General features: G+C 55.1%; 47 protein-coding genes (1 of these 47 running past the window's edge). 21 read left to right on the forward strand and 26 right to left on the reverse strand.

Going from position 1 to position 54857, the window contains the following annotated elements:
• From HMPREF0576_RS07655 to HMPREF0576_RS07685, 7 genes are all read right to left on the reverse strand, one after another.
• Positions 1 to 1553: the 5' portion of a cell wall-binding repeat-containing protein gene (locus tag HMPREF0576_RS07655; RefSeq protein ID WP_004011383.1), read on the reverse strand. The gene continues 85 nt to the left of window position 1, outside the view; the window shows 1553 of its 1638 coding nt (coding positions 1-1553); the start codon lies at positions 1551 to 1553; its stop codon lies off the left edge, out of view.
• A 193-nt stretch (positions 1554 to 1746) separates the two neighbouring features.
• Positions 1747 to 3603: a lipase family protein gene (locus HMPREF0576_RS07660; protein ID WP_004011384.1), complete on the reverse strand. Its 1857-nt coding sequence runs from the start codon at positions 3601 to 3603 to the stop codon at positions 1747 to 1749.
• Positions 3600 to 3809: a hypothetical protein gene (locus HMPREF0576_RS07665; protein WP_245527376.1), complete on the reverse strand. Its 210-nt coding sequence runs from the start codon at positions 3807 to 3809 to the stop codon at positions 3600 to 3602. Before HMPREF0576_RS07665 ends, HMPREF0576_RS07660 begins: the two co-directional genes overlap by 4 nt.
• 229 nt (positions 3810 to 4038) lie before the next feature.
• Positions 4039 to 5688, reverse strand: coding sequence for an NAD(P)-binding protein (locus HMPREF0576_RS07670; RefSeq protein ID WP_036324388.1), 1650 nt, complete (start codon positions 5686 to 5688; stop codon positions 4039 to 4041).
• A gap of 41 nt (positions 5689 to 5729) precedes the next feature.
• Positions 5730 to 6881 carry a thiamine pyrophosphate-dependent enzyme gene (locus tag HMPREF0576_RS07675; protein WP_004011386.1) on the reverse strand — a complete coding sequence of 384 codons (1152 nt, stop codon included), beginning with the start codon at positions 6879 to 6881 and terminating at the stop codon, positions 5730 to 5732.
• Positions 6882 to 6901: 20 nt separating this feature from the next.
• On the reverse strand, positions 6902 to 8260 hold the full coding sequence (locus HMPREF0576_RS07680) for a transketolase C-terminal domain-containing protein (RefSeq protein ID WP_004007774.1): 1359 nt from the start codon (positions 8258 to 8260) through the stop codon (positions 6902 to 6904).
• Positions 8261 to 8326: 66 nt separating this feature from the next.
• Positions 8327 to 8893 (reverse strand): 2-oxoacid:acceptor oxidoreductase family protein, encoded by a 567-nt coding sequence (locus HMPREF0576_RS07685; RefSeq protein WP_004011387.1) that lies wholly within the window; start codon positions 8891 to 8893, stop codon positions 8327 to 8329.
• Between the two features lie 209 nt (positions 8894 to 9102).
• Here HMPREF0576_RS07685 and HMPREF0576_RS07690 point away from each other — a divergent pair, with 209 nt between their 5' ends.
• Entirely contained in the window at positions 9103 to 10383 is a 1281-nt protein-coding gene (locus HMPREF0576_RS07690) for a diaminopimelate dehydrogenase (protein ID WP_236585971.1), read from the forward strand.
• A 152-nt stretch (positions 10384 to 10535) separates the two neighbouring features.
• Here HMPREF0576_RS07690 and HMPREF0576_RS07695 read toward each other — a convergent pair whose 3' ends face one another.
• Together HMPREF0576_RS07695 and HMPREF0576_RS07700 are read right to left on the reverse strand one after the other, a co-directional pair.
• The gene (locus tag HMPREF0576_RS07695) at positions 10536 to 11174 is read right to left on the reverse strand and encodes a hypothetical protein (RefSeq protein ID WP_004011388.1); all 639 of its coding nucleotides are present in this window, start codon (positions 11172 to 11174) and stop codon (positions 10536 to 10538) included.
• A 12-nt stretch (positions 11175 to 11186) separates the two neighbouring features.
• Positions 11187 to 11666, reverse strand: coding sequence for a hypothetical protein (locus tag HMPREF0576_RS07700; protein WP_036324396.1), 480 nt, complete (start codon positions 11664 to 11666; stop codon positions 11187 to 11189).
• A gap of 155 nt (positions 11667 to 11821) precedes the next feature.
• Here HMPREF0576_RS07700 and HMPREF0576_RS09345 point away from each other — a divergent pair, with 155 nt between their 5' ends.
• The 4 genes from HMPREF0576_RS09345 to HMPREF0576_RS07715 all read left to right on the forward strand — a co-directional run bounded on the left by HMPREF0576_RS09345 (position 11822) and on the right by HMPREF0576_RS07715 (position 15067).
• Complete coding sequence (locus tag HMPREF0576_RS09345; RefSeq protein ID WP_004011390.1) at positions 11822 to 11959, forward strand: hypothetical protein; 138 nt, start codon at positions 11822 to 11824, stop codon at positions 11957 to 11959.
• A gap of 25 nt (positions 11960 to 11984) precedes the next feature.
• Complete coding sequence (locus HMPREF0576_RS07705; RefSeq protein ID WP_147285764.1) at positions 11985 to 13133, forward strand: sensor histidine kinase; 1149 nt, start codon at positions 11985 to 11987, stop codon at positions 13131 to 13133.
• Positions 13130 to 13807, forward strand: coding sequence for a response regulator transcription factor (locus tag HMPREF0576_RS07710; RefSeq protein WP_004011392.1), 678 nt, complete (start codon positions 13130 to 13132; stop codon positions 13805 to 13807). The genes HMPREF0576_RS07705 and HMPREF0576_RS07710 overlap by 4 nt, the downstream gene beginning before the upstream one ends.
• A gap of 105 nt (positions 13808 to 13912) precedes the next feature.
• The gene (locus HMPREF0576_RS07715) at positions 13913 to 15067 is read left to right on the forward strand and encodes a DUF418 domain-containing protein (protein WP_004011393.1); all 1155 of its coding nucleotides are present in this window, start codon (positions 13913 to 13915) and stop codon (positions 15065 to 15067) included.
• A gap of 56 nt (positions 15068 to 15123) precedes the next feature.
• Here HMPREF0576_RS07715 and HMPREF0576_RS07720 read toward each other — a convergent pair whose 3' ends face one another.
• Entirely contained in the window at positions 15124 to 16827 is a 1704-nt protein-coding gene (locus HMPREF0576_RS07720) for an SLC13 family permease (protein ID WP_004011394.1), read from the reverse strand.
• A 676-nt stretch (positions 16828 to 17503) separates the two neighbouring features.
• Between HMPREF0576_RS07720 and dnaB the strand changes: the two genes are divergently transcribed.
• Positions 17504 to 18880 carry a replicative DNA helicase gene (dnaB, locus tag HMPREF0576_RS07725; RefSeq protein WP_004007781.1) on the forward strand — a complete coding sequence of 459 codons (1377 nt, stop codon included), beginning with the start codon at positions 17504 to 17506 and terminating at the stop codon, positions 18878 to 18880.
• A gap of 50 nt (positions 18881 to 18930) precedes the next feature.
• Here dnaB and rplI read toward each other — a convergent pair whose 3' ends face one another.
• The 6 genes from rplI to HMPREF0576_RS07755 all read right to left on the reverse strand — a co-directional run bounded on the left by rplI (position 18931) and on the right by HMPREF0576_RS07755 (position 24805).
• A complete protein-coding gene (rplI, locus tag HMPREF0576_RS07730; protein ID WP_004007782.1) occupies positions 18931 to 19395 on the reverse strand; it encodes a 50S ribosomal protein L9 in 465 nt (154 codons plus the stop codon).
• Positions 19396 to 19416: 21 nt separating this feature from the next.
• Entirely contained in the window at positions 19417 to 19662 is a 246-nt protein-coding gene (rpsR, locus tag HMPREF0576_RS07735; RefSeq protein WP_004007783.1) for a 30S ribosomal protein S18, read from the reverse strand.
• An 85-nt stretch (positions 19663 to 19747) separates the two neighbouring features.
• Complete coding sequence (locus tag HMPREF0576_RS07740; protein WP_004011396.1) at positions 19748 to 20296, reverse strand: single-stranded DNA-binding protein; 549 nt, start codon at positions 20294 to 20296, stop codon at positions 19748 to 19750.
• 131 nt (positions 20297 to 20427) lie between these two features.
• A complete protein-coding gene (rpsF, locus tag HMPREF0576_RS07745; protein WP_004007785.1) occupies positions 20428 to 20715 on the reverse strand; it encodes a 30S ribosomal protein S6 in 288 nt (95 codons plus the stop codon).
• A 245-nt stretch (positions 20716 to 20960) separates the two neighbouring features.
• On the reverse strand, positions 20961 to 23222 hold the full coding sequence (locus HMPREF0576_RS07750; protein ID WP_245527377.1) for a transglycosylase domain-containing protein: 2262 nt from the start codon (positions 23220 to 23222) through the stop codon (positions 20961 to 20963).
• 53 nt (positions 23223 to 23275) lie between these two features.
• Positions 23276 to 24805, reverse strand: a complete 1530-nt coding sequence (locus tag HMPREF0576_RS07755) for a CCA tRNA nucleotidyltransferase (RefSeq protein ID WP_004011398.1) — start codon at positions 24803 to 24805, stop codon at positions 23276 to 23278.
• 112 nt (positions 24806 to 24917) lie between these two features.
• Between HMPREF0576_RS07755 and HMPREF0576_RS07760 the strand changes: the two genes are divergently transcribed.
• The 7 genes from HMPREF0576_RS07760 (at position 24918) to HMPREF0576_RS07790 (ending at position 33593) form a co-directional block, all read left to right on the forward strand.
• A complete protein-coding gene (locus HMPREF0576_RS07760; protein ID WP_004008674.1) occupies positions 24918 to 25430 on the forward strand; it encodes an NUDIX hydrolase in 513 nt (170 codons plus the stop codon).
• A gap of 2 nt (positions 25431 to 25432) precedes the next feature.
• Positions 25433 to 27850, forward strand: a complete 2418-nt coding sequence (locus HMPREF0576_RS07765) for a DUF6049 family protein (RefSeq protein WP_220271462.1) — start codon at positions 25433 to 25435, stop codon at positions 27848 to 27850.
• Positions 27851 to 27857: 7 nt separating this feature from the next.
• Complete coding sequence (gene murJ, locus HMPREF0576_RS07770; RefSeq protein ID WP_004011400.1) at positions 27858 to 29570, forward strand: murein biosynthesis integral membrane protein MurJ; 1713 nt, start codon at positions 27858 to 27860, stop codon at positions 29568 to 29570.
• Positions 29571 to 29659: 89 nt separating this feature from the next.
• Positions 29660 to 30580: a hypothetical protein gene (locus HMPREF0576_RS07775; RefSeq protein ID WP_004008671.1), complete on the forward strand. Its 921-nt coding sequence runs from the start codon at positions 29660 to 29662 to the stop codon at positions 30578 to 30580.
• A gap of 138 nt (positions 30581 to 30718) precedes the next feature.
• Positions 30719 to 31651, forward strand: coding sequence for a thioredoxin-disulfide reductase (trxB, locus tag HMPREF0576_RS07780; protein ID WP_004008670.1), 933 nt, complete (start codon positions 30719 to 30721; stop codon positions 31649 to 31651).
• A 76-nt stretch (positions 31652 to 31727) separates the two neighbouring features.
• Positions 31728 to 32054, forward strand: coding sequence for a thioredoxin (gene trxA / locus HMPREF0576_RS07785; protein ID WP_004011401.1), 327 nt, complete (start codon positions 31728 to 31730; stop codon positions 32052 to 32054).
• A 264-nt stretch (positions 32055 to 32318) separates the two neighbouring features.
• On the forward strand, positions 32319 to 33593 hold the full coding sequence (locus HMPREF0576_RS07790) for an aminotransferase-like domain-containing protein (protein WP_004011402.1): 1275 nt from the start codon (positions 32319 to 32321) through the stop codon (positions 33591 to 33593).
• Between the two features lie 210 nt (positions 33594 to 33803).
• On the opposite strand, the gene HMPREF0576_RS07795 is transcribed toward HMPREF0576_RS07790, so the two are convergent.
• From HMPREF0576_RS07795 to rpmH, 8 genes are all read right to left on the reverse strand, one after another.
• Positions 33804 to 34826 carry a ParB/RepB/Spo0J family partition protein gene (locus tag HMPREF0576_RS07795; protein WP_004011403.1) on the reverse strand — a complete coding sequence of 341 codons (1023 nt, stop codon included), beginning with the start codon at positions 34824 to 34826 and terminating at the stop codon, positions 33804 to 33806.
• A 3-nt stretch (positions 34827 to 34829) separates the two neighbouring features.
• Positions 34830 to 35801 carry a ParA family protein gene (locus HMPREF0576_RS07800; protein ID WP_036324404.1) on the reverse strand — a complete coding sequence of 324 codons (972 nt, stop codon included), beginning with the start codon at positions 35799 to 35801 and terminating at the stop codon, positions 34830 to 34832.
• 269 nt (positions 35802 to 36070) lie between these two features.
• On the reverse strand, positions 36071 to 36751 hold the full coding sequence (gene rsmG, locus HMPREF0576_RS07805; protein ID WP_004011405.1) for a 16S rRNA (guanine(527)-N(7))-methyltransferase RsmG: 681 nt from the start codon (positions 36749 to 36751) through the stop codon (positions 36071 to 36073).
• Positions 36752 to 36778: 27 nt separating this feature from the next.
• Positions 36779 to 37468, reverse strand: coding sequence for a Jag family protein (locus tag HMPREF0576_RS07810; protein ID WP_004007798.1), 690 nt, complete (start codon positions 37466 to 37468; stop codon positions 36779 to 36781).
• Between the two features lie 60 nt (positions 37469 to 37528).
• Positions 37529 to 38854 (reverse strand): membrane protein insertase YidC, encoded by a 1326-nt coding sequence (gene yidC / locus HMPREF0576_RS07815; protein WP_004011406.1) that lies wholly within the window; start codon positions 38852 to 38854, stop codon positions 37529 to 37531.
• Complete coding sequence (yidD, locus tag HMPREF0576_RS09005) at positions 38845 to 39264, reverse strand: membrane protein insertion efficiency factor YidD (RefSeq protein ID WP_236585967.1); 420 nt, start codon at positions 39262 to 39264, stop codon at positions 38845 to 38847. Before yidD ends, yidC begins: the two co-directional genes overlap by 10 nt.
• Positions 39265 to 39289: 25 nt before the next feature.
• Positions 39290 to 39673 (reverse strand): ribonuclease P protein component, encoded by a 384-nt coding sequence (gene rnpA / locus HMPREF0576_RS07825; protein ID WP_004007801.1) that lies wholly within the window; start codon positions 39671 to 39673, stop codon positions 39290 to 39292.
• 11 nt (positions 39674 to 39684) lie between these two features.
• Complete coding sequence (gene rpmH, locus HMPREF0576_RS09235; protein WP_004007802.1) at positions 39685 to 39822, reverse strand: 50S ribosomal protein L34; 138 nt, start codon at positions 39820 to 39822, stop codon at positions 39685 to 39687.
• A 291-nt stretch (positions 39823 to 40113) separates the two neighbouring features.
• Here rpmH and dnaA point away from each other — a divergent pair, with 291 nt between their 5' ends.
• From dnaA to HMPREF0576_RS07865, 8 genes are all read left to right on the forward strand, one after another.
• Positions 40114 to 41565: a chromosomal replication initiator protein DnaA gene (dnaA, locus tag HMPREF0576_RS07830; RefSeq protein ID WP_004007803.1), complete on the forward strand. Its 1452-nt coding sequence runs from the start codon at positions 40114 to 40116 to the stop codon at positions 41563 to 41565.
• A gap of 743 nt (positions 41566 to 42308) precedes the next feature.
• Complete coding sequence (gene dnaN, locus HMPREF0576_RS07835) at positions 42309 to 43451, forward strand: DNA polymerase III subunit beta (RefSeq protein WP_004011407.1); 1143 nt, start codon at positions 42309 to 42311, stop codon at positions 43449 to 43451.
• 46 nt (positions 43452 to 43497) lie between these two features.
• The gene (gene recF / locus HMPREF0576_RS07840; RefSeq protein ID WP_004011408.1) at positions 43498 to 44739 is read left to right on the forward strand and encodes a DNA replication/repair protein RecF; all 1242 of its coding nucleotides are present in this window, start codon (positions 43498 to 43500) and stop codon (positions 44737 to 44739) included.
• A gap of 39 nt (positions 44740 to 44778) precedes the next feature.
• Positions 44779 to 45444 carry a DciA family protein gene (locus tag HMPREF0576_RS07845; RefSeq protein ID WP_245527379.1) on the forward strand — a complete coding sequence of 222 codons (666 nt, stop codon included), beginning with the start codon at positions 44779 to 44781 and terminating at the stop codon, positions 45442 to 45444.
• A 149-nt stretch (positions 45445 to 45593) separates the two neighbouring features.
• On the forward strand, positions 45594 to 47654 hold the full coding sequence (gene gyrB / locus HMPREF0576_RS07850) for a DNA topoisomerase (ATP-hydrolyzing) subunit B (protein WP_004011409.1): 2061 nt from the start codon (positions 45594 to 45596) through the stop codon (positions 47652 to 47654).
• A 57-nt stretch (positions 47655 to 47711) separates the two neighbouring features.
• The gene (gene gyrA, locus HMPREF0576_RS07855) at positions 47712 to 50255 is read left to right on the forward strand and encodes a DNA gyrase subunit A (RefSeq protein WP_004011410.1); all 2544 of its coding nucleotides are present in this window, start codon (positions 47712 to 47714) and stop codon (positions 50253 to 50255) included.
• A gap of 133 nt (positions 50256 to 50388) precedes the next feature.
• The gene (locus tag HMPREF0576_RS07860) at positions 50389 to 51162 is read left to right on the forward strand and encodes a DUF3566 domain-containing protein (protein ID WP_004007810.1); all 774 of its coding nucleotides are present in this window, start codon (positions 50389 to 50391) and stop codon (positions 51160 to 51162) included.
• 59 nt (positions 51163 to 51221) lie between these two features.
• The gene (locus HMPREF0576_RS07865; RefSeq protein ID WP_004007811.1) at positions 51222 to 52301 is read left to right on the forward strand and encodes a glycosyltransferase family 2 protein; all 1080 of its coding nucleotides are present in this window, start codon (positions 51222 to 51224) and stop codon (positions 52299 to 52301) included.
• Here HMPREF0576_RS07865 and HMPREF0576_RS07870 read toward each other — a convergent pair.
• A complete protein-coding gene (locus tag HMPREF0576_RS07870) occupies positions 52298 to 53290 on the reverse strand; it encodes a DMT family transporter (protein WP_004011411.1) in 993 nt (330 codons plus the stop codon). The two genes, HMPREF0576_RS07865 and HMPREF0576_RS07870, sit on opposite strands and share 4 nt — an antisense overlap.
• Positions 53291 to 53466: 176 nt before the next feature.
• Positions 53467 to 54687 (reverse strand): UDP-galactopyranose mutase, encoded by a 1221-nt coding sequence (glf, locus tag HMPREF0576_RS07875; RefSeq protein ID WP_004011412.1) that lies wholly within the window; start codon positions 54685 to 54687, stop codon positions 53467 to 53469.
• Between the last annotated feature and the right edge of the window lie 170 nt (positions 54688 to 54857).

Genomic DNA, 54857 nt, shown 5'->3' on the forward strand with positions numbered 1-54857 from the left:
ATCAAGTTACGGTAGTGACCGGGGGATGCCACCCAAGCCTTCGTAGAGCCTGCCGCGTAAGCAGCCGGGTCAACATTGTAGTATCCGACCATGTTCTCGCCAGCGAACTTCCACCCTGCCGGGAACAGGTCCGCGTACTTCAAAGCGCCGTTAGAGTGAACAAACACATCCGTGCGGGCGACTTGCTGTGCCCAGGCACGAGCCGCATCATCCATCACCGGGTCACGAGTCAGGGACGGGATACCCGCGCCGTTGCGCGTCGCGTTGATGGCGTTGAACACGGCATTTTCACGAGCCTGGTCAGCCGGGGAAGGCTGCATCGAGTACTTGGTGTAAACCTGAGATACCCCAGCAACCGGAGCGGCATCTACTTTCTGAGCCTGTGCCGGCTGAGCGTAACCCGCTGCCACATTCATGACGTTATCCGATACCGCGCTGCCATCACCGATAGCGGTTACGGTCGGGTTACCGAAAGCAGTCACCAGGTCGCGAGTGTTGTCCTGGGCGTTACCGGGAACCAGCAGCACCGGTCCATCGCTCAGCGAGCCGGAAATCAGCGGGTAAACCAAGTCCGAACCAGAAGCCAAGTAGATGTGGCTAGCGTTAGAGAACACCGTGCGGTTGATAGCCTGAGCGGTTAGGTAACGATTCTCTCCAGCGATACGGCTGGTTGCCGCTCCACCTGCCACCTGGCTGAGACGTGAGCTGGGAACCACGCCTTCACCGCCCAGAGCTACGACCTGGGAGGCGCCCAGAGCCTTCACTGTTTCGGCGGCGGTGGCAATGTCGCCCGCATTACCGCTGACGGTAACAATCGGACCGTCACGCAGCACGCCTGCCACTGCGGCATCCGGGGAGCCCTGACCGTTAGAGCCCATTGCGTCAGCAACGTAAACCTTGGCGCTACCACCAGGGTGACCGTATTTGGCAATCGTGGCCGCGGTAGCCACGCGGTTCGGTCCAGCCAGACGGGTCACGTCGGCGACCCCGGTGTAGGTGCTGAGCTGACCAGCTACATCGGCGCTAATCGCACCCTCGCCACCAAGAACCACAATCTTGGAGGGGTGCAAACGCTTAATTTCGTTAAAGACATCGACCGGGACATTACCTGCAGAGGGAGCCAGCAAGATTGGACCGTTGGGCAGCACCGAAGCCGCCAACGCATCAACCGGGTTATCATTGCGAGCTACATAGACTTCCGAAGCTCCGCCAGGGAATGCGGTCCGTGAAATTGCAATCGCGGTTGCGGTAGGACCACCACCACCGACACGATTCGGTTTCGCAGGGGCAGGTGCGCCAGGAGCCAAGGGTTCCGCTACCGAGGAATCTTTCGCATCCGCGCTTGTGGTCTGTTGAGGCTGACCCAAGACGGGGGAGCGATTCAAATCCGGGCTGCCAACCAGCATAGCTACGGCGACCATAGCGACTAGCGCAGTGCCGCCGACCAGGAAACGTCCGAAGCGCACGCGCCCATGCACCATCGGTCGCATTGCCGCGCTGACTTCGGAGCTTTCGTCCGTCTTTACATCCATGTTAGGGGTCTTCGGTTTCATAATCCTTATTCACCTGTCCCAGTTTGTTTTTGGTATCTGCCAGACACCATTTCTTACTCTCAATACTAGCGTTTTATCCCCTCGAAACGAAGGACGTTTCCCCTGAATATCAATGAGAAATGCCTGAATATCGCCAATTTGTTTCCTGTGGGACTTACTTTCGAAACCAGTTAACCTGCAATTCTTCCCCGATTTAATTTCGCGTCATCTCAAAACGTTGCGAATCCGCGAATACGATTTTGTGATTAAGATTCATGTCATTGTTACGACATTTCAGGAAATAATCACCTTGTGAATAGTGCGTGTTCAGGAAATCATCCGCCATTTGGGCATATACCGAATCCCGGTTGTGCGCCTCGGGAATGTTAAACAAGCTGCCCCGGTTGCCCCATACTGTGACATGGTTCGCCGAGCCTGGATTCAGCCCCGCCTCCAGCTTCGGCACCAAGTCGTTACTGTTTTCAAACGAAATCATATGGATGTTTTCGGGCACCCGGTTCATTGCTCCCGCCACTGGCGAACCGGCGGTTATCACTGAACGCACGTTATAGTGGCTGGTAAATGACGGATCCGCCGCCAGGTTCGCCGCCACAATTCCCGCTTGGGAATGCCCCACCAATTCCACCGGGGTCGTGGCGTCCACCTTCATGCTTTCCAGCGCTGCCTGCACCGCTCGCGCTGGACCGGTCTTCATTCCCGCCACCGCTTCCGTATTTGTCAACATGTCCTGGGGCATCCCCGACCCAGCATCCCAACTCTCGGTACCCCGCAGAATGACCCGCACTCCCTTCTGACCGGCGGCATTGCGCCATCGTTGAATCTCGAACGCCCCGCTGTCACCGTAGGGGTCAATCGTGTTGGAATAGCGGAACACGTCGCCGGGATTTTTGGGGAATGTTCGGGTCGCCCCCGCTCGACTCCCGTCGATAGTCCACCCCAGACCCGCACCTCCGCCCTGTTTGCGAGGGTTGTACGCTTGAGTCGCCAATAGTTTGCGTTCCAGGCGTTGCGCCCGGTTTACTCCGATGAGCTTGCCCGTTGGGGTTTTGGCAAAGTTTGCCCTCCGAGTGTCCCGAGTCTCCTGTTGACTGGCGGCAAACTTGGCATACGCTCTCTGGTCATACGCGCGCAGCCACAGTGCGGGCAGCTGTTTCCCGAAAGGCACAGTTTTTCGCGGGACGATGCCGGTTTTTTCCAAGATGCCCCGGTAGGTAAAGAACTGTAGAGGTCCAAAAAGCACCATCCCTGCCACGGTGAGGGGGTCGTCACACTCGGAGGCATGAATCAGGTCTGGCGGAGTGACTTTATCGAACCAGCCGTCAAAAGCGGCGTTCAGTTCCGCAGAATCCTCAAAGCCGGGGGTGTGCAAGATGACGGTGCTCCCGTTACCGCTGACCGTCAGAGAGTTCGTCGCTCCGTATCGTTGAGCACCGAGCTTCGCCTGCATCCACGAGAGGAACACCGCTGCCAGCTCGGTATCGCTCATTTGCTCCGTGTGATAGACGTGACCGTCCACCGTGAAACTGGCGGGGAAGTATTCCCGCAACGCTAACTGGTGCGCGACCAGGCGCATCGTAATCGTTTCAAAATCAAAGGATGCAAATAGATTCCTGAGGTCGTCCTCGGTGAGTTTATACACTCCCAGGACCCGTTCAAGCTGCTGGCACAGCGACTCGATTTTTTGGCTCAACGCCACGGTGCCGCAGCGAGCCTGACACGCCACTGCTGCCGCGTTTTCAAAACGAGCCCACGCTGACTCTAGAGCTGCCAGTTGGGAACTATACAGGGCGGCGCCTTCCGGGGTCTCGCACAGCCTGACCAGCCGGGCATGAACCGCGTAATAGCGGTGTGCCAGGCGGGACTGCTCAACCGAGATGCAGTGCGACAACGCGTCCAGGACTTGCGCGCTGTACCGCAGGCTCGCCCTCAGTTGTTCCATCTGGTCCGTGTCTACGCACAAGCCGGGTCCGCCACCTACCAAAAAATCTTGCGGATGGCCCACTACCGGACTGCGGTCGTCCCCAATAGAAACATCGTCAAGCCAGCTCACAGCAGTGCCTCCAAACTCGCTTTGGCATCCTCTAGCTCATTGATGTAGTCACCCAAAATTTCTAGGTCGCGCAGCCGCTCCCGCCACCTCTCGTTATAGACCTGTGCCGCCACCCCCAGCCATGTGTGGTTTTCTGCCTTACAAAAATGAGCTACCGCCTGGGCGTGTTGCCGGCTGAACAGTCCCCAGTAACACATCTGCGCCATCATCTTCCCCCTTTGCGCACCGTCGCCAGTGAGGCTCCGGCACCACCAACCTAACCGGAGGACATCCGCCACCACACTTGTGACCGTATTTAAAAGTGGATAACCGCTTCCCGCCACGCCTGTGGAAAACCCCCACACCCGGACTTTTGCACGGAAAAACGCCTAAAAACTCACCGGCTCGGTCAAGTTTTTAGAAAATCTTGACCGAGCCGGCACCCGCAAAACGAGTCTAAATATTTTCGGGAACCATCGAAATCGCCCCGCACGGGCATTCTTCGGAGCAGATGCCACAGCCCTTGCAGTAGTCGTACTTGAACACGTACTGAGTGGGTCGAATCTTGGTGATTGCGTTATCCGGGCACACCCCGAAACAGTTGTCACATCCGAAGCAATTACCGCAACTCATGCAGCGGCGCGCCTCAAAAACGGCGGATTCTTCGTCTAAACCCTGCACGACCTCGTCAAAAGTCGAGGCGCGGCGCGGACCTTCAATCTTGTCGCGAATCTGGCGGGGAGCGTCCGCATAGTACCAGGTGTTCATGCGTTTGATGGCAGCGTCAGGAGCTTTATCTCGCGCCTGATATTCCTCGCCGTGAAGGTAGGCGTCAATGCAGCGCGCAGCCTTTTTACCGTGACCAATCGCGATGGTGACGGTGCGATTGGAGGGCACCATGTCGCCCCCGGCAAACACGCCTTTCATCCCCGTCATCATGCGAGAATCGACCTTTACCACGCCCTTTTCAACCTCGATGCCGGGAGCTTTCTCGACGATACCCAAATCAGTTTCCTGACCCAACGCCATAATGACCGAATCAGCACCCAGCTCCTCATACTCGCCGGTGCCGACCGGGAATCCGTCTTCGTTCAACACCATTTTTTCAATCTTGATAGCCCCGCCGTCCACGTGCTTAATCGTGGAGAGCCACTTCATCATGACGCCTTCTTCCTCAGCCTCCATGATTTCCGAATCATGGGCAGGCGCACGGTCGCGCGTCCGGCGATACACGATGATTGCCTCTTCGGCGCCCAAACGTTTCGCGGTCCGGGCTGCGTCTACTGCCGTGTTCCCGCCACCGTAAATGACGACGCGGCGTCCCAGCATCGGTTTCTCGTCGGTTTCCATATCTGCCAACATATCCACCGCGTCCATGACTTTTGCGGAATCCCCGGCGGGAATGTCAGCGTGACGGCCCATCTGGGCACCAATAGCCAGGAACACGGCGTCGAAATCTCCGGCGACTTCAGCCACGTTCTCTACCTTTGAGTTGAACTCAAAAGTGACCCCCATGTCGGCAATACGCTTCACTTCCTGATCGAGGATGCCACGCGGCAGCCGGTAGGAAGGAATCCCAAACCGCATCATGCCCCCTGCCATCGGACCGGCGTCCCGCACCGTGACGGTGTGACCCATCCGGCGCAGATGGTAGGCAGCCGACAACCCGGAGGGACCCGCTCCCACCACCAGCACTTTCTTGCCACTTTCGGGAGCGAGCAGACCGACCGTCCACCCTTCCAGCAGGGCTTTGTCCCCCACGAAGCGTTCAATCGCGTTGATACCCACCGCTTCGTCCACCATGCCGCGGTTACAGGCAGTCTGACAAGGGTGGTAGCACACGCGTCCCATCACCGCCGGCAACGGGTTGTCAGCCATCATCTGTTCCCAGGCCTGACGATACCTGCCTTCTTCGGCATAAAACAGCCACTGTTGGCAGTTTTCCCCTGCCGGACAAGCCTTGTTGCACGGCGGTAGGTTACTCACATAGACGGGTCGCTCGGTGCGCCACGAACCGGTCTCGTTCTCAAGGGAAGAACCGACCTCGAGGGTAATCGCAAAAGGAATAGTTTCCTCTTTCTTCAGTTCAAGTTTGGCTGGTGTCATTTTCGTTTCCTCTAACTTTTTCAATAGCTTCCGGGCGCCCGTTAGTCGGTTTCGGGTTCGTTGCTGACGTCCATTACCTGCCGCCCGGGCAGTGCCGCGGCAAAACGTCCCGCCGGGTCATCGGGAGCACTCAAGATACGTTCCCGCACGTCCTCGTCCAGTGAATCCATCTCAATCAAGCCGTAACGTTTAATGTTTCGGTCGGCAATGGCTTGAATCCGCGCTAACACTTCGCGTGAATCCGGGCCTTTGAAGACGTGAGCGAAACGACGCTGCGGCTTCAAGTAAGCCTCGACCGGGGCAGGGCGACGAATCTTGGTGACGGAAGTAATCTCTCCGTTCTCCGCTTCATACACGGGGAACAGCCCGGTCTGAATCGCCAAACGAGCCAAAGTGACCGTCAAGTTTGAGTTTGAACCCCACCCCAGCGGACAGGGCACCAAAACATGCAGGTAGCGCGCTCCGCGGTAAGTCATCGCCTTTTGCACCTTGTATTCCAAGTCACGCAAATCCGCTACGGTCGCGGTGGCGACGTAAGGAATCTCGTGTGCCATCGCAATCCGCGGCATGTCTTTACCTTGGGTAAACACGTTGCCGGGATGTTCGCCGACCGGCTGAGTCGTCGCGGTGCGTGCCGCCGCCGGGGTTGCCCCAGAACGCTGCACCCCGGTGTTCATATAGGCTTCGTTGTCGTAACAGATAAACAGGACGTCGTCGTTACGTTCAAACATGCCGGATAGGCACGCCATCCCAATATCGACGGTGCCACCGTCTCCGCCTTGAGCGACCACACGAATGTCGTCTTTGCCCATAGCTTTCAAACCCGCGGCCGCTCCGGCTGCCACCGCAGCGGCGTTACCAAACAGGGAGTGCATCCAGGGAATCGTCCACGCGGTTTCCGGGTACGGGGTCGAAAACACTTCCAAGCAGCCGGTCGCGTTGATTGCCACCATTTTGCCTTTGGCGGCAGTCGTAGCGGTATCAATCGCGTACCGAGCTCCCAGCGCTTCACCACAGCCCTGACAGGCGCGGTGTCCGGAAGTCAAGGAGTTTTTCCGGTTCGGGTCGGATTGCAGGGAACGCCACTGCAGGTCTGCCAACCGGTTACCGACCGCGAAGGAGCCGACTTGATAGAACTTGACCTGTTCGCGGGCCGGAATTTCGGTCTGTGCAGATTGCGTGATTTCAGTCATTTTCTTCTCCTCTGTTCGGCTTATTCGGCCTGGTCGGGCACTACCGGGACGGCGTCTTGCTTGATGGACGGGGAAGCCACGCGCGGGTTGCCGACCTTGTCCGCCTTGGGTTTCGGACCGGCTTCGGCAATTTTTGCGTTGGCGCGCAGCACCCGTTCGCGTTGCAGGTTGGTGGCAAAAGCGCCGGAGCGCCGGGTAGCGGCTTCTCGCTCCAGTTCTCCTTGCACCAGTTCCATGTCCAAGTCCATGAAGGTCAGAGGCTCGATGGTGTCTGCCACGGCCTGATCCAGCATGGCGTGCAGGGAATTCTTGGTGATGTTGCGCCCACCCAACCCAGCAATAACTTCGTAGCAGGTGAAAGGCAGTCCGCGCATCGCCGCGCGCAGCTCGGAAGAAACAATCCCGCCAATCCCCAGCTGGAAGGCTTTTTCGAGACACACCACGCGCTTCGCGCTTTGCAACACCTCACGGATGGCCGCGAAGGGGAAGGGTCGGAAGGACACGAGAGACATAATGCCAATCTTTTCGCCATTCTCACGCCGCTGATCGACCACGTCCTTGAGCGTGCCGACCACGGAGCCCAGCGCCACAATGATGGTTTCGGCGTCCTCGCAACGGTAGGTGTGCAGCAAACCGCCGGAATCTCGCCCAAAAATACTCTTAAACTCAGACTGTACCTGCGGAATGAGGTCCAAGGCCTGCAGCATCTTGTGGTGGGCGATATAGCGCACTTCGGTAAAGGCTTCGGGACCGACCATTGCCCCGATAGAGAGCGGATCGTCCGGGTCCAGTACTTGACGGGGTTCATAAGGGGGCAGGAACTGTTTGACCTGTTCCGGTTCGGGCAGGTCGACCTGTTCGACCGCGTGGGTGAGGATAAACCCGTCCATGCACACCATCACCGGTACGCTGAGTTCCTCCGCGATGCGAAACGCTTGCACGTGCAGGTCCGCGGCCTCTTGGTTGTTTTCAGCAAATAGTTGCAGCCATCCGGAATCACGCTGGCTCATCGAGTCGCTGTGGTCATTCCAGATATTGATAGGCGCACCGATGGCTCGGTTCGCCACGGTCATTACGATGGGAAAGCCCAGACCGGCAGCGTTATACACGGCCTCGACCATATAGAGCAGACCTTGTGAAGCGGTAGCGGTATAGGAACGTGCCCCCACGGCTGAAGAGCCGATACAGGCACTCATGGCAGCAAACTCGCTCTCGACGTTGACGTATTCACAATGTTCGAGTTGACCGGACTTCACCAGGGCGGACAGGGCTTCGACGATGTGGGTTTGGGGACTGATGGGGTAGGCAGCGACCACGTTGGGCTGGCAAGCCGCGACGGCTCGAGCAATCGCCTGGGAGCCTTCGATTTGTTTCAGCATTTCTTCTTCTTCCTTTTAGTGCCGAGTCCGGGGCGCGCCACACTGTCCCGGTGCCGCGGGGGCATTTCAGACCATGTTTGCTTTTACATATTCATAAGCGGTCGCGGCGGCTTCTACGTTGGAGTCACCGACTTTGCCTTTAAACTTGCCACGAATGGCGTCCTCGACCGATTCCAGTTTGATGATCCCGGTCAGCGCTGCCAGTCCGCCCAGCAAAACTGCGTTCGGCAGGGGACGTCCCAGCTTTTCCAGGGCGATTTCAGAGGCGGGCATGGACATAAAATGACCCTGCGGCAGCCTGGTCTCGAGCTCTGACACCCCCAGTTCGGCAGCGGTCTTTTGGGAATTTACCAGCGCGTATCCGTTATCTTTCAGTCCCGAAAACGGATCCATAATTGCCAGCAAGGTCGGGTCTTGTACGATGACAATGTCCGGATCCAAGATAGGTTCCCGAGAGCGAATTGCCTTATCTTCAATCCGGCAATAGCTCACGACGGGAGCGCCGGTCCGTTCCGACCCGAAAGACGGGAAGGCTTGGGCGTGGTGGCCGTCAGCAAAAGCCGCGTAAGCCATTAAATCGGAAGCGGTAACCACACCCTGACCACCGCGACCGTGTACTCGAATCTCAACCATGTTTCGAGCCTATGTTTCCCACCCGGTTTTGTCCTCTATCGCGGATAAAACCGGGGTTTTGCAATGAACAGTCCCCGTAAAAAATTGGGCTTGGGCAGTCTTTAAAAGCAGCATAGACTTGCAAAAAACGTGCCCGCGCTACGATTTCCCCTTTAGGTTGAGCGTAAATGAGCTAAACTTGTGGCACGCACGAGCCAATGGGGGCAACGATGACACAGCAAGAAGACACTCGTATTCGCGTCGGGGTGGTCGGATTCGGTAACTATGGCAAAGCGGCTGCCAAAGCCGTGGGCAAGTGTCGCGATATGGAACTGGTGGCGATTTTTTCCAAACGCGACCCGCAAAAGCTGCAAAACTCTTACGCCAAGGTTTACCCCACTGATACGGTGGCACAGTTCGCCGACCGTATCGACGTGGTCATTATTTGTGACACCTTGGCGACCAAGCTGCAGGAAGAAACCCCCCAGCTCGCCCAATACTTCCACACTGTTGACGCCCACCCCTTGCGTGGCAATCCACCCTCGGCCGCGGAAGTCGACGCGAAACGTCAGCTGCGCATGGAGGAACTGGAGAACATGGCGAAAGATATCGCTGCACGCCAGGCAGCTCTTGATGCCGCCGCCGGCGTGGAGCAAACTGCCGTTCCGGAAGCAACTTCACAGGCAACGGCAGATGGGAATGTGGCTCCCGGCGGAGAGGGTGCGGAAGACCTCGATGAAGGCATTCATGAAGTCTCCGGTATGATGCTGCCCGCATTTATCAAAGAGCCGGTTTTTCAGCCAGTTTACAAAGCATTCCCCGATTACTTCGCGGCGGTAGACCAAGCGGGACAATCCACCAAACACGTGTCTTTGTGCGCCGTCGGTTGGGAGCCGGGTCTGATGTCGATGTTCCGGGTTATCTCTGACTCGCTGTTCCCCAAGACGAAAACTTACACATTTTGGGGGCGCGGGATTTCGATGCAGTGGTCCAATGCGATTCGCGCTTTTGACGGCGTGTTAGACGCGGTGGCTTACCAGGTACCCAAAGAGGAACCCCTTACCGCAGTGCTCAACGGGGAACCCATCTATGATGATTCTCGCAAAGCCCTGCACTACATGGAGTGCTACGTGGTGGCTGACCCAGCCTATGACAAAGAGCAGCTGCGTGAGGAAATCATGGAAATGCCGGGCTGGTTTGCCGACTACGACACCCAGGTTACCTTCCTGAGCCGCGACGAAATGCGCGAGTTTCATTCCAGACTCATCCATGCCGGACTGATTTTGTCGCGCGCCTCGACCTCCCAGGGCGTTAATGAACAGATTAAGTTGGAAATCGACATGGACGATAATCCCGAGTTCACCGCCTACGTCATGGTGGCAGCGGCTCGGGCGGCTTACCGGGCCGGGCAAGCTGGCTGGTCAGGGGCACACACCATGATGGAAATTCCTCCCATCTGGATGCATCCTGACTCGCCAGAAAAGCTTCGTTTCCAAATTTCCGAGTCGTAGGTATTCCTAGGTGTCTTGATGACGCACCCGGCAATACAACGCCGGCGTTCACAGACTAACAGTTCAAGCAGTTTCTGATGCCTCTATAATTGCTGATGAACACCAATTTGAACTGGAATCAGAGCCTAGAGAGATGAGTATAAGTGTGCGACCTAATGCTTGTCTTTGCTGGCTAGAAGGTCATAGAGCTTACTGAGCATTTCCTGGGTTTCGATGAACTCGCGGCTTCCGGGTTTACCGTTTTCTTTAAACCAGTTTTTCAGCATATTAAAATCTTTCAAGCCTAGCTCGCCGCTGATGATGCCTTTTTCCTTCGACAATGCAACAGTTGTTGCTAACATCCCGATTTGACCGATACTCATATCCGACCCCTGCGCGGCCTCAATGGTTTGAACTTCGTAACGCGTCAACCGAGCCAAACGCTGCACCGTCCTTCGGTCATTTGTCAAAGTTAAAACACCGTTAGGCAGCAAAACACCTTCCTGCATTTTGTATGCTGCATTGGCCGCCAAACCAGGCCCCTTCAAATCAGAGATAGCCTTATAAATTTGGCTGCGATCGGTAACTTTCTGTGTCAAATAGGCCCTCTCATCCGCATTGATAAAACCGTGTTTTTCGAGCTTGTCAAACATATAGCTCAAATCTACCTTAGTTCCCCAGGCTTCCTCCCCACCTGGGGAAACAGTCACTGATGAGGTCGTTTCCATCGATTTCTGAAAGCCCTGCGCGGTCGAAACGTGAGGACTGACATTAGGCATCGACGTCCCTTGGAACGAACCAACATTAATCATTGCAAAGCCCCTCTACTCATATGACACCTCAATAGATTGCTTGGAAATAACCGTAACAGGAAAAATCGGTTGATTTTTGCTGTCCATAACGCCCCATTTAAAATAGAACGAGGTAGCGGGGGGATAGCCTGCAAAATCCGTAATAGTGCCATTAACACTTGCGCCATAAACAAACTGGGTAATGTCTGCGCAGTAATATTCAGAGTAGCCAACAGGGCACAACCCTGCAGCTAAACCCTGACCGACGGTCGGAGGATTTGTAATGGTTGCGCGAACTTTTATGTTGGTGATTTTGCCTACCAGGTCATTCGTCCAGGGCTTCAACTTTGCAGAATCGTACCATTGCTGTGTTCTGTATAAGCTGGGAGCACCTGTTACTTGGTCCATCCAGGAACCTGGTCCGACGGCAACAGCACTTGGGATTCCGGCAGAAAATGCCAACAAAAATGCCGCTACTGTTCCAGACAGGATTTCAGGAATACGTTTTTTCATAATTTGTTCTCCTCACACGTAATTGTGGTCGATTTGACCGTTACCTCCCACACTAGGGCAAAACTGCAGTCGTGAAAATATCCCAAAATTGGGGTATTCCACCTTAGAGACGATTCCGATAGAGTGCGCTTAAACGTCTTTACGAGGAGGCTTTGATGCGTATTATTGCTGTTCAAATTGCTTTTCTAAGCACCGTGGGTCTGACTCTCGGAGCCTGTCTGCCGCAAAGCGACTTGATCGCCGAGGAACACTCTGAAATCACAATCTGCGACATCATTCCCCAGCTATGCTGAGTCTAAGCATCATGGGGAGGGAAGTTTGCACCTTACAAAACCTTGTTTACCCTGGATTTCCAGGAATAAGATTCTTTTAGCTGTGCTGTTCCTGGGTATTGTTCTTGACTTCAGCATTACCCGAATTCGTGACAACCCCTGGAGTGTTTTAGGTGAACTAATCGGATTCGTAGTTTTCCTTGGCTACATATTTTTCCCTCGCGTAGGTGGATGGGTTTTTATTGCTGCAGTCGTTGCTATGAATGCGGTTCCCGCGGTTGAATTTGGTCTGGTGGTGTACTTGACGATTCCGGTGATTTTTGACTGGTCTTGGCGCGGCTGGTGGAAGCAGAGCTTGATTGCAACGCTCGTCAGTTCACTTGCGATAATGATTGGTTTTGCTGGTAAATACAATACGATTGCCAGCATTTTTTACGCCTTGCTCCTGCTTTTTGCTTTCGGGGCAGGTTTTGTGCTGCGCCAGTACATTGAAGAAAATCTGCGGCTGAACATACATTCGGTGATGGAACAACACCGTTACGAATTAGCTTTACTACAGACCAAGCAGGAATTGTCAGCAGAGTTGCACAACTATACGGCAGGAACGCTCTCCCGATTGACAACCCTGTCGGCCAAACTATTGGAAGATGCCAAGGATTCCCCCGAAACAAGTGAGGAAACCCGACTACGTTTGGAGTTGCTGCATGGAGAGTCTGTGCGAGCCCTCAGCGAACTGCGAAGAACATTAAGTGTGCTGGGACAAAATCCTACACTGAAAGCAACCCCCACACCCCTCGCCACCTCGCTAGATACGGCTAGAGACGTCGCGACGGGATTTGGCTTCAACGTAGAAATCGACACCGACCCTGAGAACCTTGGCACACTGAGTACCGCCGTCACCAGCTTGTTGCGTGAATGTGTCCGTGAAGCCCTAACGAACTTGATAAAGTACGGCAACCCCGAAAAGCCGTGTCGTGTGTCTATTGAGGTTGACGATACGGAGGGGATAGTAGATTTCACGATGATGAATTCAATTAGTTCTTTCTCTGCCAATCCGGTGTTGAGCAGCGGCAGGGGTTTGAAACTTTTGGGGGAGCAACTTCATATTTCAGGTGGTGTCCTCGAGGCGGGACAGACCGGGGAGCATTGGGTGTTACACATCACCATCCCTCTCGAGATGGAAGTGACAAAATGAGCCGACAGGAAGTTATTAGGGTCATTTTTGCAGATGATGATGAGCTTTATATGCACGAGATGAGCATCCTCCTGAACAGTTTGGATTACATAACAATCGTCGGCAAGGTCGGGAACGGTCTCGATGTGATGAATCTCATTGAGAACACAAATCACGATGTGATGCTATTAGATGTGGCCATGCCGGGGATGAGTGGTATTGAAACGATTACATCCGCGCTGACACGCAATCCGGACGAACGGATTATTATGCTGACCGCTTTTGAACGTCCCGATATGCTACGTGCGGCCTTAACAGCCGGAGCGAAAGGATTTCTGACCAAAGAGACTGAGTTCCGCGAGATTGGTGAGGCCATTAAACGGGTGTACAGAGGCGAGAACGCCCTGGATAACAAGCCGTTATCGATGGTTATGGACTATTTCGTGTCCACCAATCCTCAACCTGCTAACCTGCAGCTGCAATCCCAAATCGATGCTCTACCCCAGCATTTACGCCAAGTCGTTCAACTCATAGGCAAGGCTTACTCCAACAAAGAAATCGCGGCCGAAACCGGACTGTCCATAAATACCGTGAGTACGTACGTAAAATGTGCCCTCGCCAAACTTGGTATGCGCCGCGGAGAATTGACCATGCAGATAATCCGTTTGGGTCTGGACCAGACACCACCGGTTTAACCAAATGTTTTACAAATTCCCACCATGCTTGGACAAAATTGTTTTGAATGAAACGTGATTTCCGGCAATATCAGTTCCACTCCCCAAGTCAGCTAAACTGCCTCTGTGACGGATTTTGCGCAGCGGCTGCTGGGGCGACCGACCCTGACCGGTCGAGTGGTCGGCTTGGATATGGCACGTGGTCTGGCGATTTTGGGCATGTTCACGGCGCACATGTGGGTTTCGGTGCAAGGTCCTGTTTCCAGTGTGATGGCGTGGTCTCATGGTCGTTCCGCCCCGCTGTTTGCGCTGCTCGCAGGGGTTTCGATGGGCATCATGCAGCAGCGTCTGTCACGCCATTTTGCCGGTTCCCCCGCGTTGTCGAGACGCTTTTACGGTGAAAAAATCCTGGTGCGCTCTGCTTTCTTAATTCTTCTCGCCACCCTGCTCAGCCTCATCAACACCCGTATCCTGCTGATTCTGGATAACTACGGGGTGTGGATGGTTTGCGCACTGTTCTTGGCGGGTCTGTCCGTTCCCATGCAGCTGGGGGTCATCGGACTGTTGCTGGTGGCGGGCATTCCGCTGTGGCACTACCTGAACCTGCTGTTTTTACCGCCCGAAATCGGGGTCGTCCTGGGACTCAATGATTATCAGATGCCCACGTTCCTCATCTACGTACTCACTGGGTTGATTCTGTGGCGTTTGGGTTGGGCGGGGGTGACCATTCGAGCGCACCGACTGCAGAAGTACGGTGCGGTCATCGGGTTGGGGACTGCTGGCGTAATTTTCGGGGTCGGCACCGCCGTTGATTCGCTGCGTTTGGGACGGTTTTCGGAGGTACTTTTCGGGAACGACACCCTGTCTATCGCCAATCCCACTCCGGCACAGTTTTGGTATCAAACCTTAATCTATATCGCGCCACATACAGACTCGGTAGCGGAAACCGTGGCAAACACGGCTTGGTGCGTGGGTCTGACTTCCCTGTTGCTGCTGGCAGGATCCACTTTCAACCGGTTCTTTTCCCCGTTAGCGGCATTGGGTTCGATGGCGCTGACCATTTATACCCTCCACGTTATCTGGCACGCCATCACTTTCCGCTTGTTCGGGTATCCCGGACTCATCCCCTCTCTCATCATCATGATTGTCGTTTTCCTGCTGGTCGCGAGCCTGTGGCGGTTACGATTTGGCAAAGGTCCCTTGGAAGCTTTCCTGGCGCGCTTGAGCGATCCTCCTCTCCGCGCCGATTGCGCCGCGGGAAAACCCACTAAAAACGATTAAAAACGTGTCGGTCGGCAGGAAACCCACCGACCGACACGTTTGCGTTTAGAAACCGTTTACGGCAACACCAGACCAAAGATGGGGATAGCCAGGGCAAATACCGTGATGGTAATCAGCACCAAGCCCACCAGAGCGATGATGAAACCGCCCTTGATCATGTCGGTAATCTTGAGATACCCAGAACCGTAAGCAATAGCGTTTGGCGGGGTCGCTACGGGGAGCATGAACGCACAGGTCGCAGCCAGAGCTGCCGGGATTGTCAGAATCATGACGTTAGGACCTTGCAAGCCGATACCCATGGCGACGCCACCGATAATCGGCAGGAAGGCAGCAGCGGTGGCAGTGTTGGAAGTCAACTCGGTCAGCGCCAGCACCAGGGCAGCGACAGCCAGCACAATCAGCACGATTGGGGCTCCTGCCAGTCCCTTCACCTGTTCGCCAATGTAGTAAGACAGACCGGTGTGCTCAAACTGCTTGGACAGCGACAGACCGCCACCGAACAACAGCAGGATGTCCCACGGAATTGTCTTGGCTTCGTTCCAGGTCACCAGACGTTCTCCGTTGGGCTTACCGGGGATGATGAACAGCAGCACCGCCACGCTCATCGCCACGATAGCGTCAAGCTTCTTGGGACCTTCAATGCCGGTAGCCTTCAAAATCAGCGGCACGAAAATCCAGCAGAACACTGCCAGGATGAACAGCAACATAACCAGCAATTCGCCGCCACGCAATTTCCCGAGCTTGGCGTATTCTTCGTTAATCAATTCCTTACCGCCGGGGATTTCATCAATTTCCGGCTTGAACATGACGAAAGTCAAAATCCACCAGGCGAACAGCGTAAAGACAATGACCATCGGCAGCCCCATCAGGAACCACTTGCCGAAGTTAATGTCGTAGTGCAGGGTATCGCTCATGTACGCCTTCAAAAGGGTGTTCGGGGGGGTCCCGATGGGGGTCGCCAACGAGCCGATAGAGGCGGAGTAGGCGATAGCCAGCATCAAACCGACAGCAAAGTTGGAACGCTTGATACCTTTCTTTTCCGCCATGGCCGAAGCCACATCGTCGCCTTCGTTCAACAGACCGGACATCACACCACCGTGGATAGCGCCACCGTAGGCGGCTTCCACATCCAGTCCTTTGCTGGCGGCGGAGTTCTTGTCCCGAGCTGATTCAAACAGCTGCACTACAGACAGACCGATGGGTAGCATCATCACAGCGGTAGCGGTGTTGGACACCCACATCGAAATAAAGCCGGTAGCAATCATGAAGCCCAGCACCAGACGGCGCGGCTTCACCCCGACGACGCGGACGATACCCAGAGCCACGCGCCGATCAAAGTGCCAGCGCTGCATGGCAATAGCCAGGATGAACCCGCCCATGAACAGGTAAATCGTGTCCGAAGCATAGGATCCGGCAGTGCCGGCGTAGTCGTTGACTTCCAGCAGGGGGAATAACACCAGCGGAACCATTGCCGTCGCAGCCAGCGAGATAGCTTCGGTCATCCACCAGATAGCCATCATGACCGAAATCCCAGCGACCAGGTACACTGCACCGACATTCATTTCTTCTTCTTTGATGACGTCAGCGCCGACAGACTTGGTAATGACGTCTACCGCGTCACGCGGAATCAAAAAATAAACGATGGCACCCAGAATGATGCCACCGAAGAGCCCGATGATACGAACTTTTGAGATTTTCTTTTCGCCTTCGGATTGCTCCACATCGTGTCTATCAACCGGAAGGACTTCCTTTACACTCATACTTTTGCGTGCCTTTCGTGATTAATCAGCTCAGCTTTGAGCTGACTTGGCACATTGTATATGACAATTTGAGAAGCAAATCTCAAACCGGCAACCATTATCGGGATTTTTTTGGTAAACGTCCAGGTTATTCCCGTGTCAGTATGTGAGATTAGCTTTTTTCGCACCTTGATAGTTCACCAGTCCGGGGCACGGGTCGGTCTGTGTCCGCGGTTTTCCAGGGGTGTGGATAACCTGTGGATAAAATCTCGGACGTCGAGGGAATTTTCACCTTTGGTCTGCTTGCCAAAGCCGTCGCAAGTGTGCTAAAGGGACCCGCTGCAAGCATAAATACCCTGTTCAACGGCATTTTGTCCACTTAAACCTTATTTACGTAGTGAAAGGTTTTACCTCCGCAGCGCTGCCATCCTTAATTCACAGCGACTGTGGATAACCTGTGAGTTTCTAAACCGCGACATCTCACCTAACTTTGCCAGACAAGCCGCGGTAACCGCACCCTTCCAAAACCAATCCACCGTCTTACCCACGGCTTATCCACAGCTTTATGCCGGGTTGTCCACTTATTTTCCACCAAAATGGTTTGCTTAGTGAACACCGAAAGCGTAGGTTTGAGACCTGATGTTTATTCTTTTCACCCCTTTTCGTCAGGGGTGAAGTGTCGGCGAAAGGAGGACCTGTGGAAGACACCGACGCACCTCCGCTTGACCGGATTCCCCCACATAACATCCTGGCAGAACAATGTGTACTCGGTGCCATGATTTTGTCCAAGAACGCTATTGCCGACACTTATAAGCTGCTGCTGCCCAGCGATTTCTATGACTCGCGTCACGAGATTATCTTTAACACCATCCTGGACCTCTACGCTGCGGGAGCGGCATCCGATCCGGTGACGGTTCCTGCTGAACTGGAGAAACGCGGACAGCTCTCTCGCATCGGCGGTTTAGATTACATTCATACCGTCGTCCACTCGGTGCCCACCGCCGCTAACGCTGCCTACTATGCCCAGATTGTGCGCGACCAGGCGACGTTACGCGGTCTGGTCGAAGCGGGCACCCGCATCACCCAACTCGGCTACGCCATCGACACCACGGATGCGGATGAACTCATCAATACGGCTCACGCTGAGCTGGACCGTGTCAGCGAAAAGCGCACTTCTGAGGACTATCGGCTGCTATCCGAACTGCTTACGCCGGTCTTGGACGAAATCCAGCAAACCGATGATGACCCGCACACCGTGCACACGGGGTTTCTCGATTTTGACCGGGTGACGAACGGTCTGCACGCCGGTCAGTTGGTCATTGTGGCAGCTCGTCCGGCAATGGGTAAATCAACTTTCGCGCTCGATATTTTGCGTCACGTGACTCTCAGAGAGAAGCGTACCGCGGCGATTTTTTCACTGGAGATGTCCGCCGCGGACATCATTAAGAGGATGCTTTCCGCGGAAGCCAGCGTGCCACTGTCTCTGTTGTTTGCGGGAATGCCCAATGACGGTCAACAGAACCAAGCTAACTGGGACAATATCGCATCGGCATATAACCGGATGAAGTCCGCGCCTTTCTTTATTGATGATTCCCCGAACCTGACCATGCCCGATATTCGTGCCAAATGCCGGCGTTTAAAGCATTCCCACGATTTGTCACTCATCGTCGTGGACTACATCCAGTTGATGAGTTCACACAAGCGTATTGAGTCGCGTCAACAGGAAGTTTCAGAGATTTCGCGATCCTTGAAGCTGTTGGCAAAAGAGCTGGAGGTGCCGGTCATTGGAGTCGCTCAGTTGAACCGTGGACCGGAGTCTCGTACGGATAAGAAACCGATGATGAGCGACCTGCGAGAATCGGGATCTTTGGAGCAAGACGCCGACATGGTGTTGCTGTTGCATCGCCCTGAGTATTACAACACCGATGACCGACCTGGTGAAGCTGACCTCAATATCGCCAAGCACCGTAATGGTCGCACCGAAGTAATTAACCTGCAGTTCCAGGGCAAGTTTTCGCGTTTTGTTTCGGGGATTCGTGCCAATCAAGAAGAACCCCCGCCTCCGGACTATTAAAAAGCCAGGTGCCGGAAACCCACAGGTTTCCGGCACCGCTTGTTTAGGCTCTACTTCTCAGCCCGCACCGTGACCTCGAGCGGTGAGGTGAGTTCTTCGAACAGACGCACTGTCAGTTGGTAAGTACCGACCGACTTAATGGGCTGCTCGATGACAATCTTGCGCTTGTCGATTTCCGCGCCCTTTTGCTCTTTCACTGCCGCCGCAATCTGAGCGGTGGTGATAGCCCCAAACAGCCGCCCGTTCGCGCCAGCCTTGGCGTCAATCAACACTGGATCTCCCTCGGCAAGTTTGGCTTGCACTGCCTGCGCGACTTCCATCGAAGCAATCTGCTTCTTTGCCAAGGCGGCCTTCATCCGGTCGATTTCCACCTGGGATCCCTTGGTCCAGGGCATCGCCAAACGACGAGGCAGCAGGTAGTTGCGTGCGTAACCGGGACGTACCTCAACCACGTCACCAGCGTTACCGAGCTTGGCGACTTCGTGTGTCAAAACAACTTTCGTATTCTGAGTCATGGCTAACTTCCTCCCTCAAAATCAGCGGCCGGAACCGGAGTAGGGCAGCAATGCCATCTCGCGGGCGTTCTTAACCGCTTTCGCAATCTGACGCTGTTCCTGCACGGACACACCAGTGACGCGACGGGCGCGAATCTTGCCGCGGTCCGAAATGAACTTGCGCAGCAAAGCGGTGTCTTTGTAATCAATGTTGCCAACCTTTTGAGCCTTTAGCGGGTTGGTCTTTTTCTTAATGGGTTTGGTGTTATTACGCATCTGCTTACCCATATTGATCTCCTTTTATATTGTGTTGAAAAACTTATCTATGCTGTGTCGGAATGCCGGGTTGAATACCCTAGCACGGCAGACCGGTTTAGAACGGCGGATTCTCGCCAAAGCTGGAATCGGCGGGAGCACCATATCCAGGCGCGGGCGAACTCCAGGCATCCCCATCGGATCCTCCAGCGGGTGCTCCGTAAGTGGGCTGCGGACCAACTCCGCCAGGAGCGCTGTTGTAGCCGCCGCCGTTCGGGTTGGCACCAAACCCACCCTCACTGCGCTGAGTCCGGTTTACCGAAGCGGTAGCAAAACGCAAGGACGGACCAATCTCGTCAACCGTCAGCTCCACTGAGGTGCGACGAGAGCCGTCTTGGGCTTCCCAAGAGCGCTGCTGCAAACGACCCTGCGCAATGACGCGCGACCCCTTGTGCAGGGATTCCGCGACATTTTCAGCCAGTTCCCGCCAAGCGGTACAGCGCAAGAACAGAGCTTCGCCGTCTTTCCAGCTGTTGGAGACGCGGTCAAATGAACGCGGAGTTGACGCAATCGTAAACGAAGCCAGCGCCGTGCCAGATTGACCCCAGCGAAGTTCCGGGTCAGCCGTTAAGTTGCCTATTACCGTGATAATCGTGTCGCCTGCCATTGTTTCTCCTTAGTTACAATCAATCCGGGGCGTGGTGCCAAAATCCGCTCTCTGTGTACCGCCGTTTCCGGCTCTACTCAACATATCAGGGACCCTGGAGACCAAAATTCGCCTCCGTTTGAGTGGAAAAATTAGGCATCCTTGCGCATCAGTTTGGTGCGCAGAATCGACTCGTTTAGACCCAGCTGACGGTCCAATTCCTTGGCGATTTCCGGGGTGGTTTCCATATCGACAACCACGTAAATCCCGTCCGTCTTTTTCAAAATGGGGTAGGCGAGCTTGCGCTTGCCCCACACATCAAGTTTCTCAACTTTGCCCCCCAGGTCTTTTACCTGACCAAACAGGGCACTCATCGAGGGTTCGACAGTGCGTTCATCGACCTCGGGGTCGATAATCACCATCATTTCATATTTCCGCATGTAACTCTCCTTTGGTCTTAACGGCCCCGGTCTCTCCGGAGCAGGAGTCGCCGCCTTGGCGCGGCGCCAAAACAGCCTTACGATTCTAACGTTTTCCGCTCACTTTAGCCAATTCACAGGTCTGTAAGGCGATAGCTCGGGACCTTGCCACCAATGGAATCGAGAAACATGTCACCACACGCCACTCTGCCAGGAGCGTCCACGACCGCAGACCGGCTCCACCTCGCTTGTGAATCGGTCACCAGTTAGGCAGCGGGACCGCCCGACTCGGTCGTGCCGCCTTCCCCACCCGGTGCGGGATTAGCAGGAGCCGGTGAATTGCCAGGGTTAGGAACATACCCGGAAGTGCCGGGAATGGTGGGACTAGGTTCGGCTCCACCCGAACCATTCCCACTACCAGCGGGTCTATTCCCCGACTCGTTGGGGGGCAGATTTCCCGGATTGCGCGGCTGTGCCGGAGCCGGCGGCAGAGACGGGTTTGGTGGTAAAGAGCCGACAGGACCGGGATTTGTTGCAGTTTCGCTCTCCGTAGGGCTGGGTTCCTCCGAACGGGTCACTTCCACTTTCTTAAGTTTCTGAGCTTTCGCAAACTGCTCGACTTCCAGACCTTTCACGGCCCCAGACATGTAATGTTTCCACAGCCATGCCGGCCAGGTGGAACCGGTAACTTCTCGAATACCGCCAAACGGAGTAATGGATTGTTCCTCCCCGTTAGGTCCGGACTGGTACATTCCGACAATCGTCACCGCCTGGGGGATGAATCCGGCAAAAACTGCGGATTTGTTATCGGTAGACGAACCGGTCTTACCGGCAGAAGGTCTGCCGATTTGGGCTTTCGCCGCGGTGCCTCCCGCCTGGAAAGGACCCGTCAGGGCTTGGGTGGCAGTCAGGGCGATGTTGCGATCGATAACCTGGTCCGCCGAGAAAGACGGCATATAGACAATGTCTCCGGAAGTGTCCGTAACCTGGCGAATCATGTGGACTGTCTGGCGTTTACCCTGGTTGGCGATAGTTCCGTACGCTTCGGCAATATTTGCCGCCGTGGGTGAGGCAGACCCCAGCACGTTCGTCAAGGAATTATCCAAACCCGGAGTATTTTCGGGATAGCCCAAACGAATCGCGACTTCCTTGGTCAAGGACGGTCCAACTTTCGCGTTCAAAGCGACATAAGCCGTGTTGATAGATTTCGCGGTGGCTTGCGCCAGGGTGACAGTTCCATAAGAGGCTCCGCCGAAGTTCCTGATAGGCACCCCTTGAATGGTCTGCGGGGAGTTTCCGGGATAGGTGTCATTCAAGGACCCACCCTGTTCCAAAGCCGCAATCATGCCGAAGGGCTTAAACGTAGACCCGGCTTGGAAATGTTCCTGGGTGACGGCGTTAATTTGGACTTTCAAGTAGTCCTTTCCGGGATATTCCGCGATAATCTCCCCGGTACTCGGATCGGTAGAAATCATCGCGACATGCAGGTTATCCGAATGACCCGACGGCAGCTGCGCCACCGTTTGCTCCATCAATTTGACCTTATCTTTGTCCAAGCTGGTGACGACTTTCAGACCCATCGTGTCGATTTGTTCCTCGGTCAAACCTGCCAGATCTTTCAGCTCTTGACGTGCTTGGAACATGAAATAGCCGCTCAGTCCCCCAAAGTCCTGCACACTCGGGGTAGGTGGAATCGTGGTCGGGAACTGTGCTGCTGCCTGCTGTTCAGGGGTGATATACCCGTCGGCAGCCATATTCTTAATGACCCGTTTCCACCGTTTTTGTGCCAGCTCGGGACTGACTGCCGGATCGTAGGCGGACGGCGCAGGGATGATTCCGGACAGCAGCGCTGCCTCCGAGTAATCAATGTCCTTGGCGTCCTTGCCGAAATAAGCCTTCGCAGCAGCCTGAATCCCGTAGGAGCCGCGACCGAAATAAATCGTGTTCAGGTAGTTGCCCAGGATTTCGTCTTTTTCCTGCTGGCGATTGATTTTCAACGCCATAATGGCTTCTCTGGCTTTCGCCCAGTACCGTTGCACCACGTTTCCCTGGTTCGTGTTTTCCGCCATGTAGTAGCGTTCCACGTACTGTTGACTCAACGTGGAGGCACCCTGTGTTGCCCCACCGCGGGCGTTATTGAGGAAAGCCCGCGCGATACCCCGCAAATCGACCCCGGAGTTCGTCCAAAAGGTTCGGTCCTCTGAAGCCACGACGGCGTTGCCGATTTGTTTGGGCAGGTCTTTCGCGTCGATGATTTCCCGGTTTACCTCAGCAAACTTGCCGATTTCGGTGGCTCCATCGGAATAGTACACGGAGGTGACTTGGGCGCGGGCAAACTCGGCAGGTTTGGGCACTTCGGTAGTGGCGTAGACAATCAGGAAGATTGCCAAGGCTCCCACCAGCATCAGGATAAAGAGGAACAGCAGAGTCAGAAAAAAGTTGCGTACATAGTGGTGTTTGCGCCGTATGGGTCGCACCTGTCGCACCATTTGCCCAGTTACTGTGCGTGGTCGTGCTGCCTTTGCCATATTCCCTGTCCTCGCCACAGTTTTCCCGGCTCACCTCTGGCGGTAAAGCGGTGTTACTGCGCTTTGTCCTGCTCTTTCGTACCATTGTGCCATTTTTCCCACCAGTCACGCAGAACCGCGGTGGCATTTTCGGGTCCCACCGGACCGTGTTCCATCCGGTATGCCAGCATGAATTTATAGGCTTTCCCGACTTCAGGACCGGCGGGAATCCCCAGGATTTCCATGATTTCATCCCCGTTGAGTTCGGGGCGTACCGCGTCCAATTCTTCCTGAGCTTTCAGCTCCTTAATCCGGGCTTCGAGGTCATCATAGGCGGCAGCTAACCGCTGGGCTTTTTTCACGTTGCGAGTCGTACAGTCGGCACGAGTCAGGCGGTGCAGGCGTTCCAACAGGGGACCGGCATCGGTGACATAGCGGCGCACGGCGGAATCGGTCCACACCTGTTCCCCATAGCCGTGGAACCGCTGATGCAACGCGACCAAGCGGGAAACATCACGAATCGTCGCCTTGTCATATTTCAAGGCTTTCAGACGAGCACGTGTAATCCGCGCCCCAACCACGTCATGCTGGTGAAATGTCACGACCCCCCCGGCCTCGAAACGTCGGGTCGCGGGCTTGCCAATATCGTGCAAAATCGCCGCCAGGCGCAGCACCAAGTCTGGGGCGGGCACGGGTCCGTCCGGTCCGGTCTCTTGCGCGATAGCCTGGTCGAGCACGGTCAAGGAGTGTTCCCACACGTCCTTGTGACGTTTGTGTTCATCTTGCATATCGAGCAAATCCATCAGCTCGGGTAGGACTTGTTCCGCCAGGCGGGTATACACCATCAGTTCCAACCCCCGGCGCGGCGCTGAGGCAATCATCAGGCGGGACAGTTCTGCCTGGACCCGTTCGGGGGAAACAATGGTCAGCCGCTCGCGCATGGTTTCCATCGCCTGCATTGTTTCGTAATCCACGTCAAACTCGAGTTGGGCAGCAAACCGGGCGGCACGCATGATTCTCAGGGGGTCATCCGAGAATGATTCTTCCGGGTCGATAGGGGTGCGCAAGATACCTGCCACCAAATCGTTAAGCCCCCCGGTGGGGTCCACCAGTTCCAGGGTGGGCAGGCGTAGCGCGATGGAATTAACCGTGAAATCACGGCGAAACAGGTCCCCCTCCAGGGTGTCGCCGAACTTGACGGTGGGTTTGCGGGAATCCCGCTGGTAGTCGTCGCTGCGATAGGTCGTGATTTCAAATACGTCATCGCCCTTGCGTGCTCCCAAAGTGCCGTAGTTGCGTCCCACGTCCCATACTGCATCCGCCCAAGAACGCAGCACCGCTTCGGTTTCGTCGGGACGCGCCGAGGTGGTCAGGTCTAAGTCATGCGGGGTGATTCCCAGCAGGGCATCACGTACCGGTCCCCCGACCAGCGCAATCTCATAGCCGGCGGTGGCGAACACCTCTCCGAGAGGCACCACTTTCGTTTCCAGCTCACGGCGCACCGCGTCCTGCCGGCTTGCTGTCGTGCCGGACTGTTTCCCTGCCGCGGTCGTTTCCGGGGCAGTCGGATTCGGGGGTGCGCTGTTCGCGATGGTCTGAGTCATGACCCTCCTCTCGGGTACGTTCCTTTCCAACTAACCGCTCATTACCGGGACTTTTTACCGTATTTTCAACCGGTTAGAAAAACCTCTGCACTATTTTATATAAAATCGTCGTATGTCAGCCGCATCGGAATTGCCGCAGCCCGTCCCCGCGGGCTTTTACCGGTCCCGTTCGGGGCGGCTGCTGCCGATTGTGGAAGAGGTCAGTGCGGGGGGGCTGGCTGTGAAACGTGTCGAGGGAAAGGTGTGCGCCGCGTTGATTTTACGTCAAGGTCGCGCCGGTCGTCTGGAGTGGCTGCTGCCCAAGGGGCATGTGGAACCGGAAGAGACGATTCCTCAGGCCGCAGCTCGTGAGGTTGCGGAAGAGACAGGTATCGAGTGTCGCCCGGTGCGTTACCTATCCTCGATGGATTATTGGTTTTCCGGTACTGACCGGCGGGTGCACAAGGTCGTTCACCACTTTTTGCTGGAGGCTACCGGTGGGCAGATAACGGCGGAGGGCGATCCTGACCGCGAGGCTTGCAGCGCCCAATGGGTGCCGTTATCCCTCCTGGACAAACGCTTGGCATTCCCTGCCGAACGCCGCATCGGTGCGTTGGCTCGAAAAATGTTGGGGGTGCGCAGTTGAAGATGCGCCGCTCAATTCCGTTCATTTCCCGCGTCCTTATCGGATTAGCGGCGCTATCTTGCGTGTCATTAGCTGGAGGTACCCCCCATCCCGCGCAAGCCCAAACCGAAAAACCCTCCCCCACCCCTTCTGCCAGCCCCTGTGCGTCCGCCACCAGCTCACACTCCGCCAGCGCCTTTTGCGGACCGGGGTTTAACCGTCAGGGCGTTCGCCTGGAAATCACCGCGATGACTCCCATCGTGACGCCAGAGACTACCGAATTGACCGTCAGTGCCCTGTTGGAAGTCAATTCGAATTATCACCACGCTGCGCAGGGGACACTGCATCTCAATGTTTCCAACCAAACCCCCCTTACGCGCGAAGAGCTGAACGAGTGGATGGATGTCCAGGGCAATGACGCGCGTTTGCAGCGAAAAGTCCAAACAGTTGCGACCCTGCCTATCGAGCACCTCACTGCGGGTAAACCTCAGCCGGTGACGCTGCATGTACCGGTGACTGACCTGCCCCTGGGGCGTTCGGACCAGTGGGGACCCAGACCTTTGAGCCTGACTTTTGTCCCGGATGCAGCTGCGACGGAGAAAGTCTCGTCCAGTACCGATTTGGCATCTTTCAGCGCCCAGGACCGAGCGTTTTTACTGTGGGATTCCGGCGCCGCGTTTGAGCCCAGTGAACTGTTGACTTTTGTGCCGCTCACCACCACGCACGCTGATGTTGTGGCGGCGGACCGCGAGCTACCAAACCTTGGCAGTCGCCCGAACCAGCGGCTCATGGAAGTGTGCGCGCTGGCAAATGCCACCCCACTGACCCCCGTATTCGACCCCTTTTTGATTGCCACGGAGCTGAACGGGGTGGACGAGGCCTCCCGCCTGCTGAATTTGGGCAAACCTAGCCCGTCTCCCAGTACCGAGCCACGTCCCGCCGTGTCACCTCTGCGTGACCTGGTCGCCGCCGGTAACTGCGGTCAGCAGCCACCTGCCTATCTGCCTCCGGGGGATTTCGGGGCGGCAAACACCAGCTGGTTGGCGCCAGCTGCGCAGGATTTGTTACGCACCACCGCGGTTGACCTGGGTACCAAAGTCACCCAAAGAATCCCGGAATATCAAGGGAACCTGGTGTTGTGGCCGGATTTTTCGGTGCGCTACTCGCCTTCCGGAGACGTCGCCCAAGAAGTCTCGACCTGGGGGAATCACCCGCTGCTGCTCTCTCCCGACTCGGGTTTTAAGGAGGTGGGGAAGTCTCCCGCTTATGACACGGATAGCCGCCAGCGTATTGAGTTTTCGGCCGCCGGAAACACCACTTCGGCTGCAGGGTGGACTTTGGACGGGGATTTGTCACGCCTGTTGAACGGTCAGCCGGCATTTGATGCCAGTCAGACTCCCGCGGATTATCGGCTTTCTGCCGTGGGGGCGAGGCAGTGGGCGCTCGCGTCCACAGCGGTGCTGACCCGGCAGCGTCCTTTTGCCCCCCGCGTCTTCGCGGCGGGTGCCGGTCGGGATTACAGTGCCACACCGGTGCAAAAGGCCGTGATGCAGGGTCTCGGTCAAGCTCGCTGGTTGAGTTTCCCCGCCTGGAACACGGTCCTGCCCCCCGTGAGTGAAGCTGCGGGGACGCAGACCCGAACGGTCACGGTACCGGCTCCCACACCGGCTGGACAGACAGATTCTAGCTCCTTTTCTACCGGCTCGAAAGCTGCTATACCAGGAGGAAAACCATTGACGTGGTTCACCAACCCGACATTTGCGGCGGCGGATAATCTGCGTGTTGGTGCTGCCCTGAGCGCTGCCATGTCTGAACCGGCGCGGTTTAACACCATGTTTTCGGCTCTCCAAATCTCCAGTGCCTGTGCCACCTGCACCGCCAGCAGCCCGGATGGCACCATCTGGGCAGGAAAATCGGCAGCTCGCCAACAAACCCCCGCACCCCACTCGCCCCAGACCGAGGAACCGGCGCCCAACACTATTGACCCCGACATTTCCGCGGCAATTATTGATTTGATTAATTCGCAACCGGCCTCGGTCATAAATCTCATTGATAAGAGCGCCCAGCTGCCGATTTCTGTCTCTAATGGTTGGGACCAAGCCGTGAGTGTACGTCTGAAATTGACCCCTTCGGATACCCGTTTGCAATTCAATCCAGTGGAGACTCTCACCATAGCGCCTCACTCCATCGGTCAGTTCCGCATCCCGGTGAAAGCAGTCGGTTCGGGAGATGTGCAAGTCACCGTGCAACTGACCAACCCGGCAGGGCAGAGCATCGGTGCGGCGGAAACTATCCAGGTACGAGTCCGAGCGGAATGGGAATCCACCGGAACCTACATCGTGGCTGGTTTACTGGCTTTCGTGTTGGTTTTCGGGATAGTTCGGCGTATCGTGAAAGGTCCCCAGAATCGTACCCCAAAACGGGAGACTATACGTGAGTGAACACCCGATGAATGCGCCCGCTCCGGACTCCAACCCGAACCCGCCCGACTCCCCACAACTACGTAAAGTAGCTGACGGGGTAGCAAACACGAAAACCGGCAAATCTAGCGCCATCATGGCAGCGGGCACCCTCGTGTCCCGCGTGCTGGGCTTTGTGCGCCAATGGCTGCTGGTCGTTGCTATTGGCGGGTTCGGCATCGCCGACGCCTTTAACACCGCCAATATCTTGCCCAACACGCTGTATAACCTGCTGGCGGGCGGAATATTGAACGCGATTCTGGTGCCCACCATCGTGCGCGCGCTGGCAAACAACAACGGTAAAGAAGGGGTTGACCGGGTAAACGCCCTGCTCACGCTCGCTTCTATCGCCTTGCTGGGTTTGACGGTACTGTCGGTGGCGCTCGCGTGGCCCCTGGTGATGCTGTTTGCGGGGGGAATGCAGCCGAAATTGTTTGACCTGACCGTCATCTTTGCGCTGTGGTGTCTGCCCCAAATCTTCTTTTACGGTACATATGCGCTGCTGGGACAAGTGTTGAACTCGCTGTCCAGCTTCGGTCCCTACATGTGGTCCCCGGTGGTGAATAACCTGGTGGGGATTGCCGGACTGGGGATGTTCATCAACTTTTACGGCACCGCCCCCAGCCACGACTTTGATGTGTCGAAGTGGGATGCGCCCCGGATTGCCCTTTTGGCAGGTTCCATGACGTTGGGGATTGCTCTGCAAGCGCTAATTCTGGTGTTTCCCCTGATGCATCTCGGGTTCCGGCTCCGCGCCAATTTTCACTGGCGGGGTTTAGGTTTTCGCCACACCGGTCGAGTCGCCGCCTGGGCTTTCGCGGGTCTGGTGGTTAATACGTTCATGAACCTCATTGTGGCGCGTATCGCTTCGGCTGCCAATGGTGCCGGTCAGCTGGACGGGAAGTTCTATCCCGGTTTTGCTATCTACCAATACGCCAACACGCTGTATATGCTGCCCCAATCTCTGGTCACAATTTCCGTGACCACCGCGATTTTTACCTCTATGGCGCTACACGCTACCCGAAACGACATCCCCGCTCTGGCTGGGGACTACCTACACGCCGCCCGGTTGTCCAGCCTGTTCAACTTCCTTTTGGCAGGCATGTTGATTGTGGGAGCGCTGCCACTGGCTAATGTCACCGCCACTGCCCTGCCACCCCAGCAAGCACAGGCTCTAGCAGCCATCCTCATCATTTTGAGCTTGGGGATTCCGGGGCAAGTCATTTTTTCCACCACCTCACGCGCCCTGTATTCTCTGGAGGACACGAGGACCCAATTTTTCCTGATGCTGCCTTTCCCCCTCCTGACTGCCCTCCTAGGTTTATTTTCATACGTCCTGCTCAACCCCTCTCTCTGGGTACCCGTGACGGCGGCGGCCGAACCGTTATCGTTGACCACGTCGGCACTCCTGGGTTTGGTGTTGTTGCATCGTAAAGGTTTCGCAAAAGCTGTGTTTGCCCAAGTTCTCGGTCACTATCTGCGTTTATTCGTGGCGGTGGTCGTGGCAGGAATTCCAGCGTGGATAGTGTTGACTTTCGTCATTCCATCTCCCGGAGCGGGCTGGACTTACGGTGCCACTTTCGTCTCCGGGGCGTGGCGTTGCCTGGTCGTGGCGCTGGTCATGGTTCCCCTGTACATCGGGGCACTGTGGGCATTTCGGGTACGTGAAGTGCGCCGGCTTGTCGCCAAGCTGCACCGCTAACGCAGAGAAGTTCGCTATATTTTGTCGCGGTTTTCCCTAACGGGCTAAAATACATAAATCAGCTGGATTTTGAGAAAAAAGGGGGCGGCGTGGATCACACCAAGTCAAACGGCACACCGGTGTTCCGTTCTGTTTCCACCGGCGTTCCTCCTGAGCCTACTCCGCTGTTTAACGATTCGTCAGAACCGGCGGAATCCACTGAAAACGTCATTGACGTCCCTGACGAAGATACCTTGACGGGTGAGGATGTTATCGACGAGGTGTCGGGACGTTCCTGGGATGCTGAGCGTAAGCGTCTGCGTAAGGAATGGGTCAGCTGGAAAGCCGAAACCACCGAGGTATTGAACACCAGCCTCAGCGATGCGCGCCAAGCTGCCACTGATTACACACCAAAACATGAGGAAGTTCCCGCTGCCGAGTCAGCGTTGACATTAAAGATTACGGTGCTGGGGGTGGTGGTAGTCACGGTTTTAGCGCTGCTTACCTGGTTCTGGCCCCATCCTTCGTCAGTGCGTGCCGATCATTCCTTAGATTTGTCTCCCGTGCCGGATCTGCAGGTACTTCCAGAAGCCGAGCCGACTCCGTTGCCCATCACCAGTGTGACTTCCATTTCGGGTCTACCCGATGGCTATGACCACCCCGAACTGGCTGGTATGGCAGCTGATGGGAAGCCCGAGACTTCTTGGCGCACCTCAGCGTTACGTTCCGCCATGCTGGTAGGGGGGCGCGGTTATGGGCTGGTGATTAATCTCGGAGATTCCCCGGTCCAAGTTAAAAAGGTCGTGGTGAGTTCTGCCTCTACGGGAGGAACTCTGGAGCTACGCCAGGGCAACGCCGACAATTTCCGCCAGGCTACTGTATTGGGGTCGCAGCCACTGTCCTCCACCGTTACCTATCATCTGGCGCGACCCGTGGAGACGAACAGCCTAGTCTTGTGGTGTACTGAGATGCCCACCTCTGCCGGAGGGGAGTACCGGTTGAACATCTCCGAGATTCAGGTCCTCGGCTAGATTTCGACTTCAGCTTTGCCCAAGTCAGCGGGTTTTCAACCCGACGTCCCTTTGGTTTTCAGTGAATCAGGAAGCATCGTTAGGGATTCACAGTTACAATAAAATGTATACGATTATTTTTTACCCTAGGGAGTCTTTTTGTACGACGTCATTATTATCGGTTCGGGTCCGGCGGGTTACACTGCTGGGATTTATGCAGGTCGTTCAGCTTTGAAAACACTGCTGGTGGCAGGGTCCATGAACATCGGCGGGATGCTGATGAACACTACCTTGGTGGAAAACTATCCCGGCTTTAAAGACGGGATTCAAGGTCCCGACCTAATGCAGGAAATGCTGGACCAAACCGAGCGCTTCGGGGTCGAGGTCATCTATGAAGATGCCCAAAAGCTAGATTTGCGCGGCGACATTAAGACAGTCGTCACCGATGAGGGTACTTACCAGGGTCGTACAGTCATCATCGCGACTGGTTCGGGCTACCGCACTTTGGATGTTCCCGGAGAGGAAGAGCATGCTGGTCACGGGGTGTCTTACTGTGCTACCTGTGACGGGTTTTTCTTCCGCGATCAACCCATCATGGTCGTGGGTGGGGGTGACTCCGCGATGGAAGAGGCGGTGTTCCTGACTCACTACGGTTCCTCAGTCACGGTGGTACACCGTCGTGATGAGCTGCGGGCAAGCGCGGCTATGCAAGCTAAGGCATTTAAAGAAGAAAAGATTTCCTTCGAGTTCGACACGGTAGTTGAGTCCATCAACGGGACGGACAAGGTCGAATCAGTCACCCTGAAAAATGTGAAAACCGGGGACACCAAGACCGTGCCGGTCGGAGGTATCTTCATTGCCGCTGGTCACCTGCCCCGCACTGAACTGGTGCGGGACCAGTTAGAGTTGGATGCACAAGGCAACATTTGGGTAGATTCCCCCTCCACGCGCACCTCCATGCCGGGAGTGTTTGCTGCCGGTGACGTCACAGACGGGATTTACCGGCAGGCAGTGACCTCCGCCGCTTCTGGCTGTCGTGCTGCTATTGATGCGGATCGCTATATTAAGGACCACGATGCTCAGGTTAATTGAGCCAGTCGAGTCACACATTTTTGGCCTGTGGTAACAGCAGGTTCGATAGATTTCACCCAAGAGAAAGGTAAGTATTATGTCCGCAGCTATTGAAGTAACTGATAGTAATTTCGCCGCCGAGGTGCTGGACTCTGACGTTCCGGTGCTGGTGGACTTCTGGGCGGTTTGGTGCGGTCCCTGCCGTCAGATGGCACCGATTGTGGATCAAATCGCTGCTGACTTCGGCGATCGTCTGAAAGTCGCCAAGTGCGACGTGGATAAGAACCCCTCCCTCCAGGCCCAGTACGGGGTTTCTGCCATTCCCACCTTTAATATTTTCAAGGGAGGCAAGGTCGTCCACCAGATCATCGGGGGTCGCCCTCGTTCTCAGTTCAAAGAGGAAATAGAAGCTGCCCTGGCCTGAGGTTCTTTGAGACACTCCGTTCATCGACCCTGTGGTTCCGCTTTTGCGTACCGTCTAACGCGATTTTCTCCGCATTTACGTTAACAACCTTTAGATTGGAAGAGCAGACTTTACTCCGCGGTCCTTCGCTGGGGTTTCCGGCTTTACTCCTTTCTCCCGGATTCAGCGGGGGACCGCTTTTGCGTCTCAGCGGTTTTGCTCAGAAATTTTGGCAGACTTTCGTGCCAGCGTAAACTTGCAAACATCTCACTCTAAGGAACGTTTATGACTTCAGCTTCTGCATTAAACCCAATTGATTGGTCATCTCAATTCTCGACCCGTGCCAACAACTTACAAATCAGCCAGACACGAGCCCTGTTTGCCGTCGCGTCTCGTCCCGAGGTCGTTTCTTTAGCTGGCGGAATGCCTAATCTGAAAGACCTACCTCTGCAACAGATTGCCCGTTCTTTCCAGCAGATGTTTGCTCAGGATGGCGCCACCGCTATGCAGTACGGTGGCGGTCAGGGCTTGGAGACGTTACGTGAACAAATCACCGACATCATGAGCTTGGAGGGCATTCATGCCTCCGCTGCTAACGTCACCATTACCGCCGGGTCTCAGCATGCCTTAGATCTGGTTACGCAACTCTTTGTGAATCCCGGCGACCCTATCTTGGTTGAAGCGCCCTCCTATGTCGGAGCGCTTTCGGTGTTTCACTCCTATCAATGCGACGTTCATCATGTCCTCATGGACCAGGAGGGTCTGATTCCCGAGGCTCTGGACGAAGCTGCCACCGAGTTGGAGCGAGCCGGTCGCCCTGCCAAATTCCTCTATACAGTGCCCAACTTTCACAACCCCGGAGGCATGACCCTCAGCGAAAAGCGCCGTCCGCAAATTGTCGAGATTTGCCAACGTCACCACCTGTTGATTTTGGAGGATAACCCTTACGGTCTGCTGGGCTTTGATGGGCACCTTTACCCCGCTATGCAACCCTTGAATCCCGATGGCGTTATCTATCTGGGTTCTTTCTCCAAGATGTTCGCTCCTGGTTTCCGTATTGGCTGGGCGCTGGCTCCAGACCAGATTACGCAAAAACTGGTCGTTGCCAATGAAACGGCTATCCTGACCCCCTCTATGGCAGCCGAAATGTCTATCTCTAAATACCTCCAAGATTTTGACTGGTACGGTCAAGTAGACAAATTCCGCGTCATGTATCGAGGTCGGGCTCGCGCCACCCTGGAAGCCCTTAAGAAATACCTTCCCGATTGCACTTGGACACACCCGGTTGGTGGCTTCTATACCTGGGTTCACTTCCCCAACGGTATCAACACGAACACCATGTTGCCTTGCGCCGTGCAAAACTTGGTAGCTTATGTCTCAGGCACGGCATTTTATGCCGACGGGCGTGGCTCTGACTACCTGCGTATTGCTTACTGCTATCCCCCCGAGGAACAGATACGCGAAGGTATCCGTCGCTTGGCGCTCACTGTGGAACAGGAGAAAGCCTTGCTGGCTAATGGTGAAGCAGCCCACGGTGATACTGCCGCCAAATCCGCCTAGGTACACCTGAAGTCTCTGACTCGGAAGTCAGAACTCTCTGATTTGTTCTCCTATTACCAGGGCGGTCATATAGTTACCCGATTTTGCCCGCAACTGTTTACCCCAACGCAGTGATACTTTGTGTGTTTCGCAATCAACAGTAGCAATGTTTCACGTGAAACAATTGAGTGCTGACGCAACTAACGATTTCCCAGCCAGGAATTCAGGGTTCTAGCTGTGAGCAATAATTTTGGCAATACGCGCTAAATCATCGCTGTCGGCAAACTCTATAGTGACTTTCCCTTTTGTCTTGCCCACCTGTAGGTTAACGCGCGTCTGCAGGGCATCTTCGAGCTGAGATTTCATTTCCATCATGTCGGGACTGAGCGGTGTAACCTGCCGCTTTTTCGGCTCAGCGGTCTGAGAGTCAGTAGTGTCCCCTACCGCAACGATTTCCTCAGTAGCTCGTACCGACAAGCCTTCTGCCACTATCCGCTGCGCCAGTTGCGTCATCGCTTCGGGATCGTCGAGAGCCAACAGCGCACGAGCGTGACCGGCAGATAAAACTCCCGCGGCAACCTGGACCTGTACTGCCGCGGGCAGCTTTAGCAGGCGCAAGGTATTGGCAATCTGAGGACGGGAACGCGAGAGACGCTTCGCCAGGGTTTCTTGGGTAACGCCGAGTTCCTCAATCATCTGTTGATAGGCTGCTGCTTCTTCCAAAGGGTTTAGGTTTACGCGCTGTATGTTTTCCAACAGAGCGTTCACGCCCATTTCATCATCTGCGGTGTCGCGAATGATAGCCGGAATTGTTGAACGACCCGCGAGCTTTGCTGCCCGCAAACGCCGTTCCCCCATGACCAGTTCATAGAGTGGTTTCGGATCTGACTCGATTTGTCGCACAGTGACCGGCTGCAAAATGCCAACAGAACGAATTGAGTTCGCCAGTTCTGCCAAAGCATCTTCATCAAAAATTTCGCGAGGTTGCGCCCGGTTGGCAGTAATGGAAGTAATTGGCAATTCTTGCACGGTCATGCCGGGCACGGGAACCAGGGAGGGTTCCGACGGTTCCGCTGTCTTTGCCGTCCGGCGCTGCATCGCATCGGGACTCAACAAATCGTGAACCTTGTCGTTCCCTTTAGTCGAATTAGTGCCTGGTTTGGGAGGAACCAGCACATCTACTCCGCGTGGCTCGACCGGTGCGCTCGGAATCAAAGCACCCAGACCACTACCTAAAGCCCGTTTTTTAGCCATGAATCAATTTTCCTTCGTTGCTAATTTCCCTAAGAGTTCTAAGGCTGCCATCTGATAAGCCAAGGAACCAGCAGAGTTCTTTTCGTAAGTAATGACCGTCTGTCCCCAAGATGGAGCCTCTGATATCGCGACCTGGCGCGGGATATTTGTGGACAGTGTCTGTTCAGGATAGTGCGAGCGCACATCTGATTCCACCTGAGCTGCCAAATTAGTCCGCTTATCAAACATGGTAATTAGAAATGCGAGTACTTCAAGCTGTGGGTTCAGAGCATCGCGAATCTTATCTACTGTGTCAGTCAGCAGAGAAATCCCCTCTAAGGCGTAGTACTCCGCCTGGACCGGAATCACTACCCAGCGCGCGGCACAAAATGCGTTCACAGTCAGCAAGCCGAGCGAAGGGGGACAATCAATCAGGATCAAACACCCTGACTTTCCCTCCAAAAAGGAATCTATAGCCCTACGCAAATAGAAACTGCGGTCAGCCTGATCGGCAAGTTCCATCTCTACCCCTGCCAAATCTACGGTGGCAGGAACTACCAGCAGGCTTTCCTCCTGTGGGCAAGGTTGCGCGACTTCGGCAAGTGTAGATTCCCCGGTGTACACATCATAGAGAGAGGGAGTGCCCACATGGTGATCAATGCCGAGCGCGGTAGAGGCGTTACCTTGTGGGTCAGTATCAATGACCAGCACCTCCACTCCTCGCTTAGCTAAACTCATGGCCATGTTAACCAGGGTGGTCGTCTTGCCAACACCGCCCTTTTGATTTGCCAGGGCGACAATATGACTGTGGCGCAGGTGGGGAGTCTCCTCAGAGGCAATAGTCTGGCGCAACTCCAGCGATTTGCGCAGTTCACGAGCGATAGGGGTTTCATTCTCGGACGTGGGCACCCGGGGGCGCAGGGTCCTGTGAATGGAATCAGGACGCTCTATGTGATGGGGGACTACGACCTTGGGCCGTTCGTTTTCTGCCACCATAAACTCCCTTCTTTCCTTCCAGTTTACTTCATGGGGGATGGTGAAAAAATTCAAGTTTCTGAATTCTTAATCCACATCTTATCCACAGGAATTTCCCTGTGGTTGCGCAGGTTGACAATATTTTTTCACAGGCAAATCACTCCACCCAAAGGATTTTCGAAGTGCGAACGCAATAAGCCAAGCACGCCGAATGTCAAACATGCTGACTGCAGGTTATATCCGTACCGCATCGGGGACCTAGGGCAAAATGTTTCACGTGAAACATTTGCCTATTTCTTCGTCAAACGCACCACCCTAGTTGGTTCACCGGTCAAAGGTGTGCTGACTGTGAGTACCTCTGGCAACGATACCTTTTGTTTGACGAATACGTAGTTTCCCTTGGCTTTGGCAATTTCCGATTCGACTGAGGCACCTTTCAGGAATAACAGGGTACCCTGCTTTTTCACCAGAGGAGCGGTCCACCCCAGCAAAGTCGAAAGATTACCCACCGCTCGTGCGGTCAGGTAGGAAAAGGTCTGTTTGCCGCGAATGTCTTCGGCTCGAGCGTTACGAATCCGCACATTGTCTAAGCCCAGTTCCTCTATACAAAACTGCAACCACTCGCAACGACGTGCCATCGACTCAATCAGCGTCAGGCTCAAGTCGGGTCTGCCAATAGCCAAGACCAAACCGGGCAACCCCGCTCCTGAACCGACATCAGCAACCTGAACTCCCTCGGGAAGTAACTGACTGAGCACCCAGCAGTTTAAGATATGGCGACTCCAGATGCGTCCCGCTTCTCGCGGTCCCAGCAACCCCTGTTCCAGACCCTCGTGTGCGAGTAGGTCTGCGTAGTAACGCATTTGACCGGCACTGGTATCGAACACGTCGGCAAGACCATCAGGTTCGGGTTCAACCTGTACCTCTCCCAACGTGTCCTCCGCCGGGGTATCCTGCACTGAATCTGTCATGGAATATCTCTCGAACGACCTAAATCGTTAGGCTTCTTCGGAGGTTTCTGCGGTGGCATTATCCGCTTCATCAACAGCTGAGTCTGTCAGGTCAGCAGCCGTACCAGCGGGAGATTCCGCGGCGGAGTCAAAGTCGTCTTGGTCTTCGTCCTCGAAATCCTCGTCGTCACCTTCATCGAGAGAAATGACGACGTAACGATGAGGCGCCACACCTTCGGATTCAGAATACAATCCCATCTGGGCAGCCTTATCGTGGCACACTTTGCGTTCAAAAGGATTCATAGGATCGAGTTGTACCGGCTCGCCGGTTTCCTGCACCTGCGCGCCCAAACGTTCCACTAGCTCCTGCAGTTCAAGACGTCGATTAGTGCGGTAGCCCGCAATATCAAGCATCAATCGGGACCGTTCCCCGGTTTGAGACTGTACTGCCAGGCGCGTCAACTCCTGCAAAGCCTCCAGAACTTCACCATGCCGACCAATCAACCTCTTGAGACGTCGATCCGGTTCTTCATCTCCGGTCACAATCTCGACCAGAGCGCGCCCGTTCTCGACATCAATCTCAATGTCGCCGTCCAGGTCAACGATGTCCAGCAGTTCCTCTAAATAATCTGCTGCCAAGTCACCTTCATTTTCCAGGCGCTCCATTTTGGAGCCACGATTGGCAACGACTTCGGTGCCTTCTTCGATTATGTCCAACTCATCCATTGTTTCACTCATGTTTTTGCTCCCTCGTTTCCCAGGCAACTCACTGCGTCGCATTGCCTGAAAATTTCGTCTCTATCGGTTCCCTTGCTTCTTTTTTGATTTCTTTTGTTTAGCTTTGCGTTCTGCTGCACGCCTTTCAGCTTGTTTAGTGGCACGTTGGCTGGCGGTCAAACCATCCTTACCCACTTCATCCGGATCAGGCTCCATATCAGCGCGTTCCTCAGCTTTGTCCTTATCAAACTGAGCGCGGTATTCCTCCCAGCCCTTTTGACCGGGCTGCATCCGTTGCTGTTTGCCCCCTTTACCCTGGGCATCCACGGAACCGAAATTAATTTCATCTAATCCCAGCTCCATCCGGCGTTTCTCGAGCTTCCGGATATGCGCCAACCGGGCTTCACGCATAGCGACCTGAACACCCTTTTGATACAACCCCGCCTCATTAAGCTCAATCTGTTCCAACTGAGCAGAGAGTTGTTTCTCTTGGTCAGCACGGTATTTCTCAAACTTCTGTTCATGCGCATCAGCACGCCACCGCGCGGCAGCGGAACCGCGAGTGGGGTATGCCCGAATCATGAAGTACTGTTGCACCAAACTCCACGTATTAGAAGTCGCCCAGTAAATGAGCAGCCCGACCTGCACGACCGGACCGGTGAACAGATACACCAGGGGCATGAAATACATCATGGACTTCGTGGATTTCACCATCGGGTTATCCGAGTTCAGCTGTTCGTCACTCATGTTCTTCATGGAGAGGAACGCGGTCTGAACGAACATAGTGATAACCAGAAAAGCCACCATAATGCCAATGACAATCTTGGTCTGCAAGGTGGAAGTGGGACCGAACATAGTCTGACCCAAAGATTCACCAAAGAACGTGGAATCCCACAGGGCTTTGGCTTGCTGTTGACCCATTCCGCCGATGGAAACATGCTCGGGCATAGTCCCGTGCGCGACCGCCGACATGTAGTAAAGCAAACGATACAGAGCGAGAAGTACCGGCATCTGAACCAATAGGGGCAGGCACGAGGCGGACATGGAAGCGCCGTACTTCTTTTGCACGGCTTTCATTTCTTCCTGTTGGCGCATCATGGTCTGCTGATCACGTTTGCCCTTATATTTCTTGGTAATGGCAGTCAATTCGGGCTGCGCCAAGCTCATAGCCCGAGACGCTTTAATCTGTTTGATAAACAGTGGCACGATAATCAGGCGCACCACGATAGTCATCCCGACAATCGCCAACACCCAGCCAATTCCAGCGCCGGACTCTACACCGAGGAGGGTAATCATCTCGTGAACCCCACGCAGAACCCAACCCACCACCCACATAAAGGGGTACAAAATCTGATCGTAGAGGGACAGCTTGGCTTCCCCAGCAGCCGAAACCAGGCTCAGCAACATGACACCGTTCTTTCTTTCGTTTCCAAAGTTTCCCCACTCGCCTCTGCGGTCCACAGTGCGTTTTGACCAGGGGAAAGACCATAAGTTTGGGAGCTAACGCTGCCGGGGGCGGTCCACGGATTGGTCCAGGAACCTTTCACGGGAGGATAATCTACGCCACCATCAGAGTAGGGGTTGCACCGCAGCAACCGCCACAGAGTGAGCGCCGAGCCTTTCCAAAATCCGTGTACCTGCAAAGCTAAGTCAGCGTAATGGGAACAGCTGGGGTAATACTTACACACCGGTCCAAATGCTTTTGACAAGGTGTGCTGATAGATGTGAATAAACAAGCGCGACACAGTTGCCGGCAGGTTCCAGACCCACCGCCATAATGCCTTGCCCGCTAACACCGTATCTATCCTAACTTTCACCAGCCGTAATCTGAGACAAACCTGGCTAGCAGGACCGGGATGGACTTACAAAATCCCGATCACCGTGTTGTTTGTGCGCCATCTTTCGCAACAATATCTGAATTTGGTTTTCCAGCTGTGGATAATCTACTTCGGCAATGCCAGCTTTGGCATAAAACACATTTAAAGAACCTGCTGGAAACTCTGTGATACGGTCGCGCACCAAGTGACGCAACCGACGTTTAACGAGGTTGCGTCCTGTGGCGTGTTTCACAAACCGCTTGGCTACGACAAAACCGATTCGTGCCGGCTCACTCCCGTTACCGAGATATTGGTGAAACACCATGTTATGACAGTGAGCGTGACGACCCTCACGCATTGCCTGACGAAAGTCCTGGGCGCGGGTCAGCCGGTTTGCCTTAGCAAGCATCAGCTTGGGGACTAGACCGCCAGACGCTTGCGACCACGACGACGCCGAGCGCTGATAACCGCCCGACCACCACGAGTGGCCATACGATTACGGAAGCCGTGCTTGTGAGCGCGGCGACGATTATGGGGCTGATAAGTCCGCTTAGTCACTTTTTTCTCCTGAAAAATAATCCCGGGAAATCCCGAGCCGCAGTTAAGTCATAAGACGAAGCCCCAATTTAGCCCAATTATCAGCATCCTTGCAAATTAGCGAAAAAGTCGGAGTCATAGAATTTCCTGGAAAATAATTGGAAAACTCTAATGAAATTGCACCTCATCCCAGAGTTACACGGTTGTAACTTTGTCCACAGGTTGTGGAAAACTTTGTGGATTTCACTAAAGAGTGGCAAGATTTACTCAGTTTTATCTGCATAGACACAACAGCCAAGGAGAGTACTGACCGTGGACAATGCTGCCTGGGAAAGCGCGGCCAAAGCTGACCTTGGACCTACCGATTTTTGGGCGAAAGCGCTTGAAAATCTCAGTGTTTCAGGAAAAATCGGCAACTTCGACCTGGCGCTCATCCGCCAATCCAAAGGTTTGGGGGAATCCGGGGACGCAGCTGTTTTGGCAGTATCCAGCAATGACGTCAAGACCATGATTGAGTCGAAGTACTCCGACCTGTTTAAGACCACGTTCAGCGAAGTGTTGCACCGTCCCATCAACAACTTGATTGTGACCGTAGACGAAAACCTGGGCAATATGGCGCCCACACCCCAAACTTTTGAACCCGTAGCACCTCAACCAGCCCCACCTATCGCCCCCACCACCCCCGTCTGGGAGCCGGAACATCAACAGACCCTGCACATTGACTCGAACACGGGACTGAACCCGACCTACACTTTTGACTCTTTCGTCATCGGTTCTTCAAACTCATTTACCGCTGCCGCAGCAGAATCTGTGGTGGCGTCTCCTGCCAAAGCCTACAATCCACTGTTTATTTATGGTGGTCCAGGACTGGGCAAAACCCACCTGCTGCACGCCATCGGCAACTATGCCCTGGAGCTGTACCCCGACTCGAAGGTCAAGTACATTTCTTCTGAGGAGTTCACCAACGAGTTCATCAACGCCATCGCCTCACAGACTTTCGCTGAATTCCAGGCGCGGTACCGCGAAGTCGACTTCCTGCTCATCGACGATATTCAGTTCTTGGCAGGCAAAGAACAAACCTTAGAGGAGTTCTTCCACACCTTTAACACGCTGCACACCGCACAAAAACAGGTCGTTATCACCTCTGACGTGGCTCCCAAAGAGCTGAAGGGGTTTGAAGAGCGAGTTCGTTCGCGCCTGGAATGGGGTCTGATGGCAGACATTCAACCCCCCAGCCTAGAGACGCGAATTGCGATTCTGCGCCGAAAAGCCCAGGCCGGAAACATGCAAATGCCCGATGATGTGGCGGAATTCATTGCCTCAAACGTTGATTCCGACATTCGCGCTTTAGAAGGCGCATTGATTCGGGTCACGGCATATTGGTCACTGAACCACGTACCCGCCACCATTGAAACTGCGAAACTGGCAATTCGCGATTTGATGACCGGCAAGGGCGCCAAAGAAATCACTCCTGAAATGATTATTGATTGCACTGCCCAATACTTTTCGTTGACTTCCGAAGACTTGCTCTCCGCGAACCGATCCCGTACCGTGGTGGGACCGCGCCAAATCGCCATGTATCTGTGTCGTGAACTGACCGACCTGTCATTGCCCCAAGTCGGAGCTGCTTTTGGAGGTCGCGATCATACGACAGTCATGCACGCCAATAAAAAGGTCGCGGCATCCATGAAGGAAGACACCCAAACTTTCAAATCTGTTTCCGATATTTCCGACGCGGTGCGCCGCGCCACCCGCGAATCCTAGTTCCAGCTGTAATTTCAGCAGTTTCCGTCTCCTGGCTTTTTGTCTCTGCCTGAGTTATTCCGTTCACAAGGGCGGTACGGACAGTATCTCTCAAGTTCAAGAGGTGTTTGGGTGAGGTTGCGGTGTACCGATTTGGGGGTCGCGGGGGAGGACCCTAGCGACATCGAGGGAGCACCCTCCCCCATCGCGTCTCCGCTACGCTTTCGCCGCGATAGGGCCCCCTCCCCAGCGTCGTACGGGTTCCTCCCCCCGCTCCCATTCCGGTTACCGCAATATTTGGTGACGGGCAATCATCGGCTACTTAAAACCCACGCGACCCCGACCCGAAACAGCGCAAAACCCCACTTCATACCCTATTCCGCTGGCACGTCCAGGGCACACTCGCGAATGTGGACAAAGCTGGGGATGAAGCCGGGTTTTTTCGGGAATTTGTTGTGGATGAAAATGTGGAAAGGATTTAATTCACAAGACGGCTGCGTTTTCCCGAAAGTTATCAACTGAACTACAGATTTGTGATTCCGAACTGCCACCTATCAAACTCGGGTTATACACAGAATTCACACTGGTAATGAAGGTAATTATTTTTTAAAAATTTTGGCATTTTTCTTCCATCATCAAAGGCGCGGCGCTGCTGTGTATCCGGCATCTCTCCACTGCCGAAACAGTAAACTACGGGAGTACTCAAGTATGCGGTTTTGGGTTAGAGTTTGTATAACAACATTTCGCATTTGGGGAGGAATTTCATGGAACTCGTGTTGAGACGCGACACTTTGGCAGAAGCTGTGGCATGGAGTTCCCGGTCTATTTCACCACGTCCGGCAGTGGCAGTGCTTTCCGGTGTACGCATCGAAGCGGGAGAGGACGGGGTGGAGTTTTCCTCCTATGATTATGAGGTTTCGTCTCGTGTGACGGTCGCAGCTGAAGAAGTCACAGATCCGGGGGTGGCAGTGGTAGATGGCAAGCTACTCAGCGAAACGGCACGAGCCTTGCCGTCTCGCGCTGACCTGGTGAAGTTTGCTACGGAAGATAACTACCTGCACATCACTTGTGGTTCTTTCAAACAAAAGCTCATCATGATGCATTCTGAGGAATACCCGCCGTTGCCGCAAATGCCGGAAAGTGCAGGGAAAGTCGATGCGGCAGCTTTTGCTCATTCAATTTCACAAGTCGCGGTGGCGGCTTCTCGTGATGAAACGTTGCCGCTGCTGACGGGGATTTCTCTGGAGGTTCGCCCGGACAAACTGTATCTTTTGGCAACTGACCGCTACCGGATGGCGTTGAAAGAGATGCCGTGGGCTGGTGGTCAGGGCGGGGATCAAGACCTGGTGGTGAAAGCCAAAAATTTGAGCGATGCAGCAAAGAACATTGCTACCGCCGGCGATGTCGAAGTCGCGGTGGGTTCTGCCAATAATCCCGCTTCCCTGATTGGTTTGGCAGCCAACGGACGGGTATTTACTTCCCAAATTAACGACGGAAACTATCCTGACGTGCGGCGTCTGTTCCCCGAACCGATTAATGTCACGGCGGTAGTAAAGGTCGATCAGTTTATTGAAACTGCCAAGCGGGTGGCGATTGTCTCCTCTAATCTCTCTAATCAACAGATTTCTTTGCGTTTCACCTCCGGACAGTTGGAGTTCCTGGCGGGTAATGGCGCGGAAAACAGTGCGACTGACACGATTCCAGCGCTGTTGAACGGTCCGGACATCTCGGTATCTTTTAACTCACGGATGCTCCTGGAGGGACTGGGTGCTATCGACGAACCGTATGCGCGTCTGTCTTTCAAAGATGAGGCGAAACCAGTGGTCATCACGGGTCAAAAGGAAGAAACTGGTGAGGATAATCTGACTTTCCGCTACCTGATTATGCCTATCCGCACCAGCATTTAGAGTTTTATTCACAAGGGGTAGGTCACGAGAACTTTCAGGGGGGCGCGTGTTTGTTTCCGACCTGGCTCTGGACTGGTTTCGTTCCTACCGTCAGGTGATTTTGCATTTTCCGGCGGGAACAAACGTGTTTGTCGGAGCCAACGGGCAAGGCAAAACGAACCTGCTGGAGGCGCTAAACTACCTGGCGGTGTTGGCTTCGCACCGGATTGGTACGGATGCGGGTCTGATTTTTCGCGAAATTGGGGACACGGTCCGGTCGCCGGCAACCTTACGCGCGGGAGTAATTCGGGCGCGGGTTCATCCTGGTACAGATTTGACCGATCCGGATGCTAGCGGGGAACTGTTAGAGATTGAACTGTTGGCGGGCAGGGCTAATCGCGCCATGATTAATCGGCATAATGTGCGCCCGCGCTCTTTGCTGGGTCACCTGTCTACCGTGCTGTTTGCCCCTGAAGATTTGCAGTTGGTACAAGGCGACCCGGTTACTCGCCGCACTTTTTTGGACCGTATCGCTATCCAGTTGCGTCCGACCCTGGTTGGGGCGTTGGGTGAATACACAAAAATCGCGCGTCAACGTGGAGCTTACCTGAAAGACGTGGCGAAACGGCGCGCTCCGATAGATGAAATTCAGCTCTCTATCTGGGATGATGCCTTGGTCCCGGTAGCGGTAGAAGTCATGCGTGAAAGGGCGCGGGTAATCGACCAGTTGGCGCAGTTTTTGCCCTCGGTGTATGCCCGAATTGCCGGGCACCCCGCCCCGGTGGGATTGACCTATGCGGATAGTGTCACAAAAACTTTGGAACTGTCCGCGGATGAGCAGCGCGAAATGTATGCAAACCCGGAATTGCTGTCATCTGTGTTTCGCCAGGCTCTCGCGCAACGTCACGCGGATGAGGCCCGGCGCGGAGTTAATTTGGTCGGTCCCCACCGTGACGAGTTGGAGCTGCATTTAAATGGTTTACCGGTTAAGGGTTTTGCCTCCCACGGTGAGTCTTGGTCTTATGCTTTGAGCCTGCGTTTGGCAGAATTTTCCTTATTGCGCGAAAACTTTGCGGACACCCCGGTGTTGCTGTTGGATGATGTGTTTGCGGAGCTCGATGAACAGCGCCGTGCCGCCCTGCTGTGGGCTATTGACCAGGCTGACCAGGTGTTTATTACTTCTGCGACCGGAACTGAAATTCCTGAAGCTCTACACGCCGCGTTCTACCGCGTCACTTTGGACCCAGAAACCCGTGAAAGCAGCGTGGAGACTCTCGGTCAGGGAGCAGCACCGGATTTTTTGCAATAATGACTGGGCGGTTGTCGTCAGCGGGAGAGGGGGTCCATCTTGGCTAAAGGTATCGACTATTCTGGTCTGTATCCGACCATGCATTCCCCGCTGCCGCGTCGTGCGGTGAAAAGTTACCGCGAGCTCATGTTCAGCTTGGGCTTTTACCCCCTCACTGGGAAGGTACGCGGATTTTCCACCGCTGAACACGCGGACAATTTGAGCGAACGGGAATGGTTGGATCGCGAAATCGCGAAACAGTATTACGCTGACCTGGCGAAAAGCCTTGGTTCGACTCCGGAGAGAATTGAGCAGTTAGCGACTCCGGGGCCGGCTACCGCCAATTTCACGGACGGGTCGCGTCCCTCCCGAAACGATCCACAGCGGGCGGGATTCCTGCTGGGGCATTTGGCGCAGCGTTTAGGGTGGGAGACTCCGCTGGAAATCGCCGATGTGAAAAAACATTGGGATGAATATGTCGGTGCCCAGGTCGCTGCCCATTCCACGGTAGAGAGCTTCGAAAAGGGCAAGCTCATCGTCCGGACGGATTCGACCGCTTGGGCTACTCAGCTGAAATTCTTACTGCCCGAGCTGCTCAAACAACTCACCAAGCGGCTGGGAGCGGGAGTGGTGCAGCAAATCATTATCCGCGGCCCTCAGGTGCCGTCTTGGAATCACGGCCCCCGCAGCGTTCCAGGGCGCGGACCGCGCGACACCTACGGCTAGAACCTTGGCACCGACCTTATGCCAAACTTTATCGACGGCTACACGCCACAGATAACCATCACCTGCTTTGCCATGATTTTCACATTAAGCCTGTGAAATCCGTCTTTACGTGTCTCTAAAGGGCAATAGTCAAAAAATTCGATAGGATTATGGTGGCGAAAAAGCCGAAAAAAGGAGACACAAACGTGAGCGATTTTGAAAAGCCCGAAGAGCACTACGACGCTTCTGACATTAGGGTCCTCGAAGGCCTGGAAGCAGTGCGAGTCCGACCCGGTATGTACATCGGATCCACCGGAGAACGGGGCTTACACCACTTGGTTTATGAGGTGGTAGACAACTCGGTCGATGAATCTTTGGCGGGGTACTGTGACCATATTGAGGTGACTTTACAAGCCGACGGCGGGGTGCGGGTGGCAGATAACGGCCGCGGTATTCCGGTGGCGGAACACCCCAGTGAACACCGACCGACCGTGGAAGTCGTCATGACTATTCTGCACGCGGGCGGCAAGTTCGGTGGCTCCTCCTACGCGGTGTCCGGCGGCTTGCACGGGGTCGGTATTTCGGTGGTAAACGCCCTGTCCACCAAGATTTTGACCACCGTGAAACGAGACGGTTACGAGTGGCATATCGAGTTCGGCAATGGGGGCAAAGTCATCCAGCCGCTACGCCGGGGCGAACCCACCGAGGAAACCGGTACTGTCCAGGTGTTTTATCCGGACCCCGAGATTTTTGAAACCGTTGAGTTCGACTATGAAACCCTGCGGACCCGTTTCCAACAGATGGCTTTCCTGAACAAGGGATTGCGTATCACCATCACCGATGAGCGCCCCAATGTGACAGCGGAAGGTGATTTTGTGACCGGGGACCAAGACGGAGACGCGGATTCTCCCAAGGTCGGACGTCGCTCAGTGTCTTACTGTTACGAAAACGGTCTGCACGATTACGTGCATTTCATCAACGACACCAAGAAATCCGAGGTCGTCCACGAAGAAATCATCGACTTCGAGGCTAGCTTGGAGGATGTTGAAAACGCCATGGCGCTGGAAATCGCCCTCCAGTGGACCAGCGCCTACTCAGAATCTATCTATACCTACGCCAACACCATCAACACAACCGAGGGAGGCACCCACGAGGAAGGGTTCCGGGCTGCCTTGACTTCGTTGATGAACAAGATCGGGCGGGAAAAAGGCTTCATCAAGGACAAAGACGAAAACCTGTCCGGTGACGATTGCCGCGAAGGTCTGACGGCAGTGATTTCCGTGAAAATCCGTAATCCTCAGTTCGAAGGTCAGACGAAAACGAAACTGGGCAACACCGAGGCCCGCACTTTCGTGCAACAGACCGTGTATTCCCAGCTGGGAGACTGGTTTGATGCCCATCCGGCGGAATGTAAAGCGATTATTGCCAAAGCCCAATCTGCTCAGCAAGCGCGTAACGCGGCTCGAAAAGCACGGGATGCGACTCGGCGCAAGACCGCTCTGGATTCCTTCTCAATGCCTGGCAAGCTGCGGGATTGTTCCAGCAGAGACGCTTCTGATTGTGAAATTTTCCTGGTTGAGGGTGACTCTGCAGGCGGTTCGGCGGTGGCGGGGCGCGACCCGGCGCACCAGGCTATCCTGCCGTTGCGCGGCAAAATCCTCAACGTGGAAAAAGCCCGCCTGGACCGGGCTTTGGACAACAAAGAAATCCAGTCCCTGATTACCGCTTTCGGCACCGGAATTGGTGAAGATTTCGATTTGTCGAAACTGCGCTACTACAAGATTGTGCTGATGGCAGACGCGGACGTGGATGGGCAGCACATCACCACCCTGCTGCTGACCCTGCTGTTCCGCTATATGCGTCCACTCATCGAAAACGGTCACGTGTTCCTGGCCACTCCGCCGCTTTACCGTCTGAAGTGGTCCAACAAACCTCACCAGTTCGTCTATTCCGACAAGGAAAAAGACAAAATGGTCAGCTTGGGTCTGGATTCCGGGGCGCGAATGCCTAAGGAAGGTGGGATTCAACGCTACAAAGGTTTGGGCGAGATGAGCGCCCAGGAACTATGGGAGACCACGATGGATCCCAGTGCGCGACTGCTGAAACAGGTCACGATGGATGAGGCAGCCTCCGCTGACGAAGTGTTTTCGCTACTCATGGGCGAGGACGTGAGTTCGCGGCGCGCCTTTATCCAACGTAACGCCCAAGACGTGCGCTTCTTGGATATCTAAGCGAACACTAAACAAGCCCCGGTGAAACTCTCACCAAGCTATTGAAAGACAAGGGAAATGGCTGATAACCAAGACAACAATGATTCCGAAGTGGAAGAAATCATTCATTCCGACGCCCCCGTGATTACCGAGGCGGAATCCACCCGCGTCATGCAGGTTGATTTGGAAAAAGAGATGAAAAAGTCCTACATGGACTACGCCATGAGCGTGATTGTGGGTCGCGCTCTGCCCGATGTCCGTGACGGGCTGAAACCGGTACACCGCCGCGTTATCTACACCATGTATGACGGTGGCTACCGTCCGAACGGCGGATATTCCAAGTGTATGCGCGTGGTGGGCGACGTTTTGGGTCACTTTCACCCCCACGGGGATTCTTCGGTCTATGATGCACTAGCCCGGTTGGTGCAGCCCTGGTCGATGCGTTACCCCTTGGTGGCTGGTCAGGGCAACTTTGGTTCCCCCGGTAACCTCGGACCAGCGGCGCCTCGGTACACGGAATGCAAGATGGCTACCCTCGCCATGGAAATGGTGCGTGACATCGACGAGGACACCGTCGATTTCATGGATAACTATGACGGGCGCTCCCAAGAGCCGACCGTGCTGCCCAGCCGAATCCCGAACTTGCTGATTAACGGCTCCGAGGGTATCGCGGTGGGCATGGCGACCCGGATTCCGCCCCATAACCTGCGGGAAGTTGCTGACGCGGCACAATGGTATCTGCAAAACCCAGAGGCTACGCGTGAAGAACTGCTCGCAGCTTGCCTGCAGCGCATTAAAGGTCCGGATTTCCCCACCGGCGCTACGATTTTGGGTCGGCGCGGGATTGAGGAAACTTACCGCACCGGTCGTGGTTCTATCACCCAACGCGCGGTGGTCAACGTGGAGGAACTCAATGGGCGCACCTGCCTGGTGGCGACCGAACTGCCCTACCAGGTTAACCCCGATAACCTGCAGGTTAAGATTGCGCAGCTGGTCAAAGATGGTCAGCTGCAAGGGATTGCAGATATCCGTGACGAAACGTCGGATCGTGCCGGAACCCGGATTGTGGTGGTGCTGAAACGCGACGCGGTGCCGAAAGTCGTACTGAATAACCTGTACAAACGCACTCAGTTGCAAGATTCCTTCCCTGCCAACATGTTGGCGCTGGTCGACGGGGTGCCCCGGACCCTCTCTATTGACGGATTTATCCACTATTGGATTGCCCACCAGGTCGATGTCATCAAACGCCGCACCGCTTTCCGATTGGCGAAAGCCCAGGAACGGTTGCATATTTTGCAGGGTTACCTGGCGGCCTTGGATGCGCTCGATGAGGTTATCGCGTTGATTCGTCGTTCTCCGACCGCAGAAGATGCCAGGGTCGGGTTGATGGATTTCCTGAAGGTTGACGAGGTTCAGGCTGACGCTATTTTGGCTTTGCAGCTGCGCCGTTTGGCAGCTTTGGAACGCCAAAAGATTTTGGACGAACATGCCGAATTGGAAGCGAAAGTCGCTGACTTTAAAGACATTTTGGCTCGCCCCGAACGCCAGCGGAGCATCGTGTCCGAGGAACTTGGCGAAATTACCGACAAGTGGGGCGACGAACGCAAGACCACCATCGTGCCTTTTGATGGGGAAATGTCGATGGAGGATTTGATTCCCGAAGAAGACGTGGTGGTCACCATTACTCGCGGTGGTTACGCGAAACGCACGCGGGTCGACGCCTACCGTTCCCAGCATCGTGGCGGCAAAGGCATTAAAGGTGCGTCGCTGCGCGAGGAGGATCAGGTCGAGCACTTCTTTACCACGTCGTCGCATGACTGGCTGCTGTTCTTTACGAATTTCGGGCGAGTGTATCGCGCGAAAGCGTATGAGATTCCCGAGGGAGGACGTGACTCGAAAGGTCAGCATGTGGCGAACCTGCTGGCTTTCCAGCCCGACGAGCGTATCGCCCAAGTCCTGCAGGTTTCCTCGTTTACGGACAAGGATTACCTGGTGTTGGCGACCCGTCTGGGCTTCGTGAAAAAGACTCGGTTGACCGACTATGACACGAACCGAACGGGTGGATTGATTGCTATCAAACTGCGCGAGGACAGTGCCGGAGAGGCGGATCAGCTGGTTTCGGCGTGCTTGGCAGACGCGACCGATGACTTGATTTTGGTGTCTCGCCACGGTCAATCCTTGCGGTTTAATGCTTGTGATGAGCAGCTGCGCCCGATGGGTCGGGCGACTTCCGGCGTGACGGGGATGCGGTTCCGGGCTGATGACGAACTGTTGACCATGGATGTGGTGCGCCCCGAAGCGGATCTGTTTGTGGTGACTGAGGGCGGATACGCGAAACGCACGGCACTGTCTGAATACCGGGTGCAGGGCCGCGGTGGTCTGGGGATTAAGGTCGCGAACCTGGTGGAGGCTCGTGGCGACCTGGTCGGCGCACTGGTCACTGAGGAAGACTCAGAAGTCCTGGTCATCATGGCAGGGGGCAAAATCGTGCGTTCTCGTGTTGATGAAGTCAGCCGGACCGGACGCAACACGCAGGGCGTGATTTTCTCTCGCGCTGATGAGGGCGACAAGGTCATTGCTATCACCCTCAACGTGGATAATGACCCGCAGCTGGAGGATTAAACGGCAGGATTTCGGAGACTTTGTGCGATATATTGCAAAAGTCCTCGAAAGCGCCACCGGGAAATCGAGGAGCATGAATTGAGCCACCGGTGGCTAGGCTTTAAAATCGAGGAAACATCTGAAGGGATGGAATATGCGGATAAATGGAACACCTGACGGGAATAATCCCGCCCCCAATCCCGATGCGCCCGAGGACGGCGAGGATCCCAGCGTATCCTGGGCGAGGTTGGGTCATGCCGACCCGTATTCAGGTGCTCTGCAAGCCAGGGATAACTCGGTGAAAAAGCCGGTTCCCCCGCCTCCGATGGAACCCAGCCCCGTTGCGGATGCACGCCCGGTGGCAGCGCCACCCGTGGCTGAGGTTCAACCCGATATGGTTCCGCCGGAACCGCCCGCCCCGGCTGCGCCCGCTCCTGTCAATACCTATGCTGACGAACGAGCGGCAGCCAAGGCTGCCAAGAAAGCCGAGCGGGAAGCGGCGCGGGAGGCGCGGCGCTTGGAGGCAGCAAAGCGAATGCGGGAACGTGAAGAAGCTGCCGATTTGCCTGATGTGCGTCGCGTCAAGCTCATTTTGTCCAGGGTCAATCCGCTCTCGGCTATGAAAATTGGATTCCTGGTGGCGGTAGCGATGTCCATAGTCATGCTGGTTGCGGCTATCGTGCTGTGGTTGGTGTTGGATATGCTGCACGTGTTTTCCTCCATGCAAGGGTTCTTGCAGGCGCTGTCCGCTACAGCGTTGGTTAACCTGGTTGACGCATTGACCTTTAGTCGGACGATTGCTCTGGTCGCGATTTTTGGCGTGTTGCAGATTATCATTTTGACTGTGCTGAGCTGGCTGGCAGCCGTGATTTACAACCTGATTGCCCGCATGGTGGGCGGATTGCACGTGGTCATGACGGACGATTGAGCCCTATCCACATGCCGGCAACCGATGAAATAACTACGAAAATCTAGTGAGAGAACCTGATGGCAGAAACGAATAATACCGCGCAAACCGATGACCGTACTGATGACCTGGCAGATCGTGACATTACCCTGACTTTTGTCATTCCGTGCTACAACTCCGAAGATTACATGGATGCCTGCATTTCCTCCATGATTGGGGCAGGCGAGGACACCGAAATCATTATCGTCGATGATGGCTCCAAGGATCACACCGGGGCGAAAGCTGACAAGTGGGCGCAAGCTATGCCTGATAAAGTTCGGGTCATTCACCAGGAGAACGCCGGTCACGGCGGTGCGGTGATGGCAGGTCTGCAAGCTGCTCGGGGTCACTATTTTAAGGTGGTTGACTCCGACGACTGGTTGGATCGGGTGGGGTTGAACCTGCTGATGTCCAAGCTTCGTGCATTCCTAGCACACAAAGAACGGGTTGACCTGGTTGTCTGTAATTACGTTTACGAGCACGTGTTGACAGGTTCGCGTAAAGTCATCCGCTATAACCGCGCCCTGCCGCTAAACCGGATAATTACCTGGAATCAGGTCGGAAACTTCGGGGTGGGACAAAACATCCTGATGCACTCCACGGTCTATCGCACCCAGGTGTTGCGCGAATCCGGCATGGTGATGCCCAAGCACACGTTCTATGTAGACAACATTTTTGTCTACGTTCCCCTCCCTTATGTAAAGAAACTCTACTATTTACCGGTTGACCTGTATCACTACTTTATCGGTCGCGATGACCAATCCGTGAACGAGACGGTCATGCTGGGTCGTCTCGATCAACAGATGCGCGTGACCAAGGCGCTGGTTGATGCCTACACCCTGCCCGATGACGTTCCCAACCCGCGCTTGGCAAAGTACATGGAAGGTTTCTTGGCATTGATTATCACGGCTTCATCGGCATTTTCGCTGCTGCGCGGCGATAATGAAGCGATGCGGATGCGCGAAGATATGTGGAAACACATCTATGCTAAGAGCCCGCGTATGGCACGCAACTTAAAGCGCCACCCGTTAGTTCGGGGTTCCAGTGTGAACAAAGCACCGCTGAAATGGGCTGCGGTTAAGACCTACCGTCTGGCGCAGCACCTCTACCGGTTTAACTAACTTCGGGGCGTGTCTGGCGTGCTGTGCTCGTCAGGAGTATTTGCTGACTCAGAACCCTGGTTTAGATGCATCCCGGAGACAATCGGGATGCCGGCGGTATGCTCCAAGATGATAGGCTGATGGGCTTTCAAGTGGGTCAGCCCGATGATGCCAGCGATAGCCACCAGTCCACAGATGATAATCCCCAGGGTTACTTCACCGGTGAAGTTCTTGCCTTCTCCCAGCACCGCGATACCGAAACAGACCGCCACGATGGGAGAGGTAATTGTCATCGACGCGACGACCAGTTCGGCCTGACCGGTGGCGTAGCCCTGCTGCACCATCCACCCGGCAGTCATGGAACCGATGACCAAAACGAACAGGACTGCCCAAAACATCGGGTTATCTATCCAGTTATGCTGGCGCACAAAAATGATGAGGGTGCGCACCAGGGACGCTTCTAGACCATAAAACATAGCCCCACCGCTGCCCCAAAAAAACGAGCGCCACACGCGCGGTCCTTTTGCGCCCAACGTCCCGAAAGTACCTGCCAGAATGTAAATCGTGATGGCACCAATAAAGACCTTTATGGTGGTCAAAGGCTGATCCGGCGCGGAATAGTAAGACACCAGGAAAGTAAACATCCCGGTCGCCAGCACAGTCATCGCTACTAAAACACCCTCACGTTTGCGGATGCGTTGGCGAGTGACTCGCGCCTGCAAAATCATGGACCACGGAAAAGCCAACAGCCCCACGGGCTGCACCACCGTGACGGGAGCAAAGAACAGCGCCGTAATCTGACACCCCAGAGACACTCCCATCAGGGCTAATCCTTGCCACCAGCGCCGGTTTTTCAGGCTCGAGATGAGCTGGGCAGATTTCAGGCGACGCCGACTCTGGTTGTGTTTGACTTCACGGCGAATGGCGCTGTTTTGATAGCGGGCAGCCAGGGCGAAACAGAACGACCCAATCACCTGCAGGGTGATGGCGAGGGGGAGGTTATGTTCCAAAGCTGTCCTCTCGATAGAGGCTGACCTGCTGGTGCAGGTTAGCCGGGGTCGGGGTGCGCATATTTCGCCAGGTTCCCGAGCTGGTTGGCTGGTGCCGTTACCGGTGGCTCGAGTTTGCCTGAGTTAATGGTAACGAAATATCTGAATTTTCACCGGTTAAAGCAACACCTTCCCGGTTATTCGTCCTGCCCTGGTATAAAGGAAATAGTGGGGCGTTCCCCGCGCAAATGCGGCAATACCACCGCTTCGGCACGCGACAGGGCAGACCCAATAGCCATGTGCATATCTAGGTATTTGTAGGTGCCCAAACGTCCACCGAACAGCACGTTTGGTTCGGCAGCTGCCAGTTCGCGGTACTTCAACAGGCGGTGGCGGTCGGTTTCCTTATTGATGGGGTAGTAGGGTTCGTCGCCACGCTGAGCAAAGCGGGAATATTCCCGGGCGATGACGGTTTGGTCCGTGGGGTAGCGGGCGGCACGTTCGGGGTGGAAGTGGCGGAATTCGTGAATGCGCGTGTAGGGCACAGCGGGGTCGCCATAATTCATCACCGGGCAGCCCTGGAAGTCCCCGGTCGGTTTCACTTCCAGTTCCAGGTCAATGGTCCGCCATCCCAGCTCGCCCTCGCTATAGGCAAAGTATTCGTCAATTGGTCCGGTGTAAACGACGGGAATGCGTCCCACGGTAGCGGATTTTGCCCAGGGGTTTTCGGGGCGTTCGTCGAAAAAGTCCACGTCCAGGTGAACCGTGATGTTTTCGTGGGTTGCCATGTTCGTCAGCCAGGCAGCGTAGCCGTCAACCGGTAAACCCTCGTAAGTGTCGTTGAAATAACGGTTGTCGTAGTTGTAGCGAACGGGCAGGCGGGAGACTATCGAGGCGGGCAGCTCGGTCGGGTCGGTCTGCCATTGTTTCGCGGTATACCCCTCGAAAAAGGCTTCGAATAGGGGCTTTCCGACCAGGGAGATGCCTTTGGTGCGGAAGTTTTCGTTGGCGTCCTCGCCTTGGATTTCTTGGGCTTGCTGGGCGATGAGTTCGCGGGCCTGGTCGGGGGTGTAGGCGGCATGGAAGAATTGGTTGATGGTGCCGAGGTTCACGGGCATGGGGAAAACCTCGCCATGGATCGTCGTGTAAACCTTGTGGATATAAGGTGTGAACTTGGTAAAGCGGTTGACGTAGTCCCACACGCGCTGATTGGAAGTGTGGAACAGGTGAGCGCCGTACTTGTGAACTTCGATGCCGGTCTGGGGCTCGGATTCGGACCAGGCATTGCCACCCAAGTGTGCCCGTCGGTCAATCATGACAACCTTATATCCAGCTTCTGCGGCTTCGCGGGCGATGGTGAGACCAAATAAACCGGTACCAACCACCAACAGGTCCGGCGTTTCAGAGGTTTTTGTCATGCCTTGAATCTATCAAAAAACCCCCGCAGCCTGGAACCCCTGCGTTGTGTCGTCGACGTAGCTCATCATGAGATGCCGAAGCGTCCCGGGTTTTGTTCCTAGGTTTTTTGTGAGGGTTGTTTTATGCCTTGGAAGTATTCGCGGGAGTTTAGGGATTGTGCTGTTGGGTT

It is taken from the genome of Mobiluncus holmesii ATCC 35242 (assembly GCF_000185445.1).
GTDB classification, from domain to species: Bacteria; Actinomycetota; Actinomycetes; order Actinomycetales; family Actinomycetaceae; genus Mobiluncus; species Mobiluncus curtisii.

Coding starts and splice junctions, on each gene's coding strand:
- HMPREF0576_RS07810 (WP_004007798.1), bottom strand. CDS start 37,468: ATGAGTGAAACAATGGATGAGTTGGACATAATCGAAGAAGGCACCGAA.
- rsmG (WP_004011405.1), bottom strand. CDS start 36,751: ATGACAGATTCAGTGCAGGATACCCCGGCGGAGGACACGTTGGGAGAG.
- dnaN (WP_004011407.1), top strand. CDS start 42,309: ATGGAACTCGTGTTGAGACGCGACACTTTGGCAGAAGCTGTGGCATGG.
- HMPREF0576_RS07795 (WP_004011403.1), bottom strand. CDS start 34,826: ATGGCTAAAAAACGGGCTTTAGGTAGTGGTCTGGGTGCTTTGATTCCG.
- HMPREF0576_RS07800 (WP_036324404.1), bottom strand. CDS start 35,801: ATGGTGGCAGAAAACGAACGGCCCAAGGTCGTAGTCCCCCATCACATA.
- rpsF (WP_004007785.1), bottom strand. CDS start 20,715: ATGCGGAAATATGAAATGATGGTGATTATCGACCCCGAGGTCGATGAA.
- HMPREF0576_RS07680 (WP_004007774.1), bottom strand. CDS start 8,260: ATGCTGAAACAAATCGAAGGCTCCCAGGCGATTGCTCGAGCCGTCGCG.
- HMPREF0576_RS07865 (WP_004007811.1), top strand. CDS start 51,222: ATGGCAGAAACGAATAATACCGCGCAAACCGATGACCGTACTGATGAC.
- HMPREF0576_RS07720 (WP_004011394.1), bottom strand. CDS start 16,827: ATGAGTGTAAAGGAAGTCCTTCCGGTTGATAGACACGATGTGGAGCAA.
- HMPREF0576_RS07765 (WP_220271462.1), top strand. CDS start 25,433: ATGCGCCGCTCAATTCCGTTCATTTCCCGCGTCCTTATCGGATTAGCG.
- HMPREF0576_RS07755 (WP_004011398.1), bottom strand. CDS start 24,805: ATGACTCAGACCATCGCGAACAGCGCACCCCCGAATCCGACTGCCCCG.
- rplI (WP_004007782.1), bottom strand. CDS start 19,395: ATGACTCAGAATACGAAAGTTGTTTTGACACACGAAGTCGCCAAGCTC.
- murJ (WP_004011400.1), top strand. CDS start 27,858: ATGAATGCGCCCGCTCCGGACTCCAACCCGAACCCGCCCGACTCCCCA.
- HMPREF0576_RS07685 (WP_004011387.1), bottom strand. CDS start 8,893: ATGGTTGAGATTCGAGTACACGGTCGCGGTGGTCAGGGTGTGGTTACC.
- yidC (WP_004011406.1), bottom strand. CDS start 38,854: ATGTTGCTGAGCCTGGTTTCGGCTGCTGGGGAAGCCAAGCTGTCCCTC.
- glf (WP_004011412.1), bottom strand. CDS start 54,687: ATGACAAAAACCTCTGAAACGCCGGACCTGTTGGTGGTTGGTACCGGT.
- HMPREF0576_RS07710 (WP_004011392.1), top strand. CDS start 13,130: ATGAGCCGACAGGAAGTTATTAGGGTCATTTTTGCAGATGATGATGAG.
- HMPREF0576_RS07700 (WP_036324396.1), bottom strand. CDS start 11,666: ATGAAAAAACGTATTCCTGAAATCCTGTCTGGAACAGTAGCGGCATTT.
- HMPREF0576_RS07690 (WP_236585971.1), top strand. CDS start 9,103: ATGACACAGCAAGAAGACACTCGTATTCGCGTCGGGGTGGTCGGATTC.
- rpsR (WP_004007783.1), bottom strand. CDS start 19,662: ATGGGTAAGCAGATGCGTAATAACACCAAACCCATTAAGAAAAAGACC.
- gyrA (WP_004011410.1), top strand. CDS start 47,712: ATGGCTGATAACCAAGACAACAATGATTCCGAAGTGGAAGAAATCATT.
- HMPREF0576_RS07790 (WP_004011402.1), top strand. CDS start 32,319: ATGACTTCAGCTTCTGCATTAAACCCAATTGATTGGTCATCTCAATTC.
- HMPREF0576_RS07760 (WP_004008674.1), top strand. CDS start 24,918: ATGTCAGCCGCATCGGAATTGCCGCAGCCCGTCCCCGCGGGCTTTTAC.
- HMPREF0576_RS07740 (WP_004011396.1), bottom strand. CDS start 20,296: ATGGCAGGCGACACGATTATCACGGTAATAGGCAACTTAACGGCTGAC.
- HMPREF0576_RS07665 (WP_245527376.1), bottom strand. CDS start 3,809: ATGGCGCAGATGTGTTACTGGGGACTGTTCAGCCGGCAACACGCCCAG.
- HMPREF0576_RS07750 (WP_245527377.1), bottom strand. CDS start 23,222: ATGGCAAAGGCAGCACGACCACGCACAGTAACTGGGCAAATGGTGCGA.
- gyrB (WP_004011409.1), top strand. CDS start 45,594: ATGGTGGCGAAAAAGCCGAAAAAAGGAGACACAAACGTGAGCGATTTT.
- HMPREF0576_RS07670 (WP_036324388.1), bottom strand. CDS start 5,688: ATGACACCAGCCAAACTTGAACTGAAGAAAGAGGAAACTATTCCTTTT.
- HMPREF0576_RS07675 (WP_004011386.1), bottom strand. CDS start 6,881: ATGACTGAAATCACGCAATCTGCACAGACCGAAATTCCGGCCCGCGAA.
- HMPREF0576_RS07695 (WP_004011388.1), bottom strand. CDS start 11,174: ATGATTAATGTTGGTTCGTTCCAAGGGACGTCGATGCCTAATGTCAGT.
- HMPREF0576_RS07860 (WP_004007810.1), top strand. CDS start 50,389: ATGCGGATAAATGGAACACCTGACGGGAATAATCCCGCCCCCAATCCC.
- trxA (WP_004011401.1), top strand. CDS start 31,728: ATGTCCGCAGCTATTGAAGTAACTGATAGTAATTTCGCCGCCGAGGTG.
- HMPREF0576_RS09345 (WP_004011390.1), top strand. CDS start 11,822: ATGCGTATTATTGCTGTTCAAATTGCTTTTCTAAGCACCGTGGGTCTG.
- rnpA (WP_004007801.1), bottom strand. CDS start 39,673: ATGCTTGCTAAGGCAAACCGGCTGACCCGCGCCCAGGACTTTCGTCAG.